The organism is Mycobacterium branderi, assembly GCF_010728725.1.
Lineage (GTDB): Bacteria > Actinomycetota > Actinomycetes > Mycobacteriales > Mycobacteriaceae > Mycobacterium > Mycobacterium branderi.
Map to the genome: position 1 here is coordinate 2,403,573 of NZ_AP022606.1, position 56,530 is coordinate 2,460,102.

52 protein-coding genes and 3 pseudogenes (1 of these 55 running past the window's edge) are annotated in these 56,530 nt (G+C 65.6%); 26 read left to right on the forward strand and 29 right to left on the reverse strand.

Annotated features, from left to right (window positions below; all coding sequences use genetic code 11):
• Positions 1 to 152 precede the first annotated feature (152 nt).
• Complete coding sequence (locus G6N47_RS12470; protein ID WP_083131359.1) at positions 153 to 383, reverse strand: DUF167 domain-containing protein; 231 nt, start codon at positions 381 to 383, stop codon at positions 153 to 155.
• Here G6N47_RS12470 and G6N47_RS30325 point away from each other — a divergent pair.
• The 3 genes and pseudogenes from G6N47_RS30325 (at position 370) to G6N47_RS12480 (ending at position 2,203) form a co-directional block, all read left to right on the forward strand.
• Positions 370 to 612 carry a hypothetical protein gene (locus G6N47_RS30325; RefSeq protein WP_372517462.1) on the forward strand — a complete coding sequence of 81 codons (243 nt, stop codon included), beginning with the start codon at positions 370 to 372 and terminating at the stop codon, positions 610 to 612. The genes G6N47_RS12470 and G6N47_RS30325 overlap by 14 nt on opposite strands.
• Positions 613 to 621: 9 nt before the next feature.
• Positions 622 to 813, forward strand: a pseudogene (locus G6N47_RS12475) (hypothetical protein); the annotation flags it as partial.
• 166 nt (positions 814 to 979) lie between these two features.
• Positions 980 to 2,203, forward strand: a complete 1,224-nt coding sequence (locus tag G6N47_RS12480) for a sodium-dependent bicarbonate transport family permease (protein WP_024637497.1) — start codon at positions 980 to 982, stop codon at positions 2,201 to 2,203.
• Between the two features lie 190 nt (positions 2,204 to 2,393).
• On the opposite strand, the gene G6N47_RS12485 is transcribed toward G6N47_RS12480, so the two are convergent.
• Positions 2,394 to 2,786, reverse strand: a complete 393-nt coding sequence (locus tag G6N47_RS12485; protein WP_024637498.1) for a DUF5313 domain-containing protein — start codon at positions 2,784 to 2,786, stop codon at positions 2,394 to 2,396.
• A gap of 288 nt (positions 2,787 to 3,074) precedes the next feature.
• Here G6N47_RS12485 and G6N47_RS12490 point away from each other — a divergent pair, with 288 nt between their 5' ends.
• Entirely contained in the window at positions 3,075 to 4,226 is a 1,152-nt protein-coding gene (locus G6N47_RS12490; protein WP_083131360.1) for an acetyl-CoA C-acetyltransferase, read from the forward strand.
• 113 nt (positions 4,227 to 4,339) lie between these two features.
• On the opposite strand, the gene G6N47_RS12495 is transcribed toward G6N47_RS12490, so the two are convergent.
• Positions 4,340 to 5,503 (reverse strand): steroid 3-ketoacyl-CoA thiolase, encoded by a 1,164-nt coding sequence (locus tag G6N47_RS12495; protein ID WP_083131361.1) that lies wholly within the window; start codon positions 5,501 to 5,503, stop codon positions 4,340 to 4,342.
• A gap of 87 nt (positions 5,504 to 5,590) precedes the next feature.
• Positions 5,591 to 6,451, reverse strand: coding sequence for a hypothetical protein (locus G6N47_RS12500; protein WP_139799445.1), 861 nt, complete (start codon positions 6,449 to 6,451; stop codon positions 5,591 to 5,593).
• Between the two features lie 327 nt (positions 6,452 to 6,778).
• Between G6N47_RS12500 and G6N47_RS12505 the strand changes: the two genes are divergently transcribed.
• The 12 genes from G6N47_RS12505 to G6N47_RS12560 all read left to right on the forward strand — a co-directional run bounded on the left by G6N47_RS12505 (position 6,779) and on the right by G6N47_RS12560 (position 20,887).
• On the forward strand, positions 6,779 to 7,126 hold the full coding sequence (locus G6N47_RS12505) for a lsr2/espR transcriptional regulator (protein ID WP_139799453.1): 348 nt from the start codon (positions 6,779 to 6,781) through the stop codon (positions 7,124 to 7,126).
• A 4-nt stretch (positions 7,127 to 7,130) separates the two neighbouring features.
• Positions 7,131 to 7,610: an NADH-quinone oxidoreductase subunit B family protein gene (locus G6N47_RS12510; protein ID WP_024636868.1), complete on the forward strand. Its 480-nt coding sequence runs from the start codon at positions 7,131 to 7,133 to the stop codon at positions 7,608 to 7,610.
• Positions 7,607 to 9,583 (forward strand): proton-conducting transporter transmembrane domain-containing protein, encoded by a 1,977-nt coding sequence (locus G6N47_RS12515; RefSeq protein WP_024636869.1) that lies wholly within the window; start codon positions 7,607 to 7,609, stop codon positions 9,581 to 9,583. The genes G6N47_RS12510 and G6N47_RS12515 overlap by 4 nt, the downstream gene beginning before the upstream one ends.
• Positions 9,584 to 9,588: 5 nt before the next feature.
• Entirely contained in the window at positions 9,589 to 10,539 is a 951-nt protein-coding gene (locus tag G6N47_RS12520; RefSeq protein WP_024636870.1) for a respiratory chain complex I subunit 1 family protein, read from the forward strand.
• Between the two features lie 12 nt (positions 10,540 to 10,551).
• Complete coding sequence (locus G6N47_RS12525) at positions 10,552 to 11,214, forward strand: hypothetical protein (protein ID WP_011726470.1); 663 nt, start codon at positions 10,552 to 10,554, stop codon at positions 11,212 to 11,214.
• On the forward strand, positions 11,214 to 12,683 hold the full coding sequence (locus tag G6N47_RS12530) for a proton-conducting transporter transmembrane domain-containing protein (protein WP_011726469.1): 1,470 nt from the start codon (positions 11,214 to 11,216) through the stop codon (positions 12,681 to 12,683). Before G6N47_RS12525 ends, G6N47_RS12530 begins: the two co-directional genes overlap by 1 nt.
• Positions 12,680 to 14,158 (forward strand): hydrogenase large subunit, encoded by a 1,479-nt coding sequence (locus G6N47_RS12535; RefSeq protein ID WP_011726468.1) that lies wholly within the window; start codon positions 12,680 to 12,682, stop codon positions 14,156 to 14,158. The genes G6N47_RS12530 and G6N47_RS12535 overlap by 4 nt, the downstream gene beginning before the upstream one ends.
• 88 nt (positions 14,159 to 14,246) lie before the next feature.
• The gene (locus G6N47_RS12540) at positions 14,247 to 14,606 is read left to right on the forward strand and encodes an ArsR/SmtB family transcription factor (RefSeq protein WP_024636871.1); all 360 of its coding nucleotides are present in this window, start codon (positions 14,247 to 14,249) and stop codon (positions 14,604 to 14,606) included.
• 97 nt (positions 14,607 to 14,703) lie between these two features.
• Entirely contained in the window at positions 14,704 to 15,660 is a 957-nt protein-coding gene (locus tag G6N47_RS12545; protein WP_024636872.1) for a hypothetical protein, read from the forward strand.
• Positions 15,657 to 17,516, forward strand: a complete 1,860-nt coding sequence (locus tag G6N47_RS12550) for a phosphoenolpyruvate carboxykinase (GTP) (protein WP_011726465.1) — start codon at positions 15,657 to 15,659, stop codon at positions 17,514 to 17,516. Before G6N47_RS12545 ends, G6N47_RS12550 begins: the two co-directional genes overlap by 4 nt.
• A 94-nt stretch (positions 17,517 to 17,610) precedes the next feature.
• The gene (locus tag G6N47_RS12555) at positions 17,611 to 19,875 is read left to right on the forward strand and encodes an NADP-dependent isocitrate dehydrogenase (protein ID WP_083131364.1); all 2,265 of its coding nucleotides are present in this window, start codon (positions 17,611 to 17,613) and stop codon (positions 19,873 to 19,875) included.
• 337 nt (positions 19,876 to 20,212) lie between these two features.
• Complete coding sequence (locus tag G6N47_RS12560; RefSeq protein ID WP_083131365.1) at positions 20,213 to 20,887, forward strand: Crp/Fnr family transcriptional regulator; 675 nt, start codon at positions 20,213 to 20,215, stop codon at positions 20,885 to 20,887.
• 1,196 nt (positions 20,888 to 22,083) lie between these two features.
• On the opposite strand, the gene G6N47_RS12565 is transcribed toward G6N47_RS12560, so the two are convergent.
• The 13 genes and pseudogenes from G6N47_RS12565 to G6N47_RS12625 form a co-directional block, all read right to left on the reverse strand.
• Positions 22,084 to 22,509, reverse strand: a complete 426-nt coding sequence (locus G6N47_RS12565) for a type II toxin-antitoxin system VapC family toxin (RefSeq protein ID WP_232080196.1) — start codon at positions 22,507 to 22,509, stop codon at positions 22,084 to 22,086.
• Between the two features lie 5 nt (positions 22,510 to 22,514).
• Positions 22,515 to 22,757: a ribbon-helix-helix protein, CopG family gene (locus G6N47_RS12570; RefSeq protein ID WP_083131367.1), complete on the reverse strand. Its 243-nt coding sequence runs from the start codon at positions 22,755 to 22,757 to the stop codon at positions 22,515 to 22,517.
• Positions 22,758 to 22,824: 67 nt separating this feature from the next.
• Positions 22,825 to 24,192: a WS/DGAT/MGAT family O-acyltransferase gene (locus G6N47_RS12575; RefSeq protein WP_083131368.1), complete on the reverse strand. Its 1,368-nt coding sequence runs from the start codon at positions 24,190 to 24,192 to the stop codon at positions 22,825 to 22,827.
• Positions 24,193 to 24,275: 83 nt separating this feature from the next.
• Positions 24,276 to 25,094 carry an LLM class F420-dependent oxidoreductase gene (locus G6N47_RS12580; protein ID WP_083131369.1) on the reverse strand — a complete coding sequence of 273 codons (819 nt, stop codon included), beginning with the start codon at positions 25,092 to 25,094 and terminating at the stop codon, positions 24,276 to 24,278.
• Positions 25,090 to 26,169, reverse strand: a complete 1,080-nt coding sequence (locus G6N47_RS12585) for a poly-gamma-glutamate hydrolase family protein (protein WP_083131370.1) — start codon at positions 26,167 to 26,169, stop codon at positions 25,090 to 25,092. Before G6N47_RS12585 ends, G6N47_RS12580 begins: the two co-directional genes overlap by 5 nt.
• Complete coding sequence (locus tag G6N47_RS12590) at positions 26,169 to 27,389, reverse strand: Nramp family divalent metal transporter (RefSeq protein WP_083131371.1); 1,221 nt, start codon at positions 27,387 to 27,389, stop codon at positions 26,169 to 26,171. Before G6N47_RS12590 ends, G6N47_RS12585 begins: the two co-directional genes overlap by 1 nt.
• A 50-nt stretch (positions 27,390 to 27,439) precedes the next feature.
• A complete protein-coding gene (locus G6N47_RS12595) occupies positions 27,440 to 28,516 on the reverse strand; it encodes an NAD(P)H-dependent amine dehydrogenase family protein (RefSeq protein WP_083131372.1) in 1,077 nt (358 codons plus the stop codon).
• A 2-nt stretch (positions 28,517 to 28,518) separates the two neighbouring features.
• Positions 28,519 to 29,310, reverse strand: a complete 792-nt coding sequence (locus G6N47_RS12600; RefSeq protein ID WP_083131466.1) for an SDR family oxidoreductase — start codon at positions 29,308 to 29,310, stop codon at positions 28,519 to 28,521.
• A 353-nt stretch (positions 29,311 to 29,663) separates the two neighbouring features.
• A pseudogene (locus tag G6N47_RS12605) lies at positions 29,664 to 30,412 on the reverse strand (hypothetical protein).
• 59 nt (positions 30,413 to 30,471) lie between these two features.
• Positions 30,472 to 31,392 (reverse strand): non-homologous end joining protein Ku, encoded by a 921-nt coding sequence (ku, locus tag G6N47_RS12610; RefSeq protein WP_083131373.1) that lies wholly within the window; start codon positions 31,390 to 31,392, stop codon positions 30,472 to 30,474.
• Between the two features lie 21 nt (positions 31,393 to 31,413).
• A complete protein-coding gene (locus G6N47_RS12615; protein ID WP_083131374.1) occupies positions 31,414 to 32,640 on the reverse strand; it encodes an adenylate/guanylate cyclase domain-containing protein in 1,227 nt (408 codons plus the stop codon).
• Between the two features lie 35 nt (positions 32,641 to 32,675).
• Positions 32,676 to 33,593, reverse strand: coding sequence for a carbohydrate kinase family protein (locus G6N47_RS12620; protein WP_083131375.1), 918 nt, complete (start codon positions 33,591 to 33,593; stop codon positions 32,676 to 32,678).
• Positions 33,590 to 34,987 (reverse strand): mannitol dehydrogenase family protein, encoded by a 1,398-nt coding sequence (locus tag G6N47_RS12625; RefSeq protein WP_083131376.1) that lies wholly within the window; start codon positions 34,985 to 34,987, stop codon positions 33,590 to 33,592. Before G6N47_RS12625 ends, G6N47_RS12620 begins: the two co-directional genes overlap by 4 nt.
• A 262-nt stretch (positions 34,988 to 35,249) precedes the next feature.
• Between G6N47_RS12625 and G6N47_RS12630 the strand changes: the two genes are divergently transcribed.
• On the forward strand, positions 35,250 to 37,511 hold the full coding sequence (locus tag G6N47_RS12630) for an ATP-dependent DNA ligase (protein WP_083131377.1): 2,262 nt from the start codon (positions 35,250 to 35,252) through the stop codon (positions 37,509 to 37,511).
• Here G6N47_RS12630 and G6N47_RS12635 read toward each other — a convergent pair whose 3' ends face one another.
• The 3 genes from G6N47_RS12635 to G6N47_RS12645 form a co-directional block, all read right to left on the reverse strand.
• On the reverse strand, positions 37,512 to 38,351 hold the full coding sequence (locus tag G6N47_RS12635) for an HAD family hydrolase (RefSeq protein WP_083131467.1): 840 nt from the start codon (positions 38,349 to 38,351) through the stop codon (positions 37,512 to 37,514).
• A complete protein-coding gene (locus tag G6N47_RS12640; RefSeq protein ID WP_083131468.1) occupies positions 38,348 to 39,892 on the reverse strand; it encodes a mannitol dehydrogenase family protein in 1,545 nt (514 codons plus the stop codon). The genes G6N47_RS12635 and G6N47_RS12640 overlap by 4 nt, the downstream gene beginning before the upstream one ends.
• Positions 39,893 to 40,056: 164 nt before the next feature.
• Positions 40,057 to 40,347 carry a CDGP domain-containing protein gene (locus G6N47_RS12645; protein ID WP_083131378.1) on the reverse strand — a complete coding sequence of 97 codons (291 nt, stop codon included), beginning with the start codon at positions 40,345 to 40,347 and terminating at the stop codon, positions 40,057 to 40,059.
• A gap of 96 nt (positions 40,348 to 40,443) precedes the next feature.
• On the opposite strand from G6N47_RS12645, the gene G6N47_RS12650 reads away from it, so the two are divergent.
• A complete protein-coding gene (locus tag G6N47_RS12650) occupies positions 40,444 to 42,366 on the forward strand; it encodes a fumarylacetoacetate hydrolase family protein (protein ID WP_083131469.1) in 1,923 nt (640 codons plus the stop codon).
• Positions 42,367 to 42,368: 2 nt separating this feature from the next.
• Here the strand turns inward: G6N47_RS12650 and G6N47_RS12655 are convergent, their stop codons facing one another.
• Positions 42,369 to 42,788: a PAS domain-containing protein gene (locus G6N47_RS12655; RefSeq protein ID WP_083131379.1), complete on the reverse strand. Its 420-nt coding sequence runs from the start codon at positions 42,786 to 42,788 to the stop codon at positions 42,369 to 42,371.
• A gap of 160 nt (positions 42,789 to 42,948) precedes the next feature.
• Positions 42,949 to 43,815, reverse strand: coding sequence for an LLM class flavin-dependent oxidoreductase (locus G6N47_RS12660; RefSeq protein WP_083131380.1), 867 nt, complete (start codon positions 43,813 to 43,815; stop codon positions 42,949 to 42,951).
• Positions 43,816 to 43,936: 121 nt separating this feature from the next.
• On the opposite strand from G6N47_RS12660, the gene G6N47_RS12665 reads away from it, so the two are divergent.
• Together G6N47_RS12665 and G6N47_RS29660 are read left to right on the forward strand one after the other, a co-directional pair.
• Complete coding sequence (locus G6N47_RS12665) at positions 43,937 to 44,635, forward strand: GAF and ANTAR domain-containing protein (protein WP_083131381.1); 699 nt, start codon at positions 43,937 to 43,939, stop codon at positions 44,633 to 44,635.
• On the forward strand, positions 44,632 to 45,024 hold the full coding sequence (locus G6N47_RS29660; protein WP_083131382.1) for a hypothetical protein: 393 nt from the start codon (positions 44,632 to 44,634) through the stop codon (positions 45,022 to 45,024). The genes G6N47_RS12665 and G6N47_RS29660 overlap by 4 nt, the downstream gene beginning before the upstream one ends.
• Here G6N47_RS29660 and G6N47_RS12675 read toward each other — a convergent pair.
• Positions 45,014 to 45,652, reverse strand: coding sequence for a chemotaxis protein CheB (locus G6N47_RS12675; protein WP_083131383.1), 639 nt, complete (start codon positions 45,650 to 45,652; stop codon positions 45,014 to 45,016). The two genes, G6N47_RS29660 and G6N47_RS12675, sit on opposite strands and share 11 nt — an antisense overlap.
• Before the next feature lie 67 nt (positions 45,653 to 45,719).
• On the opposite strand from G6N47_RS12675, the gene G6N47_RS12680 reads away from it, so the two are divergent.
• The gene (locus G6N47_RS12680; RefSeq protein WP_083131384.1) at positions 45,720 to 46,436 is read left to right on the forward strand and encodes a Crp/Fnr family transcriptional regulator; all 717 of its coding nucleotides are present in this window, start codon (positions 45,720 to 45,722) and stop codon (positions 46,434 to 46,436) included.
• A gap of 3 nt (positions 46,437 to 46,439) precedes the next feature.
• On the opposite strand, the gene G6N47_RS12685 is transcribed toward G6N47_RS12680, so the two are convergent.
• The 6 genes from G6N47_RS12685 to ctaD all read right to left on the reverse strand — a co-directional run bounded on the left by G6N47_RS12685 (position 46,440) and on the right by ctaD (position 53,907).
• A complete protein-coding gene (locus G6N47_RS12685; protein ID WP_083131385.1) occupies positions 46,440 to 48,281 on the reverse strand; it encodes a CheR family methyltransferase in 1,842 nt (613 codons plus the stop codon).
• Between the two features lie 49 nt (positions 48,282 to 48,330).
• Complete coding sequence (locus G6N47_RS12690; RefSeq protein WP_083131386.1) at positions 48,331 to 49,089, reverse strand: STAS domain-containing protein; 759 nt, start codon at positions 49,087 to 49,089, stop codon at positions 48,331 to 48,333.
• Positions 49,082 to 50,083 carry a chemotaxis protein CheB gene (locus G6N47_RS12695; protein ID WP_232080198.1) on the reverse strand — a complete coding sequence of 334 codons (1,002 nt, stop codon included), beginning with the start codon at positions 50,081 to 50,083 and terminating at the stop codon, positions 49,082 to 49,084. The genes G6N47_RS12690 and G6N47_RS12695 overlap by 8 nt, the downstream gene beginning before the upstream one ends.
• An 82-nt stretch (positions 50,084 to 50,165) precedes the next feature.
• On the reverse strand, positions 50,166 to 51,251 hold the full coding sequence (locus tag G6N47_RS12700) for a DUF4873 domain-containing protein (protein ID WP_083131388.1): 1,086 nt from the start codon (positions 51,249 to 51,251) through the stop codon (positions 50,166 to 50,168).
• Complete coding sequence (locus G6N47_RS12705; RefSeq protein ID WP_083131389.1) at positions 51,248 to 52,141, reverse strand: AurF N-oxygenase family protein; 894 nt, start codon at positions 52,139 to 52,141, stop codon at positions 51,248 to 51,250. Before G6N47_RS12705 ends, G6N47_RS12700 begins: the two co-directional genes overlap by 4 nt.
• 53 nt (positions 52,142 to 52,194) lie before the next feature.
• Positions 52,195 to 53,907, reverse strand: coding sequence for an aa3-type cytochrome oxidase subunit I (ctaD, locus tag G6N47_RS12710; protein ID WP_083131390.1), 1,713 nt, complete (start codon positions 53,905 to 53,907; stop codon positions 52,195 to 52,197).
• A gap of 60 nt (positions 53,908 to 53,967) precedes the next feature.
• On the opposite strand from ctaD, the gene cobF reads away from it, so the two are divergent.
• From cobF to G6N47_RS12730, 5 genes and pseudogenes are all read left to right on the forward strand, one after another.
• Entirely contained in the window at positions 53,968 to 54,714 is a 747-nt protein-coding gene (gene cobF, locus G6N47_RS12715; RefSeq protein WP_083131391.1) for a precorrin-6A synthase (deacetylating), read from the forward strand.
• 9 nt (positions 54,715 to 54,723) lie between these two features.
• Entirely contained in the window at positions 54,724 to 55,113 is a 390-nt protein-coding gene (locus tag G6N47_RS12720; protein ID WP_083131392.1) for a phage holin family protein, read from the forward strand.
• Positions 55,114 to 55,128: 15 nt separating this feature from the next.
• Positions 55,129 to 55,371, forward strand: a pseudogene (locus tag G6N47_RS29665) (DNA-formamidopyrimidine glycosylase family protein); the annotation flags it as partial.
• A gap of 147 nt (positions 55,372 to 55,518) precedes the next feature.
• Entirely contained in the window at positions 55,519 to 55,992 is a 474-nt protein-coding gene (locus G6N47_RS29670; RefSeq protein ID WP_232080335.1) for a zinc finger domain-containing protein, read from the forward strand.
• A gap of 13 nt (positions 55,993 to 56,005) precedes the next feature.
• Positions 56,006 to 56,530, forward strand: partial view of an SDR family oxidoreductase gene (locus G6N47_RS12730; protein ID WP_083131394.1) — the 5' portion only. Its footprint extends 225 nt past the window's final position; only the first 525 of its 750 coding nucleotides appear in the window; its start codon is at positions 56,006 to 56,008; its stop codon lies beyond the right edge, outside the window.

Below are 56,530 nucleotides of genomic sequence, written 5' to 3' on the forward strand. Positions count from 1 at the left end.
AAGACCGAAATCGGGTTGCGCCGGGAGGTGCGTCGCGAGCGCGACAGATTGGTTCGCGTTACTAAACATCTTGCCCACACCTGCGCGTGTCATGCTAGGCATGGAATGGACAGCAGCAATGTAATTAGCGCTCGTCGACCGCGTATTTCTGCTCAACGGCGCACCTCAAAGCGCTTGAGCCGCGACATCGCTCCGGATACCAATTCGACTCGGCTTCTTGGCAATTGAAGGTGGGCTGCCAGCAGCCGGATGACCGCGTCGTTGGCCCGGCCGTCAACCGCTGGCTCGCGAACGTAGATTGTCATCTGACCGTCCGGACCGACCTCGACAAGGGGCCCCTTACGACTACTGGGCTTGACCTTGACGACGATGGAATCGGTCATGCCGCGTGAGACTACCGTCCCGACTCGTACGCTGCCTGAGTGCGGCATGGTCGCCGCGGCCTTCGTGGAATCCTTGGTTGTCGGCGTCGGTCAGCACGCTGGACATGGGGAATTGGACGCAATCGAATATGCAGCTTTACCGGTGAACTTGCCGCCGATTTTTCATCAGATGAAAGCAATCCCGTTGTTGTTGTTCGATAGTCGTTCGATAGTCGGTGCGTGGATCTGAGCAGTCCTTGACGGAGAAGAGGTCCACGCGGCGGAGGGCGACAAGCTCACCATCAATCAAGAGACCGGTGTGCTCAGCGTTTCCCGGGTCGACGGGTTCGACGATGTCACGACGCACTACTCGCCGTCGGCGTGGTCATCGGTGACGCACCGCGTTAAGGAAACCGTAATGCGCCCGTCACTTTCCGGCGCCAAGAAGTAGGAAGCCGTTCACTTTCCCAGCGCCTTCCCGGCGCCTTCCCGGCGCTTTCCCGGCGTCTAAGTGCGCTCTGTCACAGATCTAGCGCCGTCCCCTGGTTAGGCTCTGAACGAATTCATTGCCTCTACACGGATTTTCAGCAATCCGCACCCACCAAGGGAGATTTGCGATGCTCCTGGAGTTCTGGGAGAACTTCCGTCACAACCTCTTCAAGCCGTTGTTGTTGTTCTTCTACCTCGGCTTCTTCATCCCAATTCTCAAGGTGCAGTTCGAGTTTCCCTTTGTGATCTATCAGGGCGTGACGATGTATCTGCTGCTGGCCATCGGCTGGCACGGCGGTGAAGAACTTGCCGCGGTCCACGTTTCGAGCATCGGCCAAATCCTGGGGTTCGTCATCCTCGGATTCGCACTCAACTTCCTGATCGGTTTGATCGCCTACCAGATGCTGACCCGCACGACCAAAATGCGGCGGATCGACAGAGCGACGGTCGCGGGCTATTACGGGTCGGACTCGGCAGGCACCTTCGCAACCTGTATCGGCGTCCTTACGACTGTGGGGATGGCCTTCAACGGTTTCATGTCGGTGATGCTGGCCGTCATGGAAATGCCGGGCTGCCTGGTGGCGCTGTATTTGGCGGCGCGGCTGCGGCACAAGGGGATGGACGCCCTGGGGAACATGCCGGGCGAGCCCGGCTACCAGCCGGTGGCCAGCGTGGGGCCCGGTGCGGCCAGCCGGCCGGCTCTCGGGGAGCGCCTCGACGACGAACACCAGCTGGCGATCGAGCAGGAGACCGAGCTTGCACTGGAGCTGCAGAAGCATCCCGCTAGCAGCGTCGATTCGGGTGACTCAAATTCGGGCGCTCGCACAGTCAAGCTGCTCAGGGAAGTCGTGCTCAACCCGGGCCTCTATCTGCTCTTCGGTGGCATCCTCATCGGCCTGATCAGTCGGTTGCAGGGGCTGAAGGTCGTGCACGACAACGACAAGGTCTTTGTGGCCGCCTTCCAGGGCGTGCTGTGTCTGTTCTTGCTCGAGATGGGGATGACTGCCGCTCGGCGATTGAAAGACCTCAAGACCGCGGGTCCGGGTTTCATCGCCTTCGGCCTACTGGCGCCCAACGTATTCGCCACTATCGGGCTCATCGTCGCTCACGCCTACGCCCACTTCACCCATGCCCACTTCGAGCCGGGCACTTATATTCTGTTCGCTGTACTCTGCGGCGCTGCGTCATACATCGCCGTACCCGCAGTCCAGCGGCTGGCGATCCCCGAGGCGAGCCCGACTCTGCCGCTGGCCGCATCACTGGGCTTGACGTTCGCGTACAACGTCACGATCGGGATCCCGGTCTATATCGAGATTTCAAAGCTCATTACGCCGTGCTTCCCGGTCACCTGACGGGAGCAAACCTGTTCAGCAGCAGGTGAACTCGACGGAACGTCTTTGGATACGCAACCAGAATCTAGCCGCTGTGTCGACCAAACGAGATCAAGCCGAGGGTTCACGAGGTGCAGCACGCTCACGATGCCTCACGATTGGGCTCTTAGTTCGGCGTGGTGAATTCAAGAAGTCCGACCAGAGACGGCTGCTAGAGCCGGGGGCCGTAGCGCTCGATGTAAGCGCGATGAATGTGAGCATCGCGCTTACGGGCCCGCTCGTCGACGAGGTCGGGGTCGAGTCCGTGCTGGGCGAGTCGGTGCCGGCGCCAAACTTTGTTGAGGGCGTGGGAGAAAAGGATGAACGGGAGGAAAATGGGCAGGGTCATGCTGGCGTGGACGTACAGGGTTGTCGGGATCAGCCAAAACGGGGAGAGCACCAGAAAGGCCGGGATGATGACTCGGATCATCGTTCGTGCGGTGGCTCCTCTGCCGGCGAGGTCGTTGTGTACCCAATCGCGCATCGAGGAGGGCAGGACCCGCCCGTAGGAGTAGGCAATGTATTGGTAGGCGGTCGGTCGATGGCGTTGCGAATCGTTGTTCATCGGAACTCCTGGCGCGGTGTGCCGTTTGCGGACGGGACCGAATATCGAAGATCACCCCTTCGACGGTCAGTCGCCTAATTGCGAATATTAGCAATGGCAAATATAGCCGCTCCTATGGACCCGGGTTGGCGCCGTTGCTGCGATGTTGAGGGGAGATCCGCGGGTGCTACTGTCAACCAAGCATTTGCTTGGCTGAAGTCGGGGCTTCCTGCGTCCCGCCGGACTTGCGCGGCTCCTGCGGTGCAGATGGCGGGCGAGGAAGGTTTCGGTCGATGCAGAAGGGATTCAATGTCAGAGGCCTACATCGTGGAAGCCGTGCGTACCGCAGTCGGCAAGAAGGGCGGCTCGCTCTGCGGGGTGCACCCCGCTGATCTTGGCGCGGGGGTCATCGCGCAGGTGCTGGAGCGCAGTCACGTGGACCCGGCGTCGATCGACGATGTCATTTTCGGCTGTGTCGACGCGATCGGCCCGCAGGCCGGGAACATCGCGCGCACCGCGTGGCTCGCGGCCGGCTTCCCGGAGCAGGTGCCCGGCGTCACCGTCGACCGCCAGTGCGGGTCGAGCCAACAGGCATTGCACTTCGCCGCGCAAGCAGTCATGAGCGGCACCGCCGAGCTGATCGTGGCCGGCGGCGTTCAGAACATGAGCATGATACCGATCGCCTCCGCGATGACCGTCGGCCAACAGTTCGGGTTCGAAACCCCATTCAAGGGCTCGACCGGCTGGGAGCACCGCTACAGCGACCAGGAGGTGTCGCAGTTCCGCGGCGCCGAGCTCATCGCCGAGAAATGGGACATCAGCCGCGAGGAGATGGAGCGCTGGGCCCTGCAAAGTCACGAGCGCGCCAGCAAGGCGATCGCCGAGGGCCGATTCGACAACGAGATCGTGCCCGTCGGCACATTCAGCGTGGACGAGGGTCCGCGGGAGACCAGCCTGGAGAAGATGGCGGGCCTGCCCTGCCTGATGGAGGGTGGTCGACTGACGGCGGCCCTCGCCAGCCAGATCTGCGACGGCGCCAGCGCGACCCTCGTCGCGTCCGAGTCCGCGGTCGCGGAGCACGGCCTCCAGCCCCGCGCCCGGATACACCACCTCAGCGCCCGCGGCGCGGACCCGATCTTGATGCTCAGCGCGCCGATCCCGGCGACCGAATATGCGCTGGAAAAGACCGGTCTGACCATGGCCGAAATCGACGTGGTGGAGATCAACGAGGCCTTCGCACCAGTCGTGCTGTCTTGGATAAAAGAGACCGGCGCCGACCCAGCCACGGTCAACCGCAATGGCGGCGCCATCGCGCTGGGTCACCCGCTCGGCGCGACAGGCACCAAGCTGTTCGCGACGCTGCTCAACGAACTCGAACGCACCGGCGGACGCTACGGCCTGCAGACCATCTGCGAGGGCGGCGGCACCGCCAACGTCACCATCATCGAGCGCCTATATTGACGCTGCGCCATCGCGTCACCGCGGCGGAGCGGACTTTGATGCAACGAAATGCCGTGCCATCGACCCGTCGATTCAGCCTGTGGCCGGTCTTCGAACGCGACACCACACCCGGTCTACATTCGTTCGATGATGGTGCCGGTGGCGAGTGCGCCGCCGTTACACATGGTGATCAGCGCGGTGGATAGGTCGCGCCGCTCGAGCTCGTGTAGGGCCGTGGCGATCAGTCGCGAGCCTGTACTGCCGACTGGATGCCCGAGGGCGATCGCGCCGCCGTTGACGTTGACCTTTTCTAGGTCGGGCTGGTGCACCTGCGCCCACGACAGCACGACCGAGGCGAAGGCCTCGTTGACCTCGAACAGGTCCAGGTCGCCGATCTTCATGCCGGCCTTCTCCAGCACTCGGGTGGTGGCCTGCACTGGGCCGTCGAGATGGAAGTGGGGCTCGGCGCCCACGAGGACCTGGCCAACGATCCGGGCGCGCGGCCGCAAGCCCAGCGGTCGGGCACGATAGGCGTCCATCAGCAACACCGCCGCGGCGCCATCGGAGATTTGTGATGAGGTGCCTGCGGTGTGGATGCCACCCTCGATAATTGGCTTGAGCTTCGCCAGAGATCCGTCTGTGGTGTCACGCAGACCTTGATCGCGGGAAACTACCTGCGTTTTACCGGTTGCGTGGCCTTCCTCGTCGAGGACGGGAGCCTTCACTGGGACGACCTCGCGTTCGAAATGACCCTGCTCCCACGCCCGTTTGGCCAGGGCCTGGGAACGCACGCCGAGTATCTCGATATCGCTGCGAGTCAGGTTGCGTCGCTTGGCAATACGCTCGGCAGCCTCGAATTGGTCCGGCAGGTCGATGTCCCAGGACTCCGGGCGACGTGGACCAGCTGCGACGCCGACGTTGGCACCCAGCGGAACCTGGCTCATCGCCTCGACGCCGCACGCGATGCCGATGTCGATGGCGCCGGTGGCGATCAGACCGGCGATGAGGTGGTTGGCTTGCTGGGCGGACCCGCATTGGCAGTCGATCGTGGTGGCGCCGACGTGCCATGGCAGCCCGGCGGCCAACCAGGCGGTGCGGGTGATGTTGTTGGACTGGGCGCCGGCCTGGGTGACGCAGCCACCGATAACCTGCTCGACGAGGGCCGGATCGATATGTGCGCGCTCGATCAGCGCGGTCTGTGCGGCGCCGAGGATCTCGGCCGCGTGCATTCCCGACAGCCATCCGCCCCGCTTGCCGATAGGCGTGCGAACCGCCTCAACGATTACTGGTGTACCCATGCCAATCCCTCCGCGAGTTCATTACTAGACCTGTTCTTGTTACCCGGATCGGTAGAACTCGTGAGAATCTCGCGGGCGTCGATGGCACTACCGGTGTGGGCGGTTGACCGCGGCGTCGACATGGCGGGCAATGGCTCCGATCGACAGCAGTGGCTTATCGGCGCCGGGCAACGTTTCCCACATCGGGGTCACCGCTGCGATGCCGCGCGCTGCGGCCACGAAGTGCTCAACGCCCGAGACGGCAATCCCGTGTCCACACAGCGCGCCGAATAGCCCCGGTACGACGAAGGCCGCCAGGTCGCTGGGGTCGGGCAGTCGAAGTTTGACATCGCCGAATTCCAGCAACGATGCGCTGGGGTCCGGGTTGATCACCACGTCGTGTTCGGCGCACAATCGCCGATACGGGTAGGCCGATGCATCGCGGGTGTGCCAAAAGGTCAGTTCGGGGACTCCACTTCCCACCAGGATAGGTCCCAACAGCGGGCACGCGCTCGCGTCCGCTAGCGCAACGCGCGCGCGGTGAACCACCACTAACGGCTCCAAGGCAGCGAGAACTGCCGCCGCGTGAACAGTGGTCACGGCATCGGTAAACGAAACGATTAGAGGGCCGCCCGCTTGCGCTACCTGGTCGCTAACTTCGGCGGCGTCCGGCGCATCCAATCCGATGACGAAGGCAGCCGACAACGAACTGAGCTGACCGCTCAGCTGGGTCGCGACCACAGGTGGTGTGCCGGCCAATTCCAGGGCGACCGCACGCAGAAGGGTTGCGTCGTTGATCAGTCGCACGTAACGGTCAAGCGTGGACAACCGCCTCAACCGGGCTGGTCCGCTGCTGGGTGCGTGACGTGAGACCCCGACGATCCCCACCAGCGGCGGGCTGAGACGCCGGCGACTCCACGTTCCGAGGGATGAGGCGTCATCGGCGCTTTCCCAGGCCATCTCATCCATCGCGCCAGTCTAACAAGATGCTTAATTGCATAGAACCGCAATCGAGCGATTGCCTGCGTACTCTTCGTGCCGAGGAAATCAAGCTCACCGGCGGGGCAGGGCCCTCTAGTCGGCGCGCACGCAGGGCCTCGCGCTTCGCGACGAGTAGCGCGCGATCAGCTGTCGCCAGTCGGTGGTGTTTGCTATCGGCCCGACGGCCACGCCCCGCCGATCGAGGCCGCTATTTACGAATCTCAGCAATTACAGATATTGCTTTGTAGTGTGTTTACTATCTGATACTTTCTTAAACTAAGCTGACCGGTGGAAATCGAACTCGTCGGGAGATGCGTGATGTCGGAGCCGTTGTACGAGCTCAAAGCAGAGTTTTTTAAGACTCTGGGGCATCCGGCACGGATCAGGATCCTGGAGTTGCTGTCGGTGCGGGACCGGTCGGTGGGTGAACTGTTGCCCGAGGTGAGGTTGGAGTCGTCGAATCTGTCTCAGCAGCTGGGCGTGCTGCGAAGGGCGGGTGTGGTCGTCGCGAGCAAGGACGGTAACTCGGTGATTTATTCGATCGCGTCGCCCGACATCGCGGAGTTGCTGGCGGTCGGGCGCAAGGTGTTGACCGGGATGCTCAGCGACCGGGTCGCGGTGCTGGAGGATCTGCGCGCCGGCGACTCGGCGGTTGGACGCTAGCGGTATGGGATGGATCAGTAAGATCGTGCGCGTCGGCCGCGTTGTCGAGCGGGCTCGTAGTATGCCGGCTTCGGCAATGGAACCGCCTGCGGGAGTTGAAGGTTCGCTGCAGGTTCGTCATGTCGATGCCGGCTCGTGCAACGGCTGTGAGGTCGAGATATCCGGCGCGTTCGGGCCGGTATATGACGCGGAACGGTTCGGGGCGCGGCTGGTCGCCTCCCCCCGGCATGCCGATGCGTTGTTGGTGACCGGGGTGGTGACCCGCAATATGGTTGAGCCGCTGCGTAATACGCTCGCGGCGACACCTCAGCCGCGCGTGGTGATCGCCTGTGGTGACTGCGCCCTCAACCGCGGCGTGTTCACGGATGCATATGGTGTGGTCGGCGCGGTCGGTGAGATCGTGCCTGTCGATGTCGAGGTCGCCGGTTGCCCGCCGACGCCTGCGCAGATCGTGGACGCTCTGCGCTCGGTAACGGGGAAATGACGGCCACACTCACGGCCGCTCCGATAGAGGCGCCGAACACGTTGCGCCGCAATGTCATCGCTTCGCGTCTCGCCGGCCTTACCTCGTCGGGCCTCGGAATCGGCGGTGCGGTGTGCGGGATCGCGGCGGTATTCGGCGTGCGGCAAACGGTGCATGTCGGATGGCTGCTTCCGTTGTCCGGGTTGCAGCTGGACCTCGATCCGGTCGGCGGGTTCTTCATGGCGTTGATCGGCGGGGTCGCGGTTCCGGTCGGCTTCTATTCGATCGGCTATGCACGGCGTGAGCATCTGGGCCGGGTTTCGTTGGCGATGTTGCCGTTGTTCGTCGCGGCGATGATGTTGGTGCCCGCCGCCGGCTCGGTCACGACGTTTCTGTTGGCGTGGGAGTTGATGGCGACTGCGTCGCTGGTACTGGTGCTGGCGCAGCACACTCGGCCCGAGGTTCGTTCGGCGGGCTTGTTTTATGCGGTGATGACCCAGCTCGGGTTCGTCGCGATCCTGATCGGGTTGATGGTGTTGTCGGCTGCCGGCGGCGCCGACCGCTTTGCGGACTTGACGCGGGTGAGCGATGGTGCCCGGACCGTGGTGTTCGTGCTGACGATGGCCGGCTTCGGGTCCAAGGCGGGTCTGGTGCCGTTGCATGCCTGGCTGCCGCGGGCGCACCCGGAGGCGCCGAGTCCGGTATCGGCGTTGATGAGCGCGGCGATGGTCAACCTGGGCGTCTACGGCATCGTCCGGTTCGATCTGCAGCTGCTCGGCCCGGGTCCGCGCTGGTGGGCCATCACGCTGCTGGTCGTGGGAGGCGTGTCCGCGGTGTACGGGGTGCTGCAGGCGTCGGTGGCGACGGATCTCAAACGGCTGCTTGCGTATTCGACCACCGAGAACATGGGGCTGATTACTCTCGCGCTGGGGGCGGCGACGCTGTTGGCGGATTCGGGCGCCCATTCGGCGGCGACGATCGCGATGGCTGCGGCACTGCTGCACCTGATCGGGCACGCGGCGTTCAAGAGCCTGGGGTTCCTCGCGGCGGGATCGGTGCTGGCCGCGACCGGGCTGCGGGATCTGGACTTGCTCGGGGGGTTGGCGCGGCGGATGCCGGCGACGACGGCGCTGTTCGGGGTGGCCGCGCTCGGCGCGTCCGGGTTGCCGCTGGGTGCGGGGTTTGTCAGCGAGTGGCTGCTGGTGCAGTCGTTGATTCATGCCGCGCCGCAGCACAACACGGTCGTGGCGTTGGCGGCGCCGCTGGCGGTCGGGGCGGTCGCGCTCACCACAGGACTCGGTGTGGCGGCGATGGTGAAAGCATTCGGTATCGGGTTTCTGGCCCGCCCGCGCTCGCAGCCGGCTGCCGACGCGCGTGAAGTACCTGCGGTCATGGTGGCGGGAATGGCGCTCGCGGCGACCGGTTGCGTCGTGGTGGCGGTGGCGCCTCTGGTCGTCGGGTCCATGTTGGGGCGGGTACTCACCGAGCTGCCCGCTTCCCGCGCAGTGGCGTTCACTGATTTCGGCGCGGTTCTGCGGCTGCCGGGCCTGCACGGCTCGATCGCGCCGGGCGCGATCGCCGCGGCTCTGGCTGCCGCCGTGCTGGCCGCGGTCGGCCTGGCGTGTTGGCGGTCGCGGCGGCGCTCGGATCCAGTGACGCTGCCGCTGTGGGCCTGTGGCGCCGACGAACTCACCCCACGGATGCAGTACACCGCCACGTCGTTCGCCGAACCGCTGCAACGCGTGTTCGATGACGTGCTGCGCCCGGACACCGACATCGAGATCACCCACCTCACCGAGTCGCGCTACCTGGCCGAGGCTGTCACCTACCGGACCCGGATCGCCGACGCGATCGAGGAACGGCTCTACGCCCCGGTTATCGGGGCGGTGGCCGCGGCCGCTCAGCTGGTCCGGCGCGCCCACACCGGCAGCGTGCACCTCTATCTCGCCTACGGCATGCTTGGCGTGCTGATCGTGCTGGTGGTGGCCCGGTGAATGTGATGTCCTACGTGGCGGGCGCCGCGCAGATCCTCGCGGTGATGGCCGGCGCGCCCCTGGTGATCGGCGCGATGCGTCAAGTGCGGGCACGGCTGGAGGGCCGCGGCGGCGGTGGTGTGCTGCAACCCTGGCGCGATCTGCGCAAGCAGCTCGGCAAACAGCAGATCAGCCCGCAGGGCACCACGGTCGTATTCGCTGCCGCGCCGGCGATCGTCGCCGGGACGACGTTGCTCATCGTCGCGATTGCACCCATCGTGGCGACGGGGTCCCCGCTGGATGCTGCCGCCGACCTGTTCGCCGTCGTCGGCCTGTTGTTTCTGGGCACCGTCGCGTTGACGCTCGCCGGCATCGACACCGGCACCTCGTTCGGCGGCATGGGTGCCAGCCGCGAGATCACCATCGCCGCATTGGTTGAGCCGACGATCCTGCTCGCCGTGTTCGCCTTGTCGATTCCCGCCGGCTCGGCGAATCTGGGTGCGCTGGTGACCAACACCATCGATCATCCCGGGCAGGTGGTGTCGCTGACCGGTTTGCTGGCGTTCGTCGCGCTGGTGATCGTGATCGTCGCCGAGACCGGCCGGCTACCCGTCGACAACCCGGCCACGCACCTGGAGTTGACGATGGTGCACGAGGCGATGGTCCTCGAATATGCCGGTCCGCGCCTGGCGCTGGTCGAATGGGCATCGGGGATGCGGCTCACCGTGCTGTTGGCGTTGCTGGCCAATCTGTTCCTGCCCTGGGGGATCGCCGGCGGGCATCCGAGCGCCGTTGACGTCGCGATCGGGCTTGCGGCGATCACCGCCAAGGTGACCGTGCTGGCGGTGGCGCTGGCCGGCGCCGAGGTGTTCATCGCCAAGCTGCGGCTGTTCCGGGTGCCCGAGCTGCTCGCCGGGTCGTTTCTGCTTGCCCTGCTCGCGGTGACGGCCGCGAACTTCTTCACCGCGCGGGCCTAAAGGGGGACAGCAATGAGTGACGCGGACTTTGCGATCCTGATCGATTTCGCCGCGGGCGGTTTGGTGCTGGCGGCGGTGCTGATCGTGTGGCGGCGCGACCTTCGGGCCATCGTTGGGCTTCTCGCCTGGCAAGGTGTTGCGCTTGCCGCGATCCCGCTGGTTCGCGGTGTGCACGAAGCCGACGCCGCGTTGATTGTCGTAGGCGGCGCGGTACTCGTGCTGCGCGCCGTGGTGTTGCCGCGGCTGCTGGCCCGTGCTGTGGGCGCCGAGCAACGCGACCAGCGCGACGCGACACCGCTGGTCAACACGGCCACCTCGCTGCTGATCGCCGCGGCGCTGACCGTTGTCGCGTTCGCGGTGAGCCAGCCGATAGCGAACCTGGAACCCAGCGCCACCACGAACGCGGTCCCGGCCGCGTTCGGGGTGGTTCTCATCGCCCTGTTCGTCATGACGACCCGCCGGCACGCCGTGTCGCAGGCGGCCGGATTTCTGATGCTGGACAACGGGATCGCCGCGACCGCGTTTCTGCTGACCGCCGGTGTACCGCTGATCGTCGAACTCGGTGCGTCGCTGGACGTGCTGTTCGCGGTGATCGTCATCGGAGTGCTCACCGGGCGGCTGCGACGCGCCTTCGGTGGCGCCGATCTCGACCAACTACAGGAGCTGCGCGACTGATGACAGCACTGCTACTAGCCGCCATCCTCGCGCCGCTGGCCGCGGCGGGCGCCGCGGCGGCACTCGGGTGGCGCCGCCTCACCAGCACTGTGACCGTGCTCTCGGCGGCCACGGTGCTCGGCTGCGGTGCGGCGCTCTCCTTCACCGTCGGGTCACAGCAGTACTTCGTGCTGGGGGGCCTGCTGCGGGTCGATGCCCTCTGCGTCACCATGCTCATCGTCATCGGGATTGTCGGCACGCTGGCCACCTGGGCCAGCATCGGCTACATCGACGCCGAATGCGCCGACGGCCACACCGACGCCGGCGGAGCCAGGCTGTACGGGGCCCTGACACCAGCGTTCCTCGCCGCGATGGTCGTGGCGGTGTGCGCCAACAACATCGGCGTGATCTGGGTGGCCATCGAGGCCACCACGGTCATCACCGCGTTCCTGGTCGGTCACCGACGCACCCGCACCGCGCTCGAAGCGACCTGGAAATACGTCATCATCTGCTCGGTCGGCATCGCGATCGCCTTCCTGGGCACCGTGCTGCTGTACTTCGCCGCGCGCCACGCCGGCGCGTCGGCGGCGCTCGCACTGAATCTCGACGTTCTTGGCGCACACGCACACACCCTCGATCCGGCGGTCAGCAGGCTCGCCGGCGGTCTGCTGCTCATCGGCTACGGCGCCAAGGCCGGGCTGGCTCCCTTTCACACCTGGCTGGCCGATGCGCACAGCCAGGCGCCGGCCCCGGTGTCGGCGCTGATGAGCGGGGTGTTGCTGTCGGTGGCGATGTCGGTTTTGATCCGCATCACTCCGATCGTCGGCGCAGCCGCCGGTCCCACATTTCTGCGCGCCGGGCTGCTCACGGTCGGGTTGGTCACGCTGTTTGTCGCTGCGCTCATGCTGACGGTGACCGGCGATGTGAAGCGGATGCTGGCCTACTCCTCGATGGAAAATATGGGTTTGATCGCCATCGCCGCGGCGGCCGGGACCACGCTGGCGATCGCCGCGCTGTTGCTGCACGTCCTGGCACACGGCGTCGGCAAGACGGTGCTGTTTTTGGCCGGCGGACAACTTCAGGCCGCGCACGGCTCCACCGCCATCGCCGACATCACCGGCGTCGTGCAACGCTCACACCTGATCGGCGGGTCGTTCGCCGTCGGGCTGATCGTCCTGCTGGGCTTGCCACCGTTCGCGATGTTCGCCAGCGAGCTGGCCCTGGCCCACGCACTGGCCGATGCCCGGTTGGCTTGGGTCCTTGGCGCCGCGATGCTGCTGATCGCCATCGCCTTCGCCGCGCTGGTGCGCAACGCGAGCCGCATGCTGCTCGGCCCTGCGGCCGCCGCGGCGCCCCCCATCACCGCGCCCACCACCGTCACCGCGGCCCTGCTCGTCGGCGTCGCCGCCTCGATCGTCCTCGGTGTCACCGCGGGCCCGTTGACCGACCTGTTCAGCACCGCCGCAGGCCAGCTCGGGGCGCTGCGATGACGCCGGAATGGTCGCGGCAGCCGGTGTCGTCCGACGAACTGCGAGACAGGGCCGAAGAACTCACGACCAACGGTTTCCGGCTGGCACTGGTCGCAGCGCACGACGATGCGGACCGGTTGCGGGTCGTCTATCTATTCCTCGCCGGGCGCCCTGACCGCCGCGTCGAGCTCGAATGCGTTCTGCCCGTTGATGATCCGTCGCTACCGTCGCTTGCATATTTGTCGTTTCCGGCTGGCCGCTTCGAACGCGAAATGCTCGACCTGTACGGCATCAGCCCGATCGGGCATCCCCGGCCGCGCCGCCTGGTGCGCCACGCGCACTGGCCCGAAGCCTGGTATCCGATGCGGGCCGACGCGGGCCCGGCACCCGAATTCACGGCGACCGGTCACTTCCCGTTCGTCACCGTCGACGGCACCGGGGTGTATGAGATCCCGGTCGGCCCGGTGCATGCCGGGCTGATCGAACCCGGCCACTTCCGGTTCTCCGTCGTCGGTGAAACCGTGTTGCGCCTCAAGGCCCGGTTGTGGTTCGTGCACCGCGGCCTCGAACAACTCTTCCACGGCCGCATCGCAAGCGGCGCGGTCGATCTCGCCGAACGGGTCAGCGGCGACACTTCCGCCGCACACGCTCTCGCGCACAGTCTCGCCGTCGAAGACGCCCTTGGGATAGTGGTCCCCAACAATGTGCACCGGCTGCGGGCCCTGCTGATCGAACTCGAACGGCTCTACAACCATGCCGCCGATCTGGGCGCCCTTGCCAATGACGTCGGATTCGCCCTGGCCAACGCACACGCCCTGCGGATCCGCGAAGAACTACTCCGCATCAACGCCGCCGTCACCGGGCACCGGCTGCTACGCGGGGCCATCCGACCGGGCGGCGTCACGCTGCATGCGCTTCCCGACGCGAGGCAGTTGCGGTCCATCGCGGCCGACCTTGCCGAGGTCGCCGAGCTGACGCTGGGAAACAGTGTCATCTACGACCGCTTCGCCGGCACCGCCATCCTGCCCGCCGACGACGCCTGCGCCATGGGCTGCCTGGGATACGTCGCCCGCGCTAGCGGCATCCGCACCGACGCCCGAGTCGAGCATCCCAGCGTCGCGCTGCCCGTCACCGAGATCACCCAGTCGGCCGGCGACGTCCTGGCCCGCTACACGGTCCGGCGCGACGAATTCGCCGCCTCCACCACGTTGGCCACCTACCTGGCCGAATCCCACACCGGCACCCTCGACTACCACACACCGACTCCCGTGGTGGGCGGCCCGCGCAGCGGTGTCGGCATCGTCGAAGGCTGGCGCGGCACCATCGTGCACCGCGTCGAGATCGCCGCCGATTGCCGCATCACCCGCGCCAAGATCGTCGACCCGTCCTGGTTCAACTGGCCGGCGCTTCCAGTCGCCATGGCCGACACGATCGTCCCCGACTTCCCGCTGACCAACAAGAGTTTCAACCTGTCCTACGCCGGCAACGATCTGTGAACACCGACGCCATTCCATCTGCCGTAGTAATTTGCTAAAATTCGCAAATAACTAACACAGTGTCGATTGTCAGTCGGGAGGGGAGGCCATCTTGGCGGACTCGCGCCAGCCGCTGTACCGGATGAAGGCGGAGTTCTTCAAAACGCTGGGTCATCCGGCCCGCATCCGGGTCCTCGAGCTGCTCAGTAGCCGCGAATACGCGGTCTCCGAGATGCTGCCCGAAGTCGGTGTCGAGCCGGCCAACCTGTCTCAGCAGCTGTCCATTCTGCGTCGCGCCGGCCTGGTGACTGCCCGCCGAGAGGGCTTGTCAGTGCGCTATGCGCTGACCTCACCGCAAGTCGCCGAGCTGCTGGTGGTCGCCAGGACCATCCTCACCGGAGTCGTCGCCGGCCAGGCCGAAACCCTCGAAGAAATCCCCGAATCCCTGCTGGCCGAGCCAACAGGCTGAACTAGCGACAGGTGGGGTACCCCGCCTGCTCCCCACTACTTGCAGATTTTCTAACGTGCACATCTTACAGAGTCGGTTGTGCGAGAACGGAACGCCAGTGAAAACAAACAACCCCACTGAAAGGGCTGGCGGCGCGGGGGTCGAGACCGGCCCGGATGTCACCGGCATCGACGTGGGCGTCATCGGCGTGGCCCCGCCCCGGACACGAAGCCATGCGCCACGCCCCTGCGCCCGAGATACGGACCGGCTCGCGTGGACGGCGATGGAAGACTACGCAGCTCTGGTTCGCGACCGCACACCGATCCGCGCCGGGTGCCTGCCCTTGGCTCGCGCAGGCGCCGACACCGTGGCGGCACGCATTGCGGGTTTGCCGTCGCACGTGTCGGCCGTGTTCGTCGTGGGGACGGGGCCATCGGAATCGGCGAGCGTGCAGCTACGGGTGGCCAGCCTCAAGGGCCCGCTGGTCATCACTGAACTCGATGTGATCACCGCAGCCCTCGGGGGCGCGGCGATCATGACCCTGCGTCGTCGCGTTGTCGCGCCGCGACGCGGCCGAATCGTGGTGACCGGTGCCGAGGCCCTGCCGCGGCTCGGGCCGCTGCTGCGCGCCGCCGGCGGCGGCACCTTCACCAGCTGGAACGAGAGTGACGCGCAGGCCTATCCACTCTGCGGCCTCATGGCGCACCACGACATCCTGATCGACCTGGCCGGAATTGCGCCCGACAACTGCGCACCCGGGCGCACGCTGAGGCTGCCGCGCGAACGGTTCGACTACGGCGCACTCGTACTGCCCGGCCTGCTCAGCGCCCTGTGCAGGCACCACACCGCGCGCTTGACGATCGACGTACTCGCCGCGTGCGCCCGGGCGCTGGCACTGATCGCCCCGCCCGACCAGATCCTGCCCGCACTGACCGAACCGTTACTGGTACCCGCGGTGGCCAGGGAAGTGGCCCGGACGCTGGCCGAGCATCCCCACCACTGCCGTCCCGACACCGCTAGCACCCATCCCGTAACCAAGCCCCCAACATCGACGTCCGGAGGACAACCATCATGACCATCGCCACCATCACCGGCCTGGACACCGCACCGATCACCGCTACCGCCATCATCGACTGGGTCCAGACGGTGGCCGACCTGACCACCCCTGATGAGGTGGTGTGGTGCGACGGCTCGGACGACGAATGGCGCAGGCTGACCACACTTCTCGTCGACAAAGGCACCTTCGTCGCGCTCACGAAAAAGCCCAACTCCTTCTGGTGCACGTCAGACCCCGAGGACGTTGCCCGCGTGGAGGACCGCACCTTCATCTGCTCGCAGCAGCCCTCTGACGCCGGGCCCACGAACAACTGGATGGACCCCGTCGACATGAAAACCGTGATGACCGAGGAGTATCGCGGCGCGATGGCCGGTCGCACCATGTACGTCATCGCGTTCTGCATGGGACCGCTGGATGCCGCCGAACCCAAATTCGGAGTCCAGATCACCGACTCCGAATACGTCGCGGTGTCCATGCAGATCATGACCCGCTCCGGAACACCCGTCTGGAAGAAACTCGATAGCGACGCCGACGTGGTCCGATGCCTCCACTCGGTCGGCGCACCCCTGCACCCGGGGCAGGCCGACGTGCCGTGGCCATGCGACCACACCAAGTACATCTCTCATTTCCCCGAAGAACGCACGATCTGGAGCTATGGCTCCGGCTATGGCGGCAATGCCCTGCTAGGCAAGAAGTGCTACTCGCTGCGCATCGCCTCGAAGATGGCCCGCGACGAGGGCTGGCTCGCCGAGCACATGCTGATCCTCAAACTCACTTCCCCCGAGCAGCAGGTGCACTACATCGCCGCCGCCTTCCCCTCCTCATGTGGCAAGACGAACCTGGCCATGCTGTCCCCGACACTTCAGGGGTGGAAAGCTGAGACCGTCGGCGACGACATCGCCTGGATGCGATTCGGCGACGACGGTCGCCTGTACGCCGTCAATCCCGAGGCCGGATTCTTCGGCGTGGCCCCCGGCACCGGCGCACACACCAATCCGCACGCGATGGCCACCATCAGACGAGGCAACTCGATATTCACCAACGTCGCGCTCACCGACGACGGCGACGTGTGGTGGGAAGGCATGACCCCCGACACCCCCGCGCACCTCATCGACTGGAAGCGCCGCGACTGGACCCCCGACTGCGACGCACCCGCCGCGCACCCTAATTCCCGCTACTGCACGCCTATCGCCCAATGCCCCACCGCCGCCCCCGAATGGAACGACCCTGCGGGCGTGCCGATCTCGGCGATCTTCTTCGGCGGCCGCCGCGCCGGCGCCATCCCGCTGGTCAGCCAGGCGTTCGACTGGCAGCACGGGGTGTTTTTGGCCTCGACCCTGTCCTCGGAAACCACCGCCGCCGCCACCGGCACGGTCGGGGTGGTGCGCCGCGACCCAATGGCCATGCTGCCCTTCATCGGCTATCACGTCGGCGACTATTTTCAGCACTGGCTCGACATCGGCGCGAACACCAACCCGGACCTATTGCCGAAGATCTTCTACGTCAACTGGTTTCGGCGCGGCGATGACGGCACGTTCCTATGGCCGGGCTTCGGCGACAACTCCCGCGTCCTCAAATGGGCGCTGCAACGCATCGAAGGCAGCGTCGACGCCATCAGAACGCCAATCGGTGACGTACCCGCCCTCGAGGACCTCGACCTCGACGGCATGGACCGCTCCGCATACGACGACGCGAAAATCCTTGCCGCGCTTGAGGTCAACCCGACCGAGTGGGAAACCGAGATCGAATGGATCGATACGTGGTACGCCAGCATCGGTGGCAACAAACTTCCCGACGTCTTGCGCCAAGAACTAGGCAACCTCAGACAGCGCCTCGCCGCCACACGACACGACGCCGGCAACCACACTCGATAAGGAGAGACGCCGTGAGCGCCATCAGCGACCTCCAGCGCGAGCTTTCCGACCTCGAGGTCGCGGGCATACGAAAGACACCGGGAGAACACAGGTAATGAGCGCAAAGCCGCCTACCATCATCTACACCCTGACCGATGAGGCGCCGTTGCTTGCGACGTACGCCTTGCTGCCGGTAGTACAAACCTTCGCCGCGGCGGCCGGCATCAACGTCAAGACCAGTGACATCTCGTTGGCGGCACGCATTCTCGCCGAGTTCCCCGACCACTTGACCGAAGACCAGCGCGTGCCCAACAACCTGGCCGAGCTGGCCGAGCTGACGCAGCTGCCGGATACCAACATCATCAAACTGCCTAACGTCAGCGCCTCAGTGCCGCAGCTGTTGGCCGCTATCAAAGAACTGCAAGCCAAGGGGTTTGACCTGCCGAACTACCCCGGAGATCCGAAGACTGACGAGGAGAAAGAGATCACACAGCGCTACGCCAGATGTCTGGGCAGCGCGGTGAACCCGGTTCTGCGCGAAGGCAACTCCGACCGTCGCGCACCCAAACCGGTCAAGCAGTACGCGCGCAAGCACCCGCACAGCATGGGCGAGTGGTCGATGGCCTCGCGGACCCATGTGGCGACCATGAAGCACGGCGACTTCTACCACGGCGAAAAGTCGATGACGTTGGACCGTGCGCGCGACGTGAAGATGGAGCTGAAGACCAAGGGCGGCAAGACGATCGTGCTCAAGCCGAAGGTGTCGCTGCGGGACGGCGACGTCATCGACAGCATGTTCATGAGCAAGAAGGCGTTGTGCGAGTTCTACGAGGCGCAGATGCAGGACGCCTACGAAACTGGTGTGATGTTCTCGCTGCACGTCAAGGCGACGATGATGAAGGTCAGCCACCCCATTGTCTTCGGACATGCGGTGAAGATCTTCTACAAGGACGCCTTCGCCAAGCACCAGGAGTTGTTCGACGAACTGGGCGTCAACGTCAACAACGGACTGGTCGATCTCTACAGCAAGATCGAGACGTTGCCCGCGTCACTGCATGACGAGATTGTCCGCGATCTGCACGCCTGCCACGAGCACCGGCCCGAGCTGGCGATGGTCGATTCGGCCAAGGGCATCACCAACTTTCACTCACCCAGCGACGTGATCGTGGACGCGTCGATGCCGGCGATGATCCGGCTGGGCGGCAAAATGTACGGCGCCGACGGACGGACCAAGGACACCAAGGCGGTAAGCCCCGAGTCCACCTTCTCGCGCATCTATCAAGAGATCATCAACTTCTGCAAGACGCACGGACAATTCGACCCGACCACGATGGGCACCGTGCCCAACGTCGGCCTGATGGCACAGCAGGCCGAGGAATACGGCTCGCACGACAAGACGTTCGAAATCCCCGAGGACGGCGTGGCAAACATCGTCGACGTCGATACCGGGGAGGTGTTGCTGACGCAAGACGTCGAAACCGGCGACATCTGGCGCATGCCCATTGTGCGGGACGACCCGATCCGCGACTGGGTCAAGCTGGCCGTCGACCGGGCGCGTAATTCGGGCATGCCGGTGGTGTTCTGGCTGGACCAGGAACGTCCGCACGAAAACGAACTGCGCAAAAAGGTAAACACCTACCTCGCCGACCAGGACACCGAGGGCCTCGACATTCAGACCATGTCGCAGGAACGCGCCATGCGGCACACCATCGAACGCGCCATGCGCGGGCAAGACACCATCGCCGCCACCGGAAACATCCTGCGTGACTACCTCACTGACCTGTTCCCGATCCTAGAGCTGGGCACCAGCGCCAAGATGCTGTCCATCGTGCCGCTGATGGCCGGCGGCGGCATGTATGAGACCGGAGCGGGCGGTTCGGCGCCCAAGCATGTCCACCAACTCGTCGAAGAGAACCACCTGCGGTGGGATTCACTCGGCGAATACCTGGCGCTGGGAGCGTGTTTCGAAGACACCGGCATCAAGACCGGTAATAAGCGAGCCACGATTCTAGCCAAATCACTGGATGCTGCGACGGGAAAACTGCTGGACAACAACAAGAGCCCGTCACGCAAGACCGGTGAACTCGACAACCGCGGCAGCCAGTTCTACCTGGCGCTGTACTGGGCCCAGGAACTCGCCGCGCAGCACGACGACGAAGAGTTGCGCAAGCACTTCGCCGCGCTGGCCGACGAGCTGCGCAACCACGAGGATACGATCATCGCCGAACTCGCCAAGGCACAAGGCGAATCCGTCGACATCGGCGGCTATTACCGACCAGACGACGAGAAGCTCACGGCGGTGATGCGACCGAGCAAGACACTCAATGACGCGCTGGTAACGCACAGGGCTGACGCCGGCCGAGCGAAGCTCGTCCAGTGAGCGGCACTTCGGAGGGAGTCCAGTCTCCGGTGAGCGCCCCCCGATCGTCACGCGGCTTCGCCCGAAAACTCGCCCATCCCGTTGCACGCGAAACTAACCGACATGTAGTCGGGCACCGAATTGGCTCCCGCGCACACGGTGACGGGTCGGTCTCTGAAGATCTCGTGATTACCCTAAGTTACGAAGAGAACGTAATGTTCACTCTGGCAGTGCTTTTGCGTTCGTCTCTGGCTTGCGAAGCGACGTCGGTGGCGACCACCGCGATGTTAGCGCCGGATAGCCGGCTGCTGGTTGCGGCGGCGTAGTGATTCCCACACAGAGTTGTCCGGGGAGCGACGTGGACGAAATTCTGACCAGGTCTGCGATCTTTCGGGGAGTCGAACCCGGCGCCGAATCTTTACTGACCGAGCAGTTGCAGCACGTCCACTTTCCGCGCGGGTACACAGTCTTCGCCGAACACGAGCCCGCCGACCGGCTCTACATCATCGTTTCAGGCAAGGTTAAGGTCGGCCGCCGCTCGGCGGACGGTCGGGAGAGTCTGTTGACGGTCGCGGGCCCGTCGGACATGGTCGGTGAGCTGTCGATCTTCAACCCCGGCCCGCGCACGACCAGGGCGACCACGATCAGCGAGGTCCGCGCGGTATCGATGGACCGCGGCGCGCTGCGCGCCTGGATGACTGATCGTCCCGAAATCGCCGAACAGCTGCTGCGCGTACTGGCCCGCCGGCTTCAGCGCAACAACAACGATCTGGCCGACCTGTTCTTCACCGACGTTCCCGGCCGGGTTGCCAAGCAGCTGCTGCAACTCGCGCAGCAGTTCGGCAGCCAGGAAGGCGGCGCGCTGCGTGTCACCCACGGCCTAACCCAAGACGAGATCGCCCAGCTGGTCGGGTCGTCGCGGCAGAGCGTGGGCAGGGCGCTGGCCGACTTCGCGCAACGCGGCTGGATCCGGTTGGCGTACAAGAGCGTACTCATCGTGGACTCCGAACACCTCGCACGCCTGGCGAGTTAGTGATCCCGCCACCTGCACTCCCGGTCGGTGGAGCTCGACGATAGGGCGTGTGCGGCGGGCCCGTTGCAGCACATGGGCTTTGCGGCGTGTAATCACTGCGTCATCCTGACCACCGTCGATGAGTCCGATCAGCGGAGAACACCACTAACGGCTGAATTCCCAGACGGGCGCCAACGCCTGCCTCGCCAGACTTCTCCCGGCAAATCGCCTAGCATTGCGAAGGTTCCCAAAAGTGTTCCAGTTAGGCATGAAACGGCCGCGGTGACATCTTCGAGGGCCGTTTGCCTAGACGCGAGGGACAGCATTCGAACGTGCGACCTCTGAGCTAGCCGTCGCGATCGCGCCCGTTACGCTCAGACTAACTACTGCAAGTCAGCGACGGTCCCTTCCAACAGGTCTCGCCTCGTCCCGCTGATTCGCATAAGTTTCACGGCCGCACAAACTGTCGTCGATGACACACCTGAATAGCCCAGGTCTTCACTCGACGCGACCCGCTTCGATAATCACAAATACTTGGCCGAAGCGCGACGTACAACGTAGCGGCGGCGTCGCTGCCACGCTGCCATTGCCCGCGAATGTATGGGCGGCGCGGTCGGCGTACTCGCGGTCGTAGCCGAAACCGGTGCGGACTCGAGGGGTCTGCCGACGATGTCATCCACCCCGGGGCTGGCGACGACCCAGCCTCGAACCACATCGGAACCCGCCTGATGCGCCCCGTCGACGGTCGTGCGCTTGGGAGCGGTGTCGGGCATGTTCGAATGGTACAGACAGCGATCACGCCGGCGACAGGCTTCCGGCGGGCAACAGCTAGGCGGCTGCCGCGCTCTCCTACTCTTCTATTTGCGGTAGGCGCTTAGTTATTCGAACCAACGGCCGCCCCATCGCGGCAACCTAGCTTCATCACGTTCCCAAATCGGCACAATCACGTTCTCAGCCCTAAGAGCTCACCGCCGGTGACCAGGCATCGGCGAGTTTTCTTCAGGTCCCCGAGGGCGGAGGACGTCTTGTGAATACCTGACTGAAACCTGGCCGTCCGGGCTGCGGATGGATTTCGACGGTGTTCTCGACGTCCTGGTGCCGTTTCCGGCGGTTCAGCTGATCGTCGGGTATGGCGGATGTGAGTTTAGCGGGCAGAGCGCGACCCGCACGATACGTGGCCGTCGACGCCTTGTGAACGTCGTCGTTAGAGGCGACCGCTACCTGTCGTCGGGCAGGATTCGGAATGCCTGAGCGCCGGTCAGGGGAGCGACAGCGCGAAAATCCCGACGGTCGAGTGTGAGCACCGTGTCGGTTTCGTACTGTTCGGCCACCACGACAGAGACAGCGTCGGTGAGGTCGAGACGCAAAGCGTCGTAACGGTTTTGGATTCTTCGCGCGGTGCGCAGTGTGGGCGCCGAAACGGCGGGGATGGCAATGCGGCCGATCTGCTCCTGGGCGAGCAGCCAATCGTTGATCGCGAGCGCTTCCCGCCGACCGACATTTCGGGTGGTGATGTGCTCGATCTCGAGGAAAACCAACGGGGAGATGACGGTCAGGGCGGCCTCGGTCAGAGCCGTTCGCGCCGCCATGTGTTCCGGGTCAGCGGAGTTGAACGCGGCCACCAGCCCGGAGGTGTCGCCCACGATGATCACCCCGCGCTGTCTCCGGCAGCATCGGCGACCACTTGGTGGATCTCGTCAGCGGACACCGGATGTCCATAATCGAGCGCAGGAATGTCCCAATCCTCGGGCCAGCGACGAGCCCTCAGCGCGGCGAGGTGAAAGGCGTCGCGAAAGTATTCCGATTCGGGCCGTCCTTCACGTGCGGCGGCCTCCTTGATCACCGCGAGATCGTTCTCGTCGACCATTACTGTCGTCTTCTTGAGCGCCATAAGGTTATGGTACCAGTGCCATAACATTCAGACGGCTGCGAGAGTTGCGGCCAGCAACGTCATTCGGTCAGGGTGCGCGCAGCAGCGCGGCGAGCTCAACCGGGAAGTTGTCGGCCAATTTCCACACATCGGGTATCAATCGCGGGCAGGCGAGAATGCCCACGTTGAGCGTGCCGTCAAGCGACATGACGGTGATGTTGAGCCCGCAGCTGTGAAATATCGGACCCAGCGGATACATGGCTTTGAGTTGTGCGCCAAGGAAATACAGCGGCGCTTGTGGGCCGGGCACGTTCGAGATGATCAGGTTGTACACCGGAAAGTTGGCGAGTCCGGTCTTGGGGTAAAGGCGCGACGCGGCGTTGAACAGAGGCTGGTTGGCCAAGTGTGTCCAGTCCTGCAGCAGGGTCGGGCCGATCGCCGCGCTGTGGTCTTTGGCGATTGCGGTGGCGTGGGTGATGCCCCGCAACCGTTCGACGGGATCTTCGATTTGGGTCAGCAGACGGCAAAACATTCCGGACACCTGGTTGCGCCCCGACCGGTTGGATCGGCCGTGCACCGACACCGGCACCATCGCGACCAGCGAACGCTTCGGCAGCTCGCCATGCTCGGCCAGCAGCCGCCGCAGAGCACCGGCGCACAGTGCCATGACGACGTCGTTGACCTTGACACCAAAGCGGTTCTTCACCGCCTTGACGTCGGCGAGCTTCAACTGTGTGAAGGCGACGGCCCGCTCGCTGGTAATGGCAGCGTTGAATCGGCATTTCGGTGCCGCGAACGGTGCAGCCATGGTCTGTCCTGCGCGGGCGCGACGCAGCGTTGTCACAACTGATGTGGCGGTCGTCGACAGGACGCCGGCAAGGCGCAGCGGCCGGGTGGCGACGTTCAGCAGCCCGTCGGCCGCGATCTCGAGCCGGCTCGGCCGGCCCAGGCCGTCCACCGGGTCGGGTGGCGGAGCCTCAGGCTCGCTGCTGCACAGCCGGGCGAACAGGTTGGCGGCCAGAATCCCGTCCACCGCGGCGTGGTGGGCCTTGGTCACCGCCGCCAACTGGCCGTCGGTATCGTCCTCGATCACCCACATTTCCCACAGCGGTCTGCGGCGGTCCAGGGGCTCGCCGGCGATGCGACCGCAGATTTCGGCCAGTTCGTGTCGCCCGGCTTGCGCGGGCAAGCGGATGCGTTTCAGATGCCGCTCGATGTCGAAGTCGGTGTCGTCTGCCCACACCGGGTGATCCAGATTGAACCGGCTGTCTGCCAGCTTGGCCCGTAGCTCCGGCAGCGCCTTGATCCACTGCTCCAACCCGTCGCGGAGCCGATCGAAGGTGTAACCGCCGGGGGTCGTGGACGTGTCCAGCTCCACGACCGAACACACATTCAGCGGCTGGGTGTGTGTTTCGGTGTACAAGAAACTGGCGTCGAGACCGCTCAGCCTCTCCATGCAGAAGCATGGTAGGAGCGTCGCCGCCGCACCACTACCCCTCGACGCCGAAATTTCTGTGAATTATCGGATTCGGTTGCAGCTCAGCGCAGCTCCGCGATCACCTTGGCGAAGCCCTCGGCGTGATTCTCCTGCACAGTGAACGATGTCAGCCCGTAGGTGTCACGGTATCCGCGCAACCTGTCGGCCATGTCGCGGGGCGAGCCGCTCAACACCGCGGGCAACTCCAACAGCTCCGCATCGGACAGCGTCGGCGCATACCTTCGGGTCAGCGACAGGTCCGGTATCCCGGCGTTGTCGGCCGGCACCGCTGTGATTGCCAGGTTCAATTCGAGATCGTCGAACCGGTCGCCGGCAGCCGCGCGGACGAAGTCGATCCGCTCGGCCAGCGGGTCGCCCACCGCTCTCGGGTTCGCACCCGTCAGGCCGATGATGTCGGCGTGCCGGGCGGCCACCGTCAGCAGCCGGTCGCCGTTGCCGGCGATCAGAATCGGGATGCTGGGCAGGTGCTCCTTGAGGTAGGTGGTCACGTGCTCGAGGCAGTCGACGCGACGCCCGGCGCTCGGATAGGGCAGCTCCGCGGCCTCGAATTCTTCGCGCACGTAGCCGGCGCCGAGCCCGATCTCCAGGCGCCCGTCGCTGAGCAGATCGACCTCGGCGGCGTCGCGCGCCAACAGCGCCGGCTTGTAGAAGCACGCGTTGAGCACATAGGTGCCCAGCCGGACCGTTGTGGTGGCCTGCGCGATCGCGGCCAGCACTGGAAACGGCGCCGGCGCACCCAGATGGTCGGGCAGATGCAGGACGTCGAATCCGTAATCCTCCAGCCGCCGTGCCTTGTCGAGCAGCGCGGCGCGGGACTTGACCGCGTGGATGCCGATGGAAAAGCGAAAACCCTTGCTAATCAGTAACTCCGATCTGTTCCCAGGATCGGGCCGCCGCGGCCAACCCTTGCACCAGGGCGGAGGTTACCGGTGAGAGTCCGTCGTCGCCGGGCAGGGGGCTGCGCGGGCTGATTCCGCGGACCCGCGGCGGCAGTTCCAGTTGCGTACCGCCGTCGCGTGTCCGGTTGACCGGGTTGTGCGGGTGCAGCCCACGCAACTCGGACGGGATCTTGTCGAGGTCGGTGACCACCTGGTAGCCCGGCAGGTCGACGTGCTTGGCGACGTGGGCGGCCAGCGCGCGGTTGCGGCCCCCGGCCAAAAGGTGGGTCCCGCGTCCGACCCGCCCATAGCCGTGCAGCGAGATCGTGACGTCGACGTGGTCGAGGAACTCCGCGAGCCGGGCCGATTCGGCGGGGTCGAAACGGGCCGACGACAGGTGGTGCGCGTAGTGGTCGGGATGGCGCACCAGATACACCGACGCGTCGGCGGCGTCGGCGGCGCGTTCGGCGATCACGTCGGTCATCTGTTCCAGGCCGCCGCCGTGAATGGCGAGAAAACCGAATCGCGAGCGCAGCCGGCTGACTTCGGTCACGCCGCCGCCCGACAGCAGTTCTGAAAGTGATTGCGGTGCAGGCGTTCCCGGTGCAGACGCCGGCCGAGACCAATGGGCCGGGTCCCATCGGCGCAAAAAGTCGATCCAGCGGCGCGGCAGCCGGTGATGGATTGCGCCGTCGATGATGCGCTCGAGGTAGCCCGGTCGCGGCACACCGGGATCGACTCGGTGGTCGATGTACACCCACGCGTGCGACGGCCCGTCGTCGGTATGCACCGTCAGCCGGTCGCGCCGGTAGCGCCGCGGCACACCTTCCGCGCTGTCCAGCGCCGCCAAGTCGTGATCGGAGAGTCGCCAGACGACCCCGTGTACCCGGGTTCCGGCAAACGGCTCGACGGTGGCCACGCCGCGCTGGTTGATCAGCCAGTCGTGATTACCCAGCACGGCCGGACGCGGATCTACGGCGTCGGGACAGCGCTGCGCCATCTGCTGCACGCACAGGTTGGACCCGTACGCGAAGTAGGTATGACGACGGGCCGGCACTAGCCCTTCACGGTGAGGTAGATCAGCACCACGTTCAGCAGACTAATCAAAACCCCGACCAGCCAGCCAACAGCGGTGGTGAGGCGGTGGTTGACGTCGGCGCCCATCAGCGTGCGGTCGCTGGTCAACGCGACCAGCGGCAGCACCGCGAGCGGGATCCCGAACGACAGCACCACCTGCGACAACACCAGCGTGCGGGTCGGGTCGAGACCGACGGCCAGAATCAGCAGGGCGGGGGCCAGTGTGACGAGCCGGCGCACCACCATCGGCACCGACCGGTACAGCAAACCAGCCATGATCATCGCGCCGGCATACGCGCCCACCGACGATGACGCCAGTCCGGACGCCAGCAACCCGATCGCGAAGAACACCGCGATCGTCGGGTTCACGGTGTCGCGCACCGCCACGTAGGCGCCGTCGATGGTTCCGGTTCCGCCGCGGCCCTGCATGTTGAGCGCTGCGACCAGCAGCATTGCGCCGTTGACCGCTCCGGCGACGATCATCGCCAGCCCGACGTCCAGGCGGGTGACCCGCAACAGCCGACGCCGCCACGGCCCAGGCGCCGGATGCCCGTGCCGGTCGCGAGCCAGGCCGGAGTGCAGATACACGGCGTGGGGCATCACGGTGGCGCCCAACATCGCAGCGGCCAGCAGCACGCTTTCGGTGCCGCGGAACCGCGGCAGCAGTCCGCCGAGCACTTCGTCGGGCGGCGGGGTCGCGACGAAGAAGCTGGCCGTGAATCCGATCGCGATGACCAGCAGCAGGCCGGTGATGACCCGCTCGAACAACTGCTGACCGCGTCGATCCTGGATGCCCAGCAACAGCAACGACACCACGCCGGTGATCACCCCGCCCAGCAGTAGCGGCAGATGAAACAGGATGCGCAGCGCGACGGCTCCGCCGATCACTTCGGCGACGTCGGTCGCCATCGCGACGATCTCGGCCTGGACCCAGTAGGCCAGCCGGGCCGGACGCGTCATGCGAATTCCGACGGCCTCGGGCAGCGTGCGCCCGCTGACCAGTGCGAGCTTGGCCGACAGGTACTGCACCAGCCCGGCCATCACATTGGCGGCGACGATCACCCACAGCAGCAAGAACCCGAATTGCGCGCCGGCGCTGACATTCGCGGCGACGTTGCCGGGGTCGACGTAGGCGATCGCTGCGACGAACGCCGGCCCGAGCAGATACCAGCCGGTCCTGACCTGGGTGCTCTGCGCCACCTAACTCACTTTCGCTGGGCGAAATCAGAAAGTTAGGTTAGCCGAAACATTCAGCCGGCGGTGTAGAGACCCCGGCCGGTCACCAGCGGCAGATCCAGAGTCGTCCGGATCCCGGGCGGCGCCGCGACGACGGCAGGGATCGCGTTGACGACGCGCATCGCGGTAGCGACCAGGCCGGCGTGGTTGTGGTCGCCGTTGGGGCTGGAGAGGCAGAGGTCGACGGCATACGAGGGTTCGCCGGTGATCTCGACGCGGTAGGACCCGCCGGGCTGTGCCGGCTGGGGCCAATCCGGCCGCAGGTCCTCGCGCAACCGGGTGACGTGTTCGAGGACCACCGCCGGTCGGCCATCGACCATCCCGAGCACCTCGAAGCGCAGTGCGGCCGCACTGCCCTGCGGGATGTGTCCGGAGGCGATCTCGAAATCCGCTGGCGCCGGCTCGCGTTCGTAGCGCTCGGTGACCTCGTCGAGTTCGATGCCCAGACCGGCGGCGAGTTGGCGCACCACCGATCCCCAGGCCAGGCTGAGCACGCCGGGCTGCAGCAGCATGGGGATCTCGTCGATCGGTTTGCCGAAGCCCATCACGTCGAACATGACTGTCGCGCTGTCGTAGGTGGCGTAGTCGACGATCTCCATGCAGCGGACCTGCTGGATGCTCTGGCAGGTGCCGGCCAGGGCCAGCGGCAGCAGGTCGTTGGCAAACCCGGGGTCGATGCCGTTGACGAACAGACTCGAATTGCCTTCCCGCGCAGCGTCTTCGAGCGGCGCGAGCATCTCCTGCGGAATCACCTGCCAGGGGTATTGCAGGAACACCGCGCTGCTGCCGACGACGTTGACTCCCGCGGCGAGGATGCGCCGGTAGTCTTCGAGCGCGTCGGGCAGCCGGTTGTCGGCCATCGCGGTGTAGACCGCACACTGCGGCCGGGTGGCCAGCACCGCATCCAGGTCGGTGGTGGCGGCGACGCCGGTCGAAACATCAAGTCCGGCAAGCTCTCCGGCGTCTTTGCCGGCTTTGGCGTCCGACGATACCCACACACCGGTGAGCTCGAATTCGGGATTGGTGATGAGCGCTCGTAGCGCGTGGGCGCCGACGTTGCCGGTGCCGATCTGGGCGACGCGAATGGCCATGGTCACAGGTCCGGGATCGGGAGGTCGAGGTTGGGAAAGGTGATGCCGCCGTCGACTTCCAGGACCTTGCCGGTCAGATAGGCGCCGGCAGGTGACGCCAAATAGACTGCGGCGGCTGCGATCTCATCTGGTTGCCCGAGTCGGCGCATGGGTGTCGCCTTCTCCATCGGCTCTCGCAGCTCGTCGTTGGAGGCGACGATGTCCAGGGCCGAGGTGGCGATCGAGCCGGGCGCAATGGCGTTGACCCGGATCTTGGGGCACAGGTCCAGGGCAGCGAGCCGCGTGTAGTGGGCGAGCGCGGCCTTGGCGGTGCCGTAGGCGGCGAAGCCGCGTCCGGCCACCCGTCCCATCGTCGAGGTGATGTTGATGATGCTGCCGCCGCCGGAGTGCTCGAGCATCAGCGGCACCGCGGCGGTGGTCAGCGCATGCGCGGTGCCGACGTTGAAGGTGAACGCGTCTTTGAGGTCTTTGGTCGAGGTGTTCAGCAGCGCGTTGGGCATCGTGCCGCCGACGTTGTTGACCACGATGTCCAGCCGCCCGAACGCCTCGACCGCTTGGCCGGCGAGCTGGGCGGTCTGTTCCGGGTGCGCCAGATCCGCGGCGACGACGTGGGCGCGGCGGCCTGCGGCGCGGACCTGTTCGGCGACGGCCTCTAGTTGGGATTGGGTCCGGGAAGCGATGACGACGTCGGCGCCGACGTCAGCGAAGGCCAGTGCGATGGCCGCGCCAAGACCGCGTCCGGCCCCGGTAATCACGGCAACTTGGTTGTCGAGCCGGAATTTGTCGAGTATCACGGGCGACACGCTAACAAGCCGTGGGCGGCGGTGGAACCCCTTTTCTGAAACACGTTCTAGTTAGCGGGCTGTGACGGCGATGTGCTCCTCGGAGCGTCATCAAATGATGACGACCTGCGGGGGGAGTGTGGTGTGCTTCGAGCCCACCTTGGCCCGGAACTACTTGGCCGCCGGCTTCATACCTCGCCGCACCGAGTCCGGCCATCGGAGCGCCCCGGGGTTATCTGTGGGCGGGTCTGCCTGCGGCGCGACACTGCGGATTCGTACGCGATACGCCGCGGCGGCGTACCAAATCGCAGAGTCGCGCTAGAGACTCGTGAGGATTTCCGCGGATGCAGGACGTGCTGCAAGGGTCACACACCAGCCATTGCGCGGCCTCGAAGGATGCGTTCGATCCGGTCCAACAGCGCACTCGGGCTCTCGTTGGTTGCGTCTTTCCAAGCCACGAGCGCGTCGAGAAGGTTATTCGGCTGAACGCTCAACTGTATGGCTTCCGGCCCCGGCGGCGGACCGACGAGCACAGTCTTCGTCGAACCTGTGCCCGAATCAATGGGGCGGTAAGTAATGGCCACCTGTAGCGACTGGAACGCCCCGATCGGAACCATCTTGGGCTCAATTGAATCGACACACTCACGCCGGATTTCGGTCATCTCGGATCCCCGCCCGCCCAGTTGCATTGTCAATACCGACGGAGTTATGCGCAGAAGGTATCGGCGTCGCATGCGCAAAACGAAGAACACACACAGTGGCGTTATTCCCAAGAGAAGAATACCGACGAACCGAAGCCACGCGGGATTGCCGGGAGCGTATCCCATCGCCACAAAACCAACTCCCAGCAACGGGAATAGCACACTTGTTGAGTATGCGTTTCCCTCGTACCAGGGAACGTAGCGGCACACCACTCATCCGTCGTTCGGCTGACCCCGGCCCGAAAAATCCGGCCATGCCCCAGGATGATTATGCCGGCGACCGCAGCAATGGCCAGGCATAGGTACCACGGCGACCCGATCAGCAAGTTAATGCCCGCGAGCAGGCACAGGGCACCACCAAACGTGTAGCGCAGTATCGGGCCACGACGGCCGTTCGTCCCACCACCTGCCATCAGCGACCGTCTCTCATTTCAGTTATTACGCTGGCCTGCTCAGTCAGGTCGCACCGCCGTCACGACTTAGAGCCGGCCTTGGCCCGAGCCTTCTTGGCGGGCGCCTTCTTGGCCGCGGACTTTTTCGCAGGCGCTTTTTTCGCCGGTGCTTTCTTGCCCGCCGTCTTTTTCGCGGGGGCCTTCCCGTCGCCGGAGCGCGCCTTCACGCTGGCCTCCAGCTTGGCCAGCAGATCCGAGACGTCCTCGGTCTCGTCCAGTTCCTTCGGCTGCTCCTCGGTGGTAAACGCTTCGCCGCCTTCGAGTTTGGCCTGGACCAATTCGTGCAGCTGTTCCTGGTAGTCGTCGTGGTAGCGATCCGGGTTGAAGTCATCGGCCATCGATTCCACGACCTGGCCGGCCATCTTGAGTTCGGCCGGTTTGATCTCGACCTTCTTGTCCAGGATCGGGAAGTCCGGGTCGCGAATCTCGTCGGGCCACAACAAGGTATGGATCACCATCACCTCGCGCTTGCTGAAGTCCTTGACACGCAACGCCGCAAGCCGCGTCTTGTTGCGCAGCGCGAAATGCACTATCGCCACCCGGTCGGTTTCGGCAAGCGTCTTGGCCAGCAGCACATACGATTTGGATGACTTACCATCCGGCTCCAAAAAGTAGCTGCGGTCATACATCATCGGGTCGAGTTCACTTGCCGGAACGAATTCCAGCACCTCGATCTCGCGGCTGCGTTCCTCGGGCAACGTGGCGATGTCCTCGTCGGTGATCACCACCATCTGGCCGTCGTCGGATTCGTATGCCCGTGCGAGGTCGCGGTAGTCGACCACTTCGCCGCACACCTCGCAGACCCGCTTGTAGCGGATTCGCCCATTGTCCTTGGCGTGCACCTGGTGGAACTTGATGTCGTGGTCCTCCGTGGCGCTGTACACCTTGACCGGGACGTTGACCAGGCCAAAGGCAATCGAGCCCTTCCAGATGGAACGCATAGTGTCAGTATGCCCGCATGATCAGCCGGGTAAGCGTCGATCTCGATCGTCTGACTTCCTTCCGATCACACACCACGTCTGCACGCGGCCTGCGCCCTTGACGTCGATCGGCCCGCGGGCTTCGCAATCGAATTCACCGCGGACGAGCTCGAAGGTGCCCTGGCTGATGTGGATGACGCCGCTTTGCCCGTGCGACTCCATGCGGCTGGCCATGTTGACGGTCTCACCCCACAGGTCATAGCTGAATTTCTTGCGCCCGATCACACCGGCGACCACCGGACCGGAGTTGATGCCGATGCGAAAGCCCAGCCTGCGCCCGCCGAACGTCCGACGACCAATTTCAGACCGCATGTCGAGAGCCAACTCGACAAGGGCTTGGGCATGGTCGGCGCGGGGGCGCGGCACGCCTGCGGCGACCATGTAGCAGTCGCCGATCGTCTTGATCTTCTCCAGGTCGTATTTGTCGACGAGAGCGTCGAAGCACTGGAACACCTCGTTGAGCAGATCCACCAAGTTCAGCGGCGACATGGCGGCTGCCATCGGAGTGAATTCGACGATGTCCGCAAACAGGATGCTGGCGCCGTCATAGTGGGCGGCGATCGCGCGCGGTTCGGTTTTCAGCGCCTCGGATATCTCCTTCGGCAAGATGTTGAGCAGCAACATCTCCGAGGTCTCCTGGAAGAAGTTGCGACGCGCGACGAAGTAGTGCAACAGCGTGAAAACTATTGCGATCACGGATCCGACGTTGAGCACGAAGAACCAGGTGACAAAGGCGTCGGGCAGATCGGCGGGCGTCAGATGGGGCTGCAGCGCAGCGGTCACGACGAGCAGCGCGACGAAGCCGACGATCCAGAGCACTGTCCGCCGAAGCTCTTCCAGCAGAAGCGATCCCAGCGGACACAGCGCGGCCCAGATGATGACGACGCTGGACTGCCGAAATCCCCCCAGTGCCAGCGTCACCAACCACGGCAAGACCAGGATCAGCAGCAGTTGGCTGGACCGGTAGAACTCCAGATTGCGGGTCCAGGCGAACACTGCGGTGTTGAGCGGGGTGACGAACGTGTAAAACGCCGGGATCACTGCGGCCAACGGGACGTGCATCTGCAGGTAGATCACGCTCCACAACGCCGTGAGCGGAAGAGTACCCGCGCACAGCATGACGGTGAGCCGCTTCTGCAGGGCTGTTTCGTTCGTGTCGGTGGCGAGGGCACCGATGCGCGCAGACCAGGACAGCAACGTACGGCGCATAGGCTTCCCCTCGTCTTCTCGGGGTAGCGGATACGTTAGCCGTCGAATCGGGACGCCGCGGCCGAAACCGATGCCCGGTCGGGCAGATCGGCACCCGCGCGTGCAACCGTCAGCGCCGATGACAACGTCGCCGCGCGCAGCGCATCGGTCAGCGTCTCCGGCGGGATTCGCCGCAGCGCACCACGGCGATCAGCGCCCAGCAGGCCCATCGCCCACAGCGCGTCGATCAGTCCTGCCATGAACGCGTCGCCGGCGCCGACGGTGTCCACCACATGCACCGGCCTGGCCGGCACCCGCACCTCACCGCCCGCGCACAACGCGAATGCGCCCTGCTCGGCCATCGTGACCGCGACGATCGACGGTCCCGACGCCAGCCAGCTTCGGGCAACCACCTCGGGCGGGCGGTCGGGGTCGATCCAGCGCAGGTCCTCCTCGCTGACCTTGACGACGTCACTGCGCTCGAGGAGATGGTCGATGCGCTCGCGGGCCAGGTCGCGGTCGACGATCAACGCCGGGCGCACGTTGGGATCGAAGGTGACCGTCGCCGAAACGCGATAGGTGTCGACGAGGGCGGCGACCGCCAGGCACCCGGGTTCGTGCACAGCGGCAATCGATCCCGTGTGCACGACGAGTGGTGGCGCCACTTCCGGGGTCCCGGACAGTTGCCACTCCAAATCGAATACGTAGTCGGCCGAGCCGTTCTCGTCCACGGTTACCCGCGCGGTCGGTGTTCGCGTGGCAGTCATGCTGCCCGAAACAAGTTGCACCCCAGCATTTTTGGCATGCTCGGCGATGTGCCGACCGTGCGGGTCGTCGCCGATGTGGGTCAAAAGATCGATCTCGCGGCCCAGCCGGGCAAGGCCGACGGCGACGTTGAGCGGGCTGCCGCCGACGTGCTCTTCGGACCCGACGATGTCGATCAACGATTCACCGATCACGAGCCCGCGGCTCATTGCAGCAGCTCTTCCAGCGTCGCCCGAGCCCCTTTGCGCTGCAGTGAATCCAGTGCCCAACTGTATGCCTGGACAAAACGCGGCTGCTGCGCCAGATCTCCGAACACGGCAGTGATCTCGATGAATGCGGTGAGATTTTCGTGCTGCGAGCGGGCGATCGGAATCAGCGAATCCGCCAGTTGGTCCACCACCTCGAATGGGTTACCCCACTCGTCGACGCCCTCGGCGTAGCGCGCCCAGCTGGCCACCGCCGCCGCCGCCAGCCGAACAGACCCATCGTTGGCCAAGTTGTCCTGGATCACCGGCAGCAGCCATTTCGGAATGCGATCCGACGAGTAGGCGCACAGCCGCGCAACGGTATCGCGGACACAGGGGTTGGCGAATCGCTCGAGCAGGTTGCAGCTGTAGTCGTGGAGGTCGATCTCGGGCACCGGCGGCAGCGTCGGGATGGCTTCGAACTGGAAGTAGGCGAGCAGGAATTCGGCGAGCAAGGGGTCGCGGGCCGCCTCGTGAACAAATTCGAAGCCGCACAGATGAGCGAAATAGCACAGGCACTGATGCCCCGCGTTGAGCAGTCGCAGCTTCATCAACTCGTACGGGCGGACATCGTCGACAAGCAGCACGCCCGCTTCTTCCAGCGGTGGCCTGTCATCGGCAAAATCGTCTTCGAGCACCCAGGCGGCGAACGGCTCGGCCACCACGGGCCACCGGTCGTTGACACCGAATTCGCGCCGCACCGTCGCGGCCATATCCAGCGTCGTGGCCGGGGTGATCCGGTCGACCATCGAACTCGGAAACCGGGCGTGTTCGGCGATCCATTCCGCGAGCGCTGGATCCCGGCTTTCGGCATTCGCCAGGACGGCCCGGCTTACGACGTCACCGTTGCCCTCGATGTTGTCGCACGACGCAATCGTCGGCGCGGCGATCCCGCGGTCGCGGCGCTTGGCCAGCGCCTCGGTGATCAACGTGAACGCGGGCCCGTCGGGGTCGCGGTAGCCGCCCTCGGTGATGGTCAGCGAAATGATCCGGGTGGACGCCGCGGCCAGCACCTCCAGCGCTGCCTCAGGATCGTCGGGGGCGTAACGATAGTCGATGATCGAGCCGATCACGTGCGGGTCGCGGCTACCGTCGGGGTTCTCCACGATCAGCGTGTAGAGGCCGTCCTGGTCGCGTAGGACGTCACGCATGGGCCAGTCGCTCGGCAACACGCCGACCCCGCAGATGCCCCACTCGTGGGCCAGCCCCTGCTGCAGCAGCCGGTCGATGTACATGGCCTGATGCGCCCGGTGGAAGTGACCCGCCCCGATATGCGCGATACCGACGCTGACCTTGCTGCGGTCATAGCGCGGTGTCGCGATCGGCAGCTTGCTCAGCGTCGCGTTGTTCAGGTTCATCGCGTTAGGCACGATTGCACAACTCCTCCCGGCCCACGGTCCGAATCGATTTTGCGTAGGTGCTGCACGCCTACGTCAGCGGAACCAAGTACGGGTGACAAACGCGCATGCGCCACAATCCCAGTTTTGTCCATTATCAACCGCGTGCCCAACGCGGCCGGCTCTGTAACGTTTTAGTGTCCTACGTCACGATTATTGACGACAAAGACGATAGTTGGTGGTCAGCAGCCCTTTTCGACGCCGGGACGCGTAGTTTGGCGCTATGGCGCCCCTGGTGAAGCTGACGAACGCCGACAAGGTGCTCTACCCGGCGACGGGCACCACCAAATCCGACGTGTTCGCCTATTACACCAGCATCGCCGAGGTGATGGTGCCGCACATCGCCGGACGCGCCGCCACCCGCAAGCGCTGGCCCAACGGCGTCGACCAGCCGTCGTTCTTCGAAAAGCAGCTGGCGTCCTCGGCGCCGGACTGGCTGCCGCGCGCCAGCGTGGTGCACAAGTCCGCGACGACGACGTATCCGATCATCGACAGCGCGGACGGACTGGCCTGGATCGCCCAGCAGGCCGCGCTCGAGGTACATGTGCCGCAGTGGCGGTTTACCGCGGAGTGGACGCGAAATGGGGAGGAGTTAAAACCCGGCCCGGCAACACGTTTGGTGTTCGACCTCGACCCCGGCGAAGGCGTGACGTTGGCGCAGCTCGCCACGGTGGCCCGCGCCGTGCGGGACCTGATGGCCGACATCGGGCTGACCACATTCCCTCTCACCAGCGGCAGCAAGGGGCTGCACCTCTACGCTCCGCTGGACAAGCCGGTCAGCAGCCGGGGCGCAGTGGTGTTGGCCAAACGTGTTGCGCAGCAACTGGAAAAGTCGATGCCGAAGCTGGTCACTTCGACCATGACCAAGAGTCTGCGGGCCGGCAAGGTGTTTGTGGACTGGAGCCAAAACAACGGGTCGAAGACCACGATCGCGCCGTATTCGCTGCGCGGGCGCGAGCAGCCGACGGTGGCCGCGCCGCGCACCTGGGAGGAACTCGACGACAGAAAGCTTCGCCAACTGTCCTACGACGAGGTGCTGGCGCGGGTCGGGCGCGACGGCGACCTGCTGGCGCAGCTGGACGCCGACATCGTCCCCGACCGGCTGACGAAATACCGCAGCATGCGCGACGCGTCGAAGACACCGGAGCCCGTTCCCGCCGGGAAACCCGTTACCGGCCAAGGCAATGCGTTCGTCATCCAGGAGCATCACGCTCGCCGCCTGCACTACGACTTTCGGCTGGAGCGCGACGGCGTGCTGGTGTCGTGGGCGGTGCCCAAAAACTTACCCGAAACTCCGTCGGTGAACCATCTGGCGGTGCACACCGAGGACCACCCGCTGGAATACGCCACCTTCGAGGGCACGATCCCCAAGGGGGAGTACGGTGCGGGCAAGGTGATCATCTGGGATGCGGGCACGTACGAGGCCGAGAAGTTCCGCGACTCCGCCGAAAATGGGGAAGTCATCGTCACCCTGCACGGCAACCGGATCTCCGGGCGGTACGCGCTGATTCAAACCAGCGGCGATCAATGGCTGGCGCACCGGATGAAAGACCAGAAGGTCTTCGCATTCGACGAACTGACCCCGATGCTCGCCACCGAAGGGTCAGTGGCACACCTGAAGGCGTCGCAGTGGGCATTCGAGGGCAAGTGGGACGGCTATCGGCTGCTCGTCGACGCCGACCACGGCGCTGTGCGGCTGCGGTCGCGGCGCGGCCGGGATGTCACCGGCGAGTATCCCCAATTCCGCTCGCTTGCAAAGGATCTCGCCGACCATCACGTCGTGCTCGACGGCGAGGTCGTCGCGCTGGACGAATCCGGGGTACCCCGGTTTTCCGAAATGCAGAACAGGGTGCGTGCCACCCGGGTCGAGTACTGGGCGTTCGACTTGCTCTATCTGGACGGCCGTTCGCTGCTGCGGGCCAAGTACCGCGACCGGCGCCAACTTCTGGAAACCTTGGCTCGTGGCACCGATCTCATTGTCCCCGACCTGTTGCCCGGAGACGGTGCCGAGGCGCTGGAGTATTCGCGCAAGCACAGCTGGGAAGGCGTGGTCGCGAAGAAACGCGACGCCACCTACCAGCCGGGTCGTCGCTCGGCGTCGTGGATCAAAGACAAGCACTGGAACACCCAAGAAGTCGTCATCGGCGGCTGGCGCGCCGGTGAAGGCGGGCGCACCAGCGGCATCGGCTCACTGCTGATGGGCATCCCGGATGAGGGCGGGCTCTGCTACGCCGGGAAAGTCGGCACCGGCTTTTCCGAACGCGATCTGGCCAACCTCAAGAAAACCCTGGCGCCGTTGCGCACCGATGAATCACCATTCAACGCAAGGCTTCCCACCAAGGATGCGAAAGGGGTGACGTTCGTCGAGCCGACACTCGTCGGCGAAGTTCGTTACAGCGAATGGACATCGGACGGGCGCCTGCGTCAACCAAGTTGGCGCGGACTACGGCCGGACAAGACGCCCGACGAGGTGCGCAAGGAATAGTTACGTCGCGGCCGGCGACAAGAGGGCATCGGTGAGCGCAGACCACGAGTCGGTGATCGCGTGGGCACCCGCATTGATGAGTTCGTCACTGCGGCAAGAACGTTCGTCGTCCGGGACGAACATGAGGTTGCCGACGGTGAGATACCCGGCCGCCACTGCGGAGCTCACGCCGGCGACGGAGTCTTCGATGGCCAGGCCTTGATGAGTGCCGATGCCCATGACCTCGCCGGCATGGCGGTACACCGCCGGATCAGGCTTGCTCGTCGGCACGGGAAGCGAGTCTTCCGCGCTGAAACGCACCGGCGCCGGAATGAGCGCGTCGAGTTCGGTGGCGGTGAAACAGGCATCCAGACGCAGCAAAGCGCTGGAGCTGACCGCGGTCAACGTGTACCGCGAGGCGAGGTCGCGCAGCGGGGACAGCACCTGTGGGTCTGGCCTCAGAGTGACCGACAGGTGAGCGGTGACGTGCTCACGCTCCTGACGCACCCATTTCTCGAGTTCGTCGGCGCACAGCGCACGATCGGTTGCCACGTCGGAATGTGAAGCGACAACTGCCCCGGGGCGGCCCTCTGCCAGCGTCTGATCCATCGGGATCTCGCACAGCACAGCCAGGTCGAGTGCGGTGCTGCGGAAGTTCTTGCCGACGGCCTTCTTCCGCAAGTCGTCGGCGGTCAGAGGTGCCGACACGCCGAACCTGGCCAGGAAGCGGTTGGTCACCTCGACCGAGGCGTCGAAAGCCGGTGCCTCAGAAGGGAAGAGGTTGTCGTCGGCGTCGCAGAGCAAAGTGGTGATCTGGGCTGGGTCGAATTCGCGCATCACGGCCAGCCCCTGAGGGTTCAGCCCCATGCCACCTCCCGACCGGTGTCCCCCAGCGCTTCGCGCAGTGTGGGTTGCACGCCGCGCGCATCGATGTCGGCGATCATCTCGCTGAGGTGCTCGGCAAAGTGGGGCACCCCACGCAGGTCGGTGAAGATTTCGTGTTCCAGCAGCGGGTAGGCGTTGTTTCCTCCCCGGGTCGCCAGCTCCGTCAGCAGTTCTGCCTGCGGGTCCTGGATGTGGATTGTGCGGCCGTCGAGGTCGTGGCCGCGCAGATAGCGGGCCCACCCGGCCACGGCGAGCATCAGAAGGTTGTGCGGTCCGCCCTGCTTGATCGCCTCCTGCAAGGAGGGCAGCACAAACGACGGCATCTTTTCCGATCCCCGGCGTGCCAACCGCGACAACTGGTCGGGGATACGGGGATTGCTGAGCCGGGTGAGCAACGTGTTCCGATAGGCGCGGGTGTTCATCGGATGCGCGGCCGGTAGCAGCGGCTGGATCTCGTCGCGCATGAGCGCCTCGACGTAGCCGTAAATGACCGGGTCATTCATCGCTTCGTCCGTCCGCTCGTAGCCGGCCAGCGTGGCCAGGCACCCGAGTGCCAAATGAGTTGCGTTGAGCAGCCGGGTCTTAACGAGTTTGTAGTCGCTGACGTCGGCGACGAACTCGGCGCCGACCTCCTCGAGCGGCGGGCGGCCGTGGGAAAAGCTGTCCTCGATGATCCACTGAGAATGCGGTTCGGTCAGCACCGGCAGTTTGTCGGCGATGCCGAATGTGCGTTCGACGAATTCGCAGTCCTCGTCCGAGGTCTGCGGCGTGATCCGGTCGACCATGGTCGACGGGAAGGCGACATTGGTCTCGATCCAGCGGGCGAGGCCCGGATCACGCAACATCGCGAACGACACGAGCGCGGTGCGCGCCATCTGCGTGTTGTCCGGGATGTTGTCACAGCACAGCACCGTGAACGGGGCAATACCGGCGCGGCGGCGGAAGTCGAGTGCCTCGGTCAGGTATGCCCACGCCGTGGCAAAGCACGACGCGGACGGTGCGGCCAGATCGGCGCGCACGTCGGGGTGGGAGGCATCGAATTCGCCGGTACACGGGTCCAGGTAGTACCCATTCCCGGTGATAGTCAGGCTGACGATGCGGGTTTGAGGATCCGTCAGAGCGGCACGCACAGCTGCGCTGTCGTGTGGCGCGTAGTGATAGTCGCCGATCGAGCCGACCACGCGGGCCGTTTGGCGGTCACGTCCGCGTTGCACAACGGTGTAAAGCCCGTCCTGAGCCGTCAGCAGATCTTTGACCTTGGGATTGCGCAGGCTGATGTCGGTGACTCCCCACTGTCGGGAAACACCTGAGCGCGCAAGGTCATCGAAGTAAACGGCCTGATGAGCGCGGTGAAAGTTGCCCGGCCCAATGTGAACCACACTGGGCCGAAGCGCTGACCTGTCATAAGTTGGCACGTCGATCCGTTGCGAATGCAGTGGCAATGTGGCGTTGCTCAACGGAACGCCGACGGCGCGGCGCAAGGGGACGACGTTGCTGATGTTTTTTCGGTATCCCATCGCGCGGACGAACTTAGCTTCGTCCTCGGCAGGCTTCAAGGGAACAGGCCGCCGTTACCCCCGATAAGTCTGTCGTCAGCAGGCGTGGAGCCGAGATGGTGACCTTCGCCACACGACGGTGTGTTCGAATGGGCAACGCCTTGCGCCGCAAGCGGTTCCCATCGTCAGTCGTCGATGTGCGTGGGCGGGTCGGCGAACGCGCCGTCACCGGGCTGGTGATCAGGACCCATCACATCGCAGCGCTTGTCGGGCACCAGGTAGGAACTGGCGCCCCGATACATCAAAGTGGCGACTGCCACGCAGCGTTGCCAGGTGCCGTCGGGCTGGACGGGCCCGTCGCACTTGCTGATGACGGGACCTTCGTACTGGCAGCCGGCGCCCGCTACCGGCGCCGAGACGATCGGCGCCGCGACCGTCAGCAGGGCGGCCAATCCTCCGATGATGCAGCGCTTCATAGTCGTCTCCCGTCACACCCGGCAACGGTTGACGCTACCGCGTATTTCGGCTGTTTTTCCTGCCTTCGAGGTGTCGTGATCCGTATGTTGATGCGCATGCGGTGGGTGACCTATCGAGACGATGACGGCGAACGCACCGGGATCCTCGCCGACGATGTGATCCATCCGATGCCGCCGGGCGTGACGCTGCTGGATCTCATCGCGCTGGGGGCTGCCGGATTACACGAGGCGGGCGAGAACGCGCTGCGCTCGCCGCACACCGTGCCAGTGGACGGGGTGAGGCTGCGGGCACCGATCCCGCGCCCGCCGTCGATCCGCGACTCGTTGTGCTTTCTAGACCACATGCGCAACTGCCAGGCGGCGACGGGCGGCGGCCGGGTGCTCAAGGACACCTGGTACCGCATCCCCGCGTTCTACTTCGCCTGCCCGTCAACCGTGCTCGGCCCCTATGACGACGCGCCGATGGCTCCCGGAAGTGCTTGGCAGGACTTCGAATTGGAGATTGCGGCGGTGATCGGGCGTGCAGGCAAGGATCTGTCGGTCGACGAAGCGGAGCACGCCATCATCGGCTACACCATCTTCAACGACTGGTCTGCGCGTGACCTGCAGCAATTGGAGGGCCAACTGGGTATCGGGCAAGCCAAGGGCAAGGACAGCGGCGTCACCCTGGGCCCGTACCTCGTGACTCCCGACGAACTGCAGCCCTATCGCCGCGATGGCAAACTGAGCCTCGACGTGACCGCGTTGGTCAACGACGCGGTGATCGGATCCGGGTCGACGGGGACGATGGACTGGAGCTTCGGCGAGGTCATCTCCTACGCCTCACGCGGCGTAATGCTCACTCCCGGTGATGTTTTCGGCTCCGGCACGGTGCCCACGTGCACGCTCGTCGAACACCTGACCGACCCGCAATTCCCCGGTTGGCTGCGCGACGGCGACGTCGTCACACTGCGGGTGCAGGGGCTCGGCGAGACGCGCCAGACTGTCCGCCGCACGCCCGCTCCGCACCGCCTGCCCCCGCGGCCCAACCCGGACGCCAAACCGGACAAGCCGCGGGTCAACCGGGCGCCGGCGAAGGTTCCCTACACCCGCGGCCTGCACGAGGTGGCCGAGAAAGTGTGGGCGTGGACGTTGCCCGACGGCGGATACGGCTGGAGCAACGCCGGGCTGGTCGCCGGCGACTGCGTGTCGCTCCTCGTCGACACGCTGTTCGACCTGGCGCTGACCCGCGAAATGCTGGCCGCGATGCAGCCCATCACGGACGCCGCACCGATCACCGACGCGCTGATCACCCATTCCAACGGCGACCACACCCACGGCAACCAGCTGCTGGACCGCTCGGTGCGCGTCATCGCCGCCAAGGGAACGGCCGAGGAGATCGCGCACGGCATGGCGCCCGAGATGCTGGCCATGACCCAGACCGCCGACCTGGGGCCGGCGACACGATATCTGCGAGATCGCTTCGGTCCCTTCGACTTCAGCGGGATCACGCTGCGAAACGCCGACCAGACGTTCGACGACCGGCTCACCATCGAGGTCGGCGGCCGCGAGGTGCGGCTGCTGAACCTGGGGCCTGCCCACACCGCGGCCGACTCGGTCGTGCATGTCGCCGACGCGGGCGTGCTGTTCGCCGGGGACCTGCTGTTCGTCGGCTGCACCCCGATCGTGTGGGCCGGCCCGATCGCCAACTGGATAGCCGCCTGCGACGCGATGATCGCGCTGGACGCGCCGACGGTGGTGCCCGGCCACGGACCGGTCACCGATCCCGACGGCATCCGCGCCGTCCGCGGCTATCTCGTGCATGTCAACGAGCAAGCCGAGGCCGCCTACCGCCAGGGCCTGTCGTTCGCCGAGGCGGCCGACGCGATCGACCTCGGCGAGTACGCGGCATGGCTGGACGCCGAACGCATTGTCGTCAACGTCTACCAGCGCTACCGCGAACTCGACCCGGCCACACCGCAATTGGAGCCGATGGCGTTGCTGGCGATGCAGGCGGAGTGGTTCGCCAAACACAACTGAGCTCAGCACCGCGTCGCGGCGCGAACGCGCTGCCGGCGGTCATCGGCACTACCCGCCGGAGCATCCAGACACAAGCCGTGCATGCCCAGGATCGTTCCGTCGGTGTCGTGGCACGGCGCGGCGACCATGACCACGTCGTGCACGTGATGGGCGGTGTCCACGATGCGGTGCTGCGAACTGAACGGACGGCGCGTGCGACGGGCGTCGTGCAGCGTCGCGGCCACCTGCCGGTAGTCGTCGAGATGGACATGCGACAGCAGCAGCGGTGTGCTCGGCGCCGTGGTCCCCGGCTGATAGCCATGCATCCGCTCGACCTGCGCCGACCACAGCCACCGGTCGTCGTCGATGTTGAACCAAAACCAGCCCATCTCGGCCGATCGATCGTCGATGCCAGTCTCTGCGCGCAGGTTAGTCGTGTTCATCGAGACCCCCTCATTGGCGCGAACAAGCAACTCGCACTTGGCGAAGATTGCAGGGAAAGGCCACTTATGGCTTGGCGGCCTATTGCCCTATACCCACCGGTTCGTCGAATGATTCCTCTGGGGAGTTTGTTTTTGACCTACGGTTCCGTAGCGGCCGCACTCAAAGTTTGGCGATCACGTTCTCGGCGAACTTCTCCAAGTTGCGGATCTTGGTATCCAGCGGCTCAGTGTCGGGGCCTTTGATGTAGGGCACGCGGAAGCCGACGATGACGTCGGTGACACCCTTGTCCTCCAGCCGCTTGATGCCGTCGAGGGTGAACGCGTCGGCCGAGATGACGTGGATCTCGAACGGCCCGGTCTTGCCCTCTTCTTCGCGAAACTGCTTGAGCCGCACCAGGAGCCGATCCAGCTCCGCGGGGTCGCCGCCGCCGTGCATCCAGCCGTCGGCGCGGGCGGCCCGCCGCAGTGCCGCATCGGCATGGCCGCCGACCAGGATCGGGATCGGCTGGGTGGGCGCCGGGGTCATCTTGGTTTTCGGGATGTCGTAGAACTCGCCGTGGAACTCGAAGTACTCGCCGGTGGTCAGGCCGCGCACGATTTCGATGCACTCGTCGATTCGCTTGCCGCGCTTGGCAAACGGAACACCCATCAGCTCGTAGTCCTCCGGCCACGGGCTGGTGCCGACGCCAAGGCCGACCCGGTTGCCGATCAGCGCCGCCAGCGAACCGGCCTGCTTGGCCACCAGCGCCGGCGGCCGGATGGGCAGCTTGAGCACAAAGAAGTTGAACCGCAGCGTCGTCGTCACCGCGCCCAGCGCGGCCGTCAGCACGAACGTCTCGATGAACGCCTTGTCCTCGAGGAACTCGCGACTGCCGTCGGGCGTGTACGGGTACTTCGCGTCGGACTCGAACGGATAGGCGATGCTGTCCGGGATCGTCATGGCGGCGTACCCGGCCGCCTCGGCGGCCTTCGCCAGCGGGATGTAGAACGCCGGATCGGTCATCGCCTCCGCGTAGCTGAACCGCACACCGCCTCCTGTCGTCGCACGTCAAACAGATGCTAGAACGCGCTATCTGTAGTTGCCGCCCGCGCCAGGGCGCGCGACAATTGGTGCCATCTCGATCGAAGCAGCCGATCGGAGTGACAACATGACAGCGAATCGCCAAAATGGTCTTCTCCTCGAAGTGGCGGACCTGGTCCAAGCCCTGCAGCAGCAATCCGCCGACGTCGACTCGGTCCTGGCGGAATTGACCGAAAACGCTGCCTGCGCCGTTCCCGGCGCCCAATACGCCGGCATCACGATCGCAACTCGCAACGGCAAAGTGCGGACCGCCGCGGCGACCGGCCAGTATCCGGTATTGCTCGACGAGATCCAGCAGCGCCATGGCGAGGGCCCGTGCCTGTCGGCGGCGTGGGAACACCACACGATCCGGATCAGCGACTTGGCGCGAGAGCGGCGTTGGCCGTCCTACTGCCGCGACGCCCTTGCGGATACCCCGATCCGGTCGATCATGGCGTTCCAGCTGTTCGCCGACCACCACACCATGGGTGCGCTGAACGTCTACGCGGAGCAACCGGACGTGTTCGACGACGAAGCGGTGGAGATGGGACTGATCATGGCCACACACACCGCACTGGCCTGGAACCTGGTCCGCCGCGACGAGCAGTTCCGCAGCGCGCTGGCATCCCGCGACATCATCGGCCAGGCCAAGGGCATGATCATGGAGCGGTTCAAGATCGACGCCGTGCAGGCATTCGAACTGCTCAAGCGCTTGTCGCAGAGTTCCAATACGCCTCTGGCAAGCGTGGCGCGCCAGCTCGTCGAGTCAGAGCATCCCAGCCCATGACCGCGACCGAGGAAGGCGTGCCAAGGGACTCCGCGGCGGTGCGCGGCGAGCAGGCGCGACTGCGGGCAATTGAGCTGCAGCAGCGCAGAGCCGAACTCGCGTCGGGGATGCCGTCGAGCGCCGAGACTGTCGAGTCCGCGCGGCTGCACGCCGAAGAATCACTGCGACGGGCCACGCGGGCGCATCAGGCTGCGGCGAACAGGCATCTCGAAGCCAGCGCCGCACACCGGCGCGCGGCCGCCGCGCACGAACAGGCCGCCATGCTCGCCGGCGACGCCGCCGGGGAGGCACACCAGGACGCGGCCGCCGTGCACCGTGCGGAAGCCGCGATACATGACGCCGCCGCGGTCGTCCAGTCGGAAGCAGGAGCCCCGCCCGCTACGAGCTGAGCCGGGCCCAAGGGGGCGGCGGGACCGTGAGCAAATCGGCGGCCCCCGGCGCGGTGGTGAGGGCCAGCAATGCCGTCGCGAGCCGGTCGGTCGGGAGCACGAAGTCGGCGCATCCGGTCGCGATCGCGTTGGCCGGCATACTCGGCGCCCGCGCGGTGGCGGGGTCCTGGACCAGTACGCGGCCGCCGGTGCGCTTGACTGCACGGCATCCGTCGGCTCCGTCGGCCAGCGAGCCGGTCAAGATGACGGCAACTGTCGGCGTGGCCCGCGCCGAGCTGGTCAGCAGCGCGTCGCCCGGTTTGGTGTCGTCGCGACCGTCGGCAAGTACCCAACGCCCCGCCTCGTCAATGGTTGCGGTGGTCTCCGCGGGCACCACCGTGATCCCGGGCTGATCCGCGGCGTCACCGGCCACGGCGACGCGGACGGGCAGACCCGTACGACGGGCGAGGATCGGGACGAGGAGGTCGTGGCCAGCCGTGCGCCGACGATGCTGCACAACCGCTATCGGCACCGGATACGTCGGCGCAAGCCCGGCCAGGACCGTCGTGATCGCTCGCATCCCACCCAATGACGCGACGACGACGACCCGCCCGAAGTTCGGTGTCGCAGAAGGACACGACCGGACCATGTGTGTCAGCGTAATCGCTGTGTCGGGTTGCCGACATAACCGTCGCCGGACTGGGTACACCGGATGAATGAAGGCGGCGGATATTCGGCGCAATGCGATTTTGGCCCAGCTGCCGGAATCGGAGTTCGCCGAGCTGCAGCCACACCTGCGACTGGAACACAGCGAAATCAAACGTGCGGCCTACGAGCCGGGAAAGCCCATCAACGACATCTATTTTCCGTTGACCGCGGTGTACTCGCTGGTGGCCATGGCCGACGGACAGGTCCAACTCGAGGTCGCCACGGTCGGCCACGAGGGAATGGTGGGCCTGCCGGTGTACCTGGGCGCCACCAGCAGCCCGCAGGCCGCGTTTTGTCAGGTCAGCGGCGAGACGGTCCGCATCAGCGCCGCCGACTTCCGCGCGGCGCTGGCCCGCGACGGCGGTTTGCATGCGCTGCTGAACCGGTTCACTCAGGCAACCATGGTGCAGGTCTCGCAGAACGTGGTGTGCAACCGCAGCCACTCCACGGAGGCGCGAATGGCCCGCTGGCTGCTGACGACCCAGGATCGGGTGGGCCGCGACGAGTTTCCGCTCACCCAGGAGTTCCTGGCACAGATGTTGGGGGTGCACCGGCCCACCGTCTCCGACACCGCGCAACGGGTCCAGGCCCAGGGCCTCATCCGTTACCGGCGCGGCGTCATCACGATCACCGACCGCGGCGGGCTGGAGCGGACGGCGTGCGACTGCTACCGCATCGTCAAAGCCGAGTTCGACAGCTTGCGCGATCATCGGCGCAAGCCGTGACGGTCAGGACTGTGCGTCCATCAACAGCAGCGCGCCGTTGACGTTGCCCTCCGGGCCTTGAAAGCCGGTGCAGATCACCCGTACCTGGGTGGGCCGGCCGCGGCGGTTGACGGCGTCGACGACCGACTCGCCCGGGTTTTGCGGATCGACGAACGCGTTGCCGATCAACGGCCGCACAGTGTCCATCGGCAGCCCGATGTCCAGCGAGGTGAGGACTTCGCCGGTGGCCTCGTCGGCGCGCAGCCCCCACAGTTCCTCGCAGCCGCGGTTCCACACCACCACCCGCATCTCCCGGTCGACCACCACCATGCCCAAATGGACCGAATTGACCAGTGAGTCAAGGAAAGTGCGGGCGTCGTCGAGTTCGACGCTGCGCTCCCGCAGCGCGTCGTTGATGGTGTGCAGCTCGTCGTTGGTGGACTGCAGCTCCTCGTTCATCGTCTCGAGTTCTTCGTTGGTGGACTGCAGTTCCTCGTTGGTGGTTTCGAGTTCCTCGACGGTCGACTGCAGTTCTTCGTTGGTGGTCTCGAGTTCTTCGTTGGTCGATTGCAGTTCCTCGTAGGCCGCCTCGAGCTGACGGTTGGTCTGCACCACCTTGTCCAACAGCGCCCGCGTCGCGGTGACGTCGAAGAACACGATCGACACGCCCAGCAGCCCGTTTTCGGCGTCGATGAGCGGGTTGACGTGAATCTCGAACCAGACGGTTTCCGCGCCCTGGCGTTGCCATTTGACGTCGGGAATCCGCGCCGGTCGCCGCTCGACTTTGGCCTGTTCCAGGTAGGCGCGCAGTTCGACCGGCCGATACGAGACCTCCAAATCGCGCAATAGCCGGCCGATGTCGCGAGCCGAGAGCCCGAACATCGCTTCGGCCTGCTGGTTGATCATCGCCACGGTGTCTTCGCCGGTCACCACGATCTGCGCGACGGGGTTGGCCCGAAAAGCCAAGTCGCGCACGGTGGCCAGGCCGGGCAGCTCGCCGTGGCGGTCATACATCGCGGCCGCGGGGTCGTAGCGATCGAGCCCGCTGTGTGAACCGGGCGCCTTGCGGAAGACCCGATGCTTGAGGTTCAACGGGGTGAACCGATCGGTGTGGCTCAACAACATCTCGGCATGGCCGAGAAACAGTGTGCCCTGGGCAGACAGGGCAAAGTGCAAGCGCCCCAATACATTTCGTTGTGTCTCGGCGTTCATGTACATCAGTGTGTTGCGGCACACCAGCAGATCCACCCGGGAGATCGGGGCATCTTTCACCAAATCGTTGCGACCGAAGATCACCGCCCGGCGCAGGTCTTTGTGAAAGGTGTAGCGGCCGTTGAGCTGATCGAAGTATTTCTCCAAGAGTGGAGCGGAAACCGACTCGACGGCCTTGGCGTCGTAGGTGGCGGCTCGCGCCTCGGTCAGTGCGTCCTCGTCGACGTCGGTCGCGTAGATCTTCACCCGTTGCCGGAAGTTGTCCGGTCCGACGGCCTCGGCGAGCAGCATGGCCAGCGTGTAGGCCTCCTGGCCGGAGGCGCAGCCGGCGCTCCAGACGCGGATCGGGTCGTCGGGACCGCGCTCGGCGAGTATGCGCGGGATGACATCGCTCGCGACGTATTCCCATGCATCCGGGTCGCGAAAGAACGCCGTGACGTTGATCAGGATGGTGTTGAACAGCGCCGAGAACTCGTCGGAGCTGGCTTGCAGAACGTCGAGATATTGGTCGAAGGATTCGTGCCCGGACTGTGCCATCCGGTGGCGCACCCGTCGCATCAGCGTGGTGCGCTTGTATCCGGTGAAGTCGAACCCCCGGGAATCCCGCATGTATCGCAGTAGGGCTTCGAACGATTCGTCGGTCGTGGTATCCATCTCGTCCCGTCTGCAGACACCGTGTCGCGAACTTGAACACTACTCGCGGCTACAGCCGATTTTCCGGTCCTACGACCGCCCATACCGCCTTTCCCGACGGGGTCGGTGTGCTGCCCCAGGCGCGCGACACCGCAGCGACAATCGCCAGCCCGGACACCCGCTCGATGCCGCGGACCGGATCCTCGTGCCGGGCTGCCGGCGTGCCGCTATGGTCACGCACCGAGATGCTGACCGTCTCCCCGACGGACTCCAGCACCACCACCGGCGCGCTGTCGGTATGTTGCAGCACGTTCTCCACGAACACGTTGACGATCACGGTTGCCACCGAGATCAGATCATCCTGCGACCAGGCCGTCAGATGCTCGGCGACCAGGTCACGGGCCGTGCGCAGGCTGGCAAGCGTGGCCGGCAGCTCCACGCGCACCCGCCGCCGTGCGATCAGAGCCTGCGCCGCAAGAGCGTTCAACGCGGCTTCGACGCTCGCGTGCACCGGGACATAGCGCGTCACACCGGTGTGTGCGATGGCCGCCCGGCGACGCGGCTGCGAGCAGATCAAAACAATCGGAACATCCGGCCAGGTGCTCACGTGCCAGCGCGCGCTGGTGAACACCGACCACGCCGACGACGCCGGAACGTTCAGCGCGTCGACGTCGACCAGTACCGCACGCGGCTCGTCCAGCGCCGCCTTGATGACGGCGTCGCGCAGTTTCAGGTAGCTCGTGCTGTCGAGAACACCCTCGACAGCGAGCAGACACACGGTTCCCGCGGTCCGCTCGGAAACTGTCAGCGCGCTGGCGTGGCTAGCCATCGGATTCCTGGTGTCTGCCGTACGCCTCGGACAACCGGCTGCCGAGTATCGACATCGCATGCTCGGCTTCCATGGCGATTGCTTCATAGCGTTCGCTCAATATCCCGGGGGTGACCTGCTCGGCCAACCGGCGAGACAGTTTGGCCTTCTCCTGCAGGCTGCGCATCGCAACCCACATCGCGGTCTCGATCTCCTCGTCGCGTGCGCGCAGCAGTGCGTCGGACGTCCAGGCATGACCCACATGGCAGCGGTAGCTGCCTTCGCTGACCGCGATGAGCGAGCCGTTGCAGTCCGGGCACGTGTAGCCCGACGGTGTCCCCAGCGCCTCGGTGTCGAAATCAGTCGAGAACCGCCGAGCCATCGCGATTCGGTTCTCCAGCTCCATGCGCTCGTCGGGCTCCATCTCACGGTCCTCGAAAACTCGATCGGCCAACTGCTTGAGCAGCCCGCCTACTTCAATGGCCGCCAGCTCGTGATCGACGACGCCGGCCTCGATGGCGTTCGTCGGCATGGCGGGAAACAGCGCATCAGCAGGCGATTGGGCGATCGTCGTACCGCCGCGCGACTTGATCGCGGCGCATCCCAACATGCCGTCGTCGAGGACGCCGGAGAGCAAGACGCCGACCGCGCGCGGGCCGTGCGCCAGTGCCACCGAGCGGAACAACGCATTGATCGCGGGGCGGTGGCCGTTCTCGGTAGGCCCTTGGGACAACGCGATTCGGTTGTCGTCCACAAGCAGGTGGCGGTCGGGCACCGCGACCTGGATGGTGCCGGGCGTCAAGGGCGCTCCGTCGGCGGCTTGAGCCGCCGGCAGCGGCCCGTTGCGATCCAGGATGCGGGCCAGCACGCTCGGCGCGCCCGCCGGCATGTGCAGTGCGACGAGGACCGCGCAGGGCAAATCGGGTGGCAGCCCGGCGGCGAAATGGGTGAGCGCCTCCACGCCACCGGCCGAACCCCCGACCGCGACCACGTTGAGCGCTTGTTGGACTGGCATTACGCTCGCCACCATTTCTGGGTTACCCACAGGGCCGCACAGACAACCCTGTCAACGGGCCATCTATCCAGATTACGCGGCTCTACCGGGAAATAGCCGAGAACTCAGCGCCCGCCAGCGCGAACGGCGGCGCGCCAACGCCGGCGATCGAGTGGGTGTTCTGCGGTGTTTGTTCGGTGATCCGTGCGGGCACGCTGCGCTCACCGACCGCCAGCGTCACCGCCCGCGACTGCTTGAGCACATCTGCTGGCAGTTGACCGAAAACCGTTCCCTGCCAATGGTATTGGCCGTCGATCGGATCGACGTGCCCGGTGAGCCGGACGCGCACCGGGTGGTCTGCGCCGGCGACGGTCAACGTCGCGGTGCCATCGTAGGCGTCGTCGCGCGGGCCGAAGGACAGCTCGTACGCCGATGCCGTCGGGCGAAGCCGCGGTCGTCGCAGGTAAACACGTTCGTTGAACACCTGTTGGCTGCTGCGGCGCACCTCGATGCGCGAATAGCCGGCCATGAGCCGCAGGCAGCGCGCGATGTAGCGCGCGGTGTCCGGTCCGTTGAGCAGGAAATAGTTGGGAAAGCCATGCATCGCAACGCCCAGGTAGGGCTCGGTGCCGTCGTGCCAGGCCTGTTGAATGGTGAGCCCGCGGGCGCCGACCAGGGTGTCGTCGGGAAGGTGATCGCGGATCGCCAGCCCGGTGCCGTAGGCGATGACGTCGGCGTCATGGTGGACACCGTCGCGGGTGCGGATGCCCGACGGCGTCAGCGTGTCGATCGGCGACGCCACCACGCCGACCGGCGGTTGTCTGCGCCGCCAGCGACCGATGGCGGGCACCACTCGCCGCGGGGGGTGGGGGAAGACCGTCACCGATGCGGCGGCGGACAGCCGCTCGATGAGCCGGCCGGCGGCGGCGTCGGCCCCGATCACGGCGATGCGTTTGCCGGCCGGGTCGAAATCGGGATCGGGTGCGGCTGCGGGGAACGTGGTACCGCGAAAGTCGTTGCGGCCCGGCAGGTTCGGTGTCCAGGGGACGAACGGTGAGGCTGCGGTGACGACGACCCGGCTGTGGTGGGTCTGGCCATCGCCGGTGGTCAGCGCCCAGGTGTCGGTGTCGTCGTCGAACACCGAAGCGACCACCTCACGGTCGCCGACCGTGAAGACGTCGTGGATCACAGGAACTTGGTGCGCGCCCAGCCCCGGCGCGCAATCGGGCCCATCAGCCCCACCTCGGTCAAAAACGCCGCCAGCGGGGCGAATCCGGCCACCTGGATGTCGTGCCGGTGCGGGCTGGTGCGCGCGACGCGGCGGGCGCGACGGGGATCCAGGCCGGCCCGCGCATAGGGGATCGGGTTGGTGAACAGGTAGCGGAAGAACCAGCCGCCCAACCCGTTGACGTTCGCGACGAACCAGCGCTCGAGCCGGCGCATCTCGGGCACCCGCTTGCGCAGCCCGTCGCGCGCGAACTGGATGTGCCGGGCCTCCTCGGTGACGTGAATTCGCATCAGCCGCTGGATGATCGGCTGCAGTTCGGGGTCGTCCATCATCTGGCGCTGCAGCGAGTCGAAGATTTCCTCACCGATCAGCGCGGCCACCCACAGCACCGAGCCCTGGAAGAAGAACGGCAGAGCGTTGATGATCATCCGCTGGTACAGTCGCGGCCGCACCGGCTTGGCGCCGACCCGCTCGATGGCCTTGCCGAACATCACCATGTGCCGGGTTTCGTCGCCCAGCTCGGTCAGCGCGTAGTGCGACGAGCGGCTGGTGGGGTCCTTGTGCATGAGTTTGCGCAGCAGCGCCTGGTTGAGGATGTTCTCGAACCAGATGCCGGCGGACAGCGTGTTCACCAGCTCCTGCCGGGACAGCTCGATCTGCTGGGCGCGGGTCATCTCGTCCCACATCGGCGTGCCGTACAGCGACACGGTTTTCGGCGGAAGGAAGAACTTGTCCGGATCAAGCGGCGCGTCCCAGTCGATGTCGACGACGGGCGCATAAGACTTCTTCACCGAGCCCTTCAGCAGACGCTCGGCGAACTCCTCGCGACCGGCCTTTACCGGAGTGGTCATCGTTGACGTCCCTTCTCGCCCCGGAGATACCAATACCTACGGTACCGGGTACCTCAGGTCTCGTCTAGCGATGACGACGGCTGGCGTCGGCCCAGATGCGCTTCCGCCTTCATCCGTTCCCTCATGTGCGGGTAGTGCAGCTCGAAGGCCGGGCGGTTGGAGCGGATCCGCGGCAGCTCGGTGAAGTTGTGCCGCGGCGGCGGGCAACTGGTCGCCCACTCCAGCGAGTTGCCGTAGCCCCACGGGTCGTCGACGGTGACCGGCTCGCCGTAGCGGTAGCTGCGGAAGACGTTCCACAGGAACGGAGCCATCGAGACGCCGAGGATGAACGCGCCGATCGTCGAGACGACGTTGAGTCCTTGGAAGCCGTCGGTCGGCAGGTAGTCGGCGTAGCGTCGCGGCATGCCTTGGTCGCCGAGCCAGTGCTGCACCAAGAACGCAGTGTGAAAACCGATGAGTGTCAACCAGAAATGCAGCTTGCCCAGCCGCTCGTCGAGCAGCCGGCCGGTCATCTTCGGGAACCACAGATAGATTCCGGCGAATGTGGAGAACACGATGGTGCCGAACAGCACGTAGTGGAAATGCGCCACCACGAAGTAGGTGTCGGTGATGTGAAAGTCCAGCGGCGGGCTGGCCAGCAGCACACCGGTCAGACCACCGAGCAGGAAGGTGACCAGGAAGCCGATCGAAAACAGCATCGGGGTCTCAAACGTCAACTGGCCCTTCCACATTGTGCCGGTCCAGTTGAAGAACTTGATGCCGGTCGGTACGGCGATCAGGTACGTCATGAACGAAAAGAACGGCAGCAGAACGGCTCCCGTCGCGAACATGTGGTGCGCCCACACCGCCGCGGAGAGTCCGGTGATGGCCCACGTCGCATAGACCAGGGTGGTGTAGCCGAAGACCGGTTTGCGGGAAAAGATCGGCAGGATCTCGGTGACGATGCCGAAGAACGGCAGCGCCACGATGTAGACCTCGGGGTGGCCGAAGAACCAGAACAGGTGCTGCCACAGGATCGGCCCGCCGTTGGCGGCGTCGTAGATGTGGGCGCCCAGGTGGCGGTCGGCGGCGAGCCCGAACAGCGCGGCGGTCAGGATCGGGAACGCCAGGAAGATCAGCACGCTGGTCGCCAGGATGTTCCAGGTGAAGATCGGCAACCGGAACATCGTCATGCCGGGCGCGCGCATGCAGATCACGGTGGTGGTCATGTTGACCGCGCTCAGGATGGTGCCGAGCCCGGACACGATCAGCCCCATGATCCACAAGTCGCCGCCGGGGCCCGGCGAGTGAATGGCGTCCGACAACGGGGTGTAGCCGGTCCAGCCGAAGTCGGCGGCCCCGCCCGGTGCGATGAAGCCGGCCAGCACGATGAGCCCGCCGAACAGAAACAGCCAGTAGGAGAAGGCATTCAGCCGCGGGAACGCCACGTCGGGTGCGCCGATTTGCAGCGGCAATGCGACGTTGGCGAAGCCGAACACGACCGGGGTGGCGTACAGCAGCAGCATGATCGTGCCGTGGATGGTGAACAGCTGGTTGTATTGCTCGTTGGTCAAGAACTGCAGCCCGGGTGCGGCCAACTCGGCGCGCATCAGCATCGCCATCAGACCGGCCATCAAAAAGAAGGCGAATGCCGTCACCAGATACATCTGGCCGATCAGCTTGTGGTCGGTGGTGGTGACCAGACTCCACACCAGCTCACCGCGGGACCGACGACGCCGCGGGAAGGGTCTGCGCGCGACGACGGCCAGACTCGCTTCGGTGACCATTTGTCCCGGGGTTGCCCGGGAACGGTGGTGGCAAACCCGGCCTGACTAGGCTGTCCGGGCATGACGCGCCGGCATATCCACGTCATCGGTATCGGGGCCGGGGATCCCGGCTACGTGACCGCCCAGGCGATCGAGGCGCTCAACGACGCCCAGGTGTTCTTCGCGATGGACAAGGGTTCCGACAAGAGCGATTTGGTGGCACTGCGCCGTCACATTTGCGCGCGGTTCATCCGCCAGCCTGGGTACCGGTTCGTCGAGCTGCCCGACCCGCCGCGTGCGGCGAACGGTGACTACCGGGCGGCGGTGGCGGACTGGCACGCCGCCCGCGCCCGGCTCTGGGCGTCGGCCATTGCCGCCGAACTCGGTCCGGGCGGTGTGGGCGCCTTCCTGGCCTGGGGTGACCCGTCGCTCTACGACAGCACCCTGCGGATCCTCGACGCCGTCGCCGCCGAGGTCGACATCGACTACGACGTCATCCCGGGCATCACCGCAGTCCAGGCGCTGACGGCCAGGCACCGGATTCCGCTCAACGACGTCGGCGAACCCGTCCTGATCACGACCGGACGGCAGCTGCGGGCACACGGACTGTCCGGCTCGGCGGTGGTGATGCTCGACGGCGACTGCTCGTTTCTCGGGTGTCCTCCCGACACCCGGATCTGGTGGGGCGCCTACCTGGGCACCGCCGACGAGCTGCTGGTCGCGGGCACGGTCGGCGAGGTGGGGGAGCGGATCGCTTCGCTGCGCGCCCAGGCCCGCGCCCGACACGGCTGGATCATGGACACCTATTTGTTGCGGGCGGCGGAGTAGGTTTTGGCCATGGCCGCTTTCGTGGTCCGCGCCGCATTGACCGGATTCGCGTTGTGGGTCGTCACGCTTTTCGTCCACGGGATCACCTTTGTCGGCGGTGACACGCGGTTGCAGCGGGCCGGGATCATCTTCGTCGTCGCGGTGATCTTCGGACTGGTCAACGCGTTCATCAAACCGATCGTGCAGATCCTGTCGATTCCGCTCTACATCCTCACGCTCGGTTTGTTCCACGTCGTCGTCAACGCGTTGATGTTGTGGATCACCGCCTGGATCACCGCGCACACCACCAATTGGGGCCTGCACATCGACCACTTCTGGTGGACGGCGATCTGGGCCGCCATCGTGTTGTCGATCGTCAGCTGGGTGCTGTCGTTGGTCGCTCGCGATGTGCGGCGCTGACGGCAGACTGGATACATGCCCGAACTGCCGGAAGTCGAAGCGCTCGCCGACCATCTGCGCCGCCACGCCGTCGGCCTGACCATCGGGCGGGTCGACGTCGTCGCGTTCTCGGTGCTGAAGACCTTCGATCCGCCGATCACCGCGCTGCATGGACAGACCGTCACCGGCGCCGAAAGGTGGGGTAAATACCTGGGGCTCCAGGTCGGCGAGCTGTTCCTGATCGCCCATCTGTCCCGGGCCGGCTGGTTGCGCTGGTCCGACACCCTGGCCGCCGCTCCGCTCCGGCCGGGAAAGGGCCCGATCGCGTTGCGCGTTCACCTTGGCACGCCCGGGCAGGCGCCGGGCTTCGACCTCACGGAGGCCGGTACTCAAAAGAGGCTGGCGGTGTGGCTGGTCGCCGAGCCTATGCAGGTGCCGGGGATTGCCGCACTCGGTCCGGACGCGTTGCAGGTCAGCGCCGACGACTTGGCCGGGCTGCTGGCCGGGCAGAGCGGCCGGATCAAGACCGTCATCACCGACCAGAAGGTTATCGCCGGCATCGGCAACGCCTACAGCGACGAGATCTTGCACGTCGCCAAGATCTCGCCATTCGCCACAGCCGGCAAACTTTCCGACGCACAACTGGCGGCATTGCACGACGCGATGGTGGCGGTGCTCACCGACGCGGTGAGCCGTTCGGTGGGCCAGCAGGCCGCGACGCTGAAGGGAGAGAAGCGTTCGGGCTTAAGGGTTCACGCCCGAACCGGGTTGCCATGCCCCGTGTGCGGCGACACCGTGCGTGAAGTGTCGTTCGCCGACAAGTCGTTCCAGTACTGCCCGACCTGCCAGACCGGCGGCAAGGTGCTGGCCGACCGGCGGATGTCGCGGCTCTTGAAATAGCTATGCTGCCCGGGTGACTCGTCAACGGATTTTGATCACGGGCGCAAGCTCCGGTCTTGGGGCCGGGATGGCCCGCGCGTTCGCCGCCAAGGGCCGCGACCTGGCGCTGTGCGCCCGTCGCACCGACCGGCTCGACGAACTCAAAACCGAACTGACCCAACGGTATCCGGGCATCACCGTGGCCGTCGCCGCGCTGGACGTCAACGACCACGAGCAGGTGCCCAAGGTGTTCGGCGAGCTTTCCGACGCGCTCGGCGGGATCGACCGGATCATCGTCAACGCCGGCATCGGCAAGGGCGCGCCGCTGGGCTCGGGCAAGTTGTGGGCCAACAAGGCCACCATCGAGACCAACCTGGTGGCTGCGCTGGTGCAGATCGAAACGGCACTCGAGATGTTCAAGCAGGCCGGTTCCGGGCATCTGGTGCTGATCTCGTCGGTGCTGGGCAACAAGGGCGTGCCGGGCGTGAAGGCCGCGTACGCCGCCAGCAAGGCCGGTCTGTCGTCGCTGGGCGAGTCGCTGCGCGCCGAGTACGCGAAG

What these genes read in the sequence shown, in the direction of transcription:
- G6N47_RS29660 (WP_083131382.1), top strand. Translation starts at nt 44,632, where the DNA reads ATGACCGCGACCGAGGAAGGCGTGCCAAGGGACTCCGCGGCGGTGCGC.
- cobF (WP_083131391.1), top strand. Translation starts at nt 53,968, where the DNA reads ATGACGCGCCGGCATATCCACGTCATCGGTATCGGGGCCGGGGATCCC.
- G6N47_RS12690 (WP_083131386.1), bottom strand. Translation starts at nt 49,089, where the DNA reads ATGGCTAGCCACGCCAGCGCGCTGACAGTTTCCGAGCGGACCGCGGGA.
- G6N47_RS12550 (WP_011726465.1), top strand. Translation starts at nt 15,657, where the DNA reads ATGACCATCGCCACCATCACCGGCCTGGACACCGCACCGATCACCGCT.
- G6N47_RS12650 (WP_083131469.1), top strand. Translation starts at nt 40,444, where the DNA reads ATGCGGTGGGTGACCTATCGAGACGATGACGGCGAACGCACCGGGATC.
- G6N47_RS30325 (WP_372517462.1), top strand. Translation starts at nt 370, where the DNA reads ATGGAATCGGTCATGCCGCGTGAGACTACCGTCCCGACTCGTACGCTG.
- G6N47_RS12520 (WP_024636870.1), top strand. Translation starts at nt 9,589, where the DNA reads ATGTCCTACGTGGCGGGCGCCGCGCAGATCCTCGCGGTGATGGCCGGC.
- G6N47_RS12555 (WP_083131364.1), top strand. Translation starts at nt 17,611, where the DNA reads ATGAGCGCAAAGCCGCCTACCATCATCTACACCCTGACCGATGAGGCG.
- G6N47_RS12510 (WP_024636868.1), top strand. Translation starts at nt 7,131, where the DNA reads ATGGGATGGATCAGTAAGATCGTGCGCGTCGGCCGCGTTGTCGAGCGG.
- G6N47_RS12615 (WP_083131374.1), bottom strand. Translation starts at nt 32,640, where the DNA reads ATGCGCCGTACGTTGCTGTCCTGGTCTGCGCGCATCGGTGCCCTCGCC.
- G6N47_RS12575 (WP_083131368.1), bottom strand. Translation starts at nt 24,192, where the DNA reads ATGGAGAGGCTGAGCGGTCTCGACGCCAGTTTCTTGTACACCGAAACA.
- ku (WP_083131373.1), bottom strand. Translation starts at nt 31,392, where the DNA reads ATGCGTTCCATCTGGAAGGGCTCGATTGCCTTTGGCCTGGTCAACGTC.
- G6N47_RS12515 (WP_024636869.1), top strand. Translation starts at nt 7,607, where the DNA reads ATGACGGCCACACTCACGGCCGCTCCGATAGAGGCGCCGAACACGTTG.
- G6N47_RS12720 (WP_083131392.1), top strand. Translation starts at nt 54,724, where the DNA reads ATGGCCGCTTTCGTGGTCCGCGCCGCATTGACCGGATTCGCGTTGTGG.
- G6N47_RS12495 (WP_083131361.1), bottom strand. Translation starts at nt 5,503, where the DNA reads ATGGGTACACCAGTAATCGTTGAGGCGGTTCGCACGCCTATCGGCAAG.
- G6N47_RS12695 (WP_232080198.1), bottom strand. Translation starts at nt 50,083, where the DNA reads ATGCCAGTCCAACAAGCGCTCAACGTGGTCGCGGTCGGGGGTTCGGCC.
- G6N47_RS12655 (WP_083131379.1), bottom strand. Translation starts at nt 42,788, where the DNA reads ATGAACACGACTAACCTGCGCGCAGAGACTGGCATCGACGATCGATCG.
- G6N47_RS12570 (WP_083131367.1), bottom strand. Translation starts at nt 22,757, where the DNA reads ATGGCGCTCAAGAAGACGACAGTAATGGTCGACGAGAACGATCTCGCG.
- G6N47_RS12685 (WP_083131385.1), bottom strand. Translation starts at nt 48,281, where the DNA reads ATGGATACCACGACCGACGAATCGTTCGAAGCCCTACTGCGATACATG.
- G6N47_RS12630 (WP_083131377.1), top strand. Translation starts at nt 35,250, where the DNA reads ATGGCGCCCCTGGTGAAGCTGACGAACGCCGACAAGGTGCTCTACCCG.
- G6N47_RS12500 (WP_139799445.1), bottom strand. Translation starts at nt 6,451, where the DNA reads ATGGATGAGATGGCCTGGGAAAGCGCCGATGACGCCTCATCCCTCGGA.
- G6N47_RS12480 (WP_024637497.1), top strand. Translation starts at nt 980, where the DNA reads ATGCTCCTGGAGTTCTGGGAGAACTTCCGTCACAACCTCTTCAAGCCG.
- G6N47_RS12680 (WP_083131384.1), top strand. Translation starts at nt 45,720, where the DNA reads ATGAAGGCGGCGGATATTCGGCGCAATGCGATTTTGGCCCAGCTGCCG.
- G6N47_RS12470 (WP_083131359.1), bottom strand. Translation starts at nt 383, where the DNA reads ATGACCGATTCCATCGTCGTCAAGGTCAAGCCCAGTAGTCGTAAGGGG.
- G6N47_RS12535 (WP_011726468.1), top strand. Translation starts at nt 12,680, where the DNA reads ATGACGCCGGAATGGTCGCGGCAGCCGGTGTCGTCCGACGAACTGCGA.
- G6N47_RS12525 (WP_011726470.1), top strand. Translation starts at nt 10,552, where the DNA reads ATGAGTGACGCGGACTTTGCGATCCTGATCGATTTCGCCGCGGGCGGT.
- G6N47_RS12645 (WP_083131378.1), bottom strand. Translation starts at nt 40,347, where the DNA reads ATGAAGCGCTGCATCATCGGAGGATTGGCCGCCCTGCTGACGGTCGCG.
- G6N47_RS12705 (WP_083131389.1), bottom strand. Translation starts at nt 52,141, where the DNA reads ATGACCACTCCGGTAAAGGCCGGTCGCGAGGAGTTCGCCGAGCGTCTG.
- G6N47_RS12620 (WP_083131375.1), bottom strand. Translation starts at nt 33,593, where the DNA reads ATGAGCCGCGGGCTCGTGATCGGTGAATCGTTGATCGACATCGTCGGG.
- G6N47_RS12640 (WP_083131468.1), bottom strand. Translation starts at nt 39,892, where the DNA reads ATGGGATACCGAAAAAACATCAGCAACGTCGTCCCCTTGCGCCGCGCC.
- G6N47_RS12530 (WP_011726469.1), top strand. Translation starts at nt 11,214, where the DNA reads ATGACAGCACTGCTACTAGCCGCCATCCTCGCGCCGCTGGCCGCGGCG.
- G6N47_RS12675 (WP_083131383.1), bottom strand. Translation starts at nt 45,652, where the DNA reads ATGGTCCGGTCGTGTCCTTCTGCGACACCGAACTTCGGGCGGGTCGTC.
- ctaD (WP_083131390.1), bottom strand. Translation starts at nt 53,907, where the DNA reads ATGGTCACCGAAGCGAGTCTGGCCGTCGTCGCGCGCAGACCCTTCCCG.
- G6N47_RS12665 (WP_083131381.1), top strand. Translation starts at nt 43,937, where the DNA reads ATGACAGCGAATCGCCAAAATGGTCTTCTCCTCGAAGTGGCGGACCTG.
- G6N47_RS12595 (WP_083131372.1), bottom strand. Translation starts at nt 28,516, where the DNA reads ATGGCCATTCGCGTCGCCCAGATCGGCACCGGCAACGTCGGCGCCCAC.
- G6N47_RS12625 (WP_083131376.1), bottom strand. Translation starts at nt 34,987, where the DNA reads ATGAACCTGAACAACGCGACGCTGAGCAAGCTGCCGATCGCGACACCG.
- G6N47_RS29670 (WP_232080335.1), top strand. Translation starts at nt 55,519, where the DNA reads ATGCAGGTGCCGGGGATTGCCGCACTCGGTCCGGACGCGTTGCAGGTC.
- G6N47_RS12490 (WP_083131360.1), top strand. Translation starts at nt 3,075, where the DNA reads ATGTCAGAGGCCTACATCGTGGAAGCCGTGCGTACCGCAGTCGGCAAG.
- G6N47_RS12485 (WP_024637498.1), bottom strand. Translation starts at nt 2,786, where the DNA reads ATGAACAACGATTCGCAACGCCATCGACCGACCGCCTACCAATACATT.